This window comes from Cryptosporangium phraense (assembly GCF_006912135.1).
In the GTDB taxonomy this organism is placed as follows: domain Bacteria; phylum Actinomycetota; class Actinomycetes; order Mycobacteriales; family Cryptosporangiaceae; genus Cryptosporangium; species Cryptosporangium phraense.
In genome coordinates, this window is the sequence record NZ_VIRS01000035.1 from 1 (window position 1) to 57,671 (window position 57,671).

Annotated in this window: 53 protein-coding genes (1 of these 53 running past the window's edge); 19 read left to right on the forward strand and 34 right to left on the reverse strand. The window is 71.2% G+C overall.

The annotated features are described in order from the left end of the window. Positions 1–454: 454 nt before the first annotated feature. From FL583_RS33175 to mshA, 3 genes are all read right to left on the reverse strand, one after another. Positions 455–1,576, reverse strand: coding sequence for an MFS transporter (locus FL583_RS33175; protein WP_170323997.1), 1,122 nt, complete (start codon positions 1,574–1,576; stop codon positions 455–457). A gap of 142 nt (positions 1,577–1,718) precedes the next feature. After that, positions 1,719–2,210, reverse strand: coding sequence for a type III secretion system chaperone family protein (locus FL583_RS33180; RefSeq protein ID WP_142708842.1), 492 nt, complete (start codon positions 2,208–2,210; stop codon positions 1,719–1,721). 9 nt (positions 2,211–2,219) lie between these two features. Continuing rightward, complete coding sequence (gene mshA, locus FL583_RS33185; protein ID WP_240746892.1) at positions 2,220–3,509, reverse strand: D-inositol-3-phosphate glycosyltransferase; 1,290 nt, start codon at positions 3,507–3,509, stop codon at positions 2,220–2,222. 162 nt (positions 3,510–3,671) lie between these two features. On the opposite strand from mshA, the gene FL583_RS33190 reads away from it, so the two are divergent. From FL583_RS33190 to FL583_RS33200, 3 genes are all read left to right on the forward strand, one after another. Further along, the gene (locus FL583_RS33190) at positions 3,672–4,430 is read left to right on the forward strand and encodes an SDR family oxidoreductase (protein WP_142708843.1); all 759 of its coding nucleotides are present in this window, start codon (positions 3,672–3,674) and stop codon (positions 4,428–4,430) included. Further along, a complete protein-coding gene (locus FL583_RS33195) occupies positions 4,427–5,209 on the forward strand; it encodes a class I SAM-dependent methyltransferase (protein ID WP_142708844.1) in 783 nt (260 codons plus the stop codon). Before FL583_RS33190 ends, FL583_RS33195 begins: the two co-directional genes overlap by 4 nt. Before the next feature lie 76 nt (positions 5,210–5,285). Continuing rightward, complete coding sequence (locus FL583_RS33200; RefSeq protein ID WP_142708845.1) at positions 5,286–6,050, forward strand: maleylpyruvate isomerase N-terminal domain-containing protein; 765 nt, start codon at positions 5,286–5,288, stop codon at positions 6,048–6,050. On the opposite strand, the gene FL583_RS33205 is transcribed toward FL583_RS33200, so the two are convergent. Genes FL583_RS33205 through FL583_RS33215 form a run of 3 tightly spaced genes read right to left on the reverse strand, consistent with a single transcriptional unit; the run spans position 6,047 to position 7,558 of the window. After that, positions 6,047–6,382: a DMT family transporter gene (locus FL583_RS33205; protein WP_142708846.1), complete on the reverse strand. Its 336-nt coding sequence runs from the start codon at positions 6,380–6,382 to the stop codon at positions 6,047–6,049. The genes FL583_RS33200 and FL583_RS33205 overlap by 4 nt on opposite strands. Continuing rightward, entirely contained in the window at positions 6,379–7,098 is a 720-nt protein-coding gene (locus tag FL583_RS33210; RefSeq protein ID WP_142708847.1) for an alanyl-tRNA editing protein, read from the reverse strand. Before FL583_RS33210 ends, FL583_RS33205 begins: the two co-directional genes overlap by 4 nt. 4 nt (positions 7,099–7,102) lie before the next feature. After that, the gene (locus FL583_RS33215; RefSeq protein WP_142708848.1) at positions 7,103–7,558 is read right to left on the reverse strand and encodes an Lrp/AsnC family transcriptional regulator; all 456 of its coding nucleotides are present in this window, start codon (positions 7,556–7,558) and stop codon (positions 7,103–7,105) included. A 78-nt stretch (positions 7,559–7,636) separates the two neighbouring features. Between FL583_RS33215 and FL583_RS33220 the strand changes: the two genes are divergently transcribed. Continuing rightward, entirely contained in the window at positions 7,637–8,644 is a 1,008-nt protein-coding gene (locus tag FL583_RS33220) for a Glu/Leu/Phe/Val dehydrogenase dimerization domain-containing protein (RefSeq protein WP_142708849.1), read from the forward strand. Here the strand turns inward: FL583_RS33220 and FL583_RS33225 are convergent. The 4 genes from FL583_RS33225 to FL583_RS33240 form a co-directional block, all read right to left on the reverse strand. Next, the gene (locus tag FL583_RS33225) at positions 8,625–9,338 is read right to left on the reverse strand and encodes an alpha/beta fold hydrolase (RefSeq protein ID WP_205752691.1); all 714 of its coding nucleotides are present in this window, start codon (positions 9,336–9,338) and stop codon (positions 8,625–8,627) included. The genes FL583_RS33220 and FL583_RS33225 overlap by 20 nt on opposite strands. A gap of 29 nt (positions 9,339–9,367) precedes the next feature. Next, positions 9,368–9,670, reverse strand: a complete 303-nt coding sequence (locus tag FL583_RS33230) for a DUF2516 family protein (protein ID WP_142708851.1) — start codon at positions 9,668–9,670, stop codon at positions 9,368–9,370. Between the two features lie 47 nt (positions 9,671–9,717). Continuing rightward, positions 9,718–10,563 (reverse strand): DUF4352 domain-containing protein, encoded by an 846-nt coding sequence (locus tag FL583_RS33235; RefSeq protein ID WP_142708852.1) that lies wholly within the window; start codon positions 10,561–10,563, stop codon positions 9,718–9,720. 87 nt (positions 10,564–10,650) lie between these two features. After that, the gene (locus FL583_RS33240; protein ID WP_142708853.1) at positions 10,651–12,324 is read right to left on the reverse strand and encodes an EAL domain-containing protein; all 1,674 of its coding nucleotides are present in this window, start codon (positions 12,322–12,324) and stop codon (positions 10,651–10,653) included. A 200-nt stretch (positions 12,325–12,524) separates the two neighbouring features. On the opposite strand from FL583_RS33240, the gene FL583_RS33245 reads away from it, so the two are divergent. From FL583_RS33245 to FL583_RS33255, 3 genes are all read left to right on the forward strand, one after another. Next, positions 12,525–13,151 carry a DUF47 domain-containing protein gene (locus FL583_RS33245; protein ID WP_142708854.1) on the forward strand — a complete coding sequence of 209 codons (627 nt, stop codon included), beginning with the start codon at positions 12,525–12,527 and terminating at the stop codon, positions 13,149–13,151. Between the two features lie 3 nt (positions 13,152–13,154). Next, positions 13,155–14,150 carry an inorganic phosphate transporter gene (locus tag FL583_RS33250; protein ID WP_142708855.1) on the forward strand — a complete coding sequence of 332 codons (996 nt, stop codon included), beginning with the start codon at positions 13,155–13,157 and terminating at the stop codon, positions 14,148–14,150. 71 nt (positions 14,151–14,221) lie between these two features. Next, on the forward strand, positions 14,222–14,800 hold the full coding sequence (locus tag FL583_RS33255; RefSeq protein WP_142708856.1) for a Uma2 family endonuclease: 579 nt from the start codon (positions 14,222–14,224) through the stop codon (positions 14,798–14,800). Here FL583_RS33255 and phoU (FL583_RS33260) read toward each other — a convergent pair. From phoU (FL583_RS33260) to FL583_RS33360, 21 genes are all read right to left on the reverse strand, one after another. Continuing rightward, the gene (phoU, locus tag FL583_RS33260; protein WP_276611658.1) at positions 14,797–15,477 is read right to left on the reverse strand and encodes a phosphate signaling complex protein PhoU; all 681 of its coding nucleotides are present in this window, start codon (positions 15,475–15,477) and stop codon (positions 14,797–14,799) included. The genes FL583_RS33255 and phoU (FL583_RS33260) overlap by 4 nt on opposite strands. Positions 15,478–15,531: 54 nt before the next feature. Further along, complete coding sequence (gene phoU / locus FL583_RS33265) at positions 15,532–16,164, reverse strand: phosphate signaling complex protein PhoU (protein WP_170323998.1); 633 nt, start codon at positions 16,162–16,164, stop codon at positions 15,532–15,534. A gap of 26 nt (positions 16,165–16,190) precedes the next feature. Next, positions 16,191–16,967 (reverse strand): phosphate ABC transporter ATP-binding protein PstB, encoded by a 777-nt coding sequence (gene pstB / locus FL583_RS33270; protein ID WP_142708859.1) that lies wholly within the window; start codon positions 16,965–16,967, stop codon positions 16,191–16,193. Between the two features lie 36 nt (positions 16,968–17,003). Further along, positions 17,004–18,095 (reverse strand): phosphate ABC transporter permease PstA, encoded by a 1,092-nt coding sequence (gene pstA, locus FL583_RS33275; RefSeq protein WP_142708860.1) that lies wholly within the window; start codon positions 18,093–18,095, stop codon positions 17,004–17,006. Between the two features lie 2 nt (positions 18,096–18,097). Further along, a complete protein-coding gene (gene pstC / locus FL583_RS33280) occupies positions 18,098–19,117 on the reverse strand; it encodes a phosphate ABC transporter permease subunit PstC (RefSeq protein ID WP_142708861.1) in 1,020 nt (339 codons plus the stop codon). 94 nt (positions 19,118–19,211) lie between these two features. Continuing rightward, positions 19,212–20,312 carry a phosphate ABC transporter substrate-binding protein PstS gene (gene pstS / locus FL583_RS33285; protein WP_142708862.1) on the reverse strand — a complete coding sequence of 367 codons (1,101 nt, stop codon included), beginning with the start codon at positions 20,310–20,312 and terminating at the stop codon, positions 19,212–19,214. A 287-nt stretch (positions 20,313–20,599) separates the two neighbouring features. Further along, a complete protein-coding gene (locus FL583_RS33290) occupies positions 20,600–21,190 on the reverse strand; it encodes a prepilin peptidase (RefSeq protein ID WP_240746897.1) in 591 nt (196 codons plus the stop codon). A 5-nt stretch (positions 21,191–21,195) separates the two neighbouring features. Continuing rightward, complete coding sequence (locus FL583_RS33295) at positions 21,196–22,116, reverse strand: type II secretion system F family protein (protein ID WP_142708863.1); 921 nt, start codon at positions 22,114–22,116, stop codon at positions 21,196–21,198. Positions 22,117–22,118: 2 nt separating this feature from the next. Then, a complete protein-coding gene (locus FL583_RS33300; RefSeq protein WP_142708864.1) occupies positions 22,119–24,044 on the reverse strand; it encodes a type II secretion system F family protein in 1,926 nt (641 codons plus the stop codon). Further along, positions 24,041–25,531, reverse strand: a complete 1,491-nt coding sequence (locus FL583_RS33305; protein ID WP_142708865.1) for a TadA family conjugal transfer-associated ATPase — start codon at positions 25,529–25,531, stop codon at positions 24,041–24,043. Before FL583_RS33305 ends, FL583_RS33300 begins: the two co-directional genes overlap by 4 nt. 1 nt (position 25,532) lies before the next feature. Beyond that, positions 25,533–26,708 (reverse strand): CpaE/TadZ family protein, encoded by a 1,176-nt coding sequence (locus FL583_RS33310; RefSeq protein WP_142708866.1) that lies wholly within the window; start codon positions 26,706–26,708, stop codon positions 25,533–25,535. Positions 26,709–26,724: 16 nt separating this feature from the next. Then, positions 26,725–27,462 (reverse strand): Flp pilus assembly protein CpaB, encoded by a 738-nt coding sequence (cpaB, locus tag FL583_RS33315; protein WP_142708867.1) that lies wholly within the window; start codon positions 27,460–27,462, stop codon positions 26,725–26,727. Between the two features lie 46 nt (positions 27,463–27,508). Further along, positions 27,509–28,789 carry a TadE/TadG family type IV pilus assembly protein gene (locus FL583_RS33320; RefSeq protein WP_142708868.1) on the reverse strand — a complete coding sequence of 427 codons (1,281 nt, stop codon included), beginning with the start codon at positions 28,787–28,789 and terminating at the stop codon, positions 27,509–27,511. Further along, the gene (locus tag FL583_RS33325) at positions 28,777–29,220 is read right to left on the reverse strand and encodes a TadE family protein (RefSeq protein ID WP_142708869.1); all 444 of its coding nucleotides are present in this window, start codon (positions 29,218–29,220) and stop codon (positions 28,777–28,779) included. The genes FL583_RS33320 and FL583_RS33325 overlap by 13 nt, the downstream gene beginning before the upstream one ends. Before the next feature lie 10 nt (positions 29,221–29,230). After that, positions 29,231–29,506, reverse strand: coding sequence for a Flp family type IVb pilin (locus tag FL583_RS33330; protein ID WP_205752693.1), 276 nt, complete (start codon positions 29,504–29,506; stop codon positions 29,231–29,233). A gap of 15 nt (positions 29,507–29,521) precedes the next feature. Further along, the gene (locus FL583_RS33335) at positions 29,522–29,677 is read right to left on the reverse strand and encodes a Flp family type IVb pilin (RefSeq protein ID WP_142708897.1); all 156 of its coding nucleotides are present in this window, start codon (positions 29,675–29,677) and stop codon (positions 29,522–29,524) included. A 174-nt stretch (positions 29,678–29,851) separates the two neighbouring features. Continuing rightward, a complete protein-coding gene (locus tag FL583_RS33340) occupies positions 29,852–30,055 on the reverse strand; it encodes a Flp family type IVb pilin (RefSeq protein WP_142708870.1) in 204 nt (67 codons plus the stop codon). Positions 30,056–30,171: 116 nt separating this feature from the next. Then, positions 30,172–31,929 (reverse strand): gamma-glutamyltransferase, encoded by a 1,758-nt coding sequence (gene ggt, locus FL583_RS33345; protein ID WP_142708871.1) that lies wholly within the window; start codon positions 31,927–31,929, stop codon positions 30,172–30,174. A 52-nt stretch (positions 31,930–31,981) separates the two neighbouring features. Then, on the reverse strand, positions 31,982–42,742 hold the full coding sequence (locus FL583_RS33350) for an IPT/TIG domain-containing protein (protein WP_142708872.1): 10,761 nt from the start codon (positions 42,740–42,742) through the stop codon (positions 31,982–31,984). A gap of 75 nt (positions 42,743–42,817) precedes the next feature. Continuing rightward, entirely contained in the window at positions 42,818–43,705 is an 888-nt protein-coding gene (gene mshD / locus FL583_RS33355; RefSeq protein ID WP_205752695.1) for a mycothiol synthase, read from the reverse strand. Next, positions 43,698–44,414, reverse strand: a complete 717-nt coding sequence (locus FL583_RS33360; protein ID WP_142708874.1) for a winged helix-turn-helix transcriptional regulator — start codon at positions 44,412–44,414, stop codon at positions 43,698–43,700. The genes mshD and FL583_RS33360 overlap by 8 nt, the downstream gene beginning before the upstream one ends. Positions 44,415–44,603: 189 nt before the next feature. Between FL583_RS33360 and FL583_RS33365 the strand changes: the two genes are divergently transcribed. The 8 genes from FL583_RS33365 (at position 44,604) to FL583_RS33395 (ending at position 49,271) form a co-directional block, all read left to right on the forward strand. Beyond that, complete coding sequence (locus tag FL583_RS33365; RefSeq protein ID WP_170324000.1) at positions 44,604–45,284, forward strand: alpha/beta hydrolase; 681 nt, start codon at positions 44,604–44,606, stop codon at positions 45,282–45,284. 69 nt (positions 45,285–45,353) lie between these two features. Continuing rightward, positions 45,354–46,196: a hypothetical protein gene (locus FL583_RS33370; RefSeq protein WP_142708876.1), complete on the forward strand. Its 843-nt coding sequence runs from the start codon at positions 45,354–45,356 to the stop codon at positions 46,194–46,196. A gap of 48 nt (positions 46,197–46,244) precedes the next feature. Next, a complete protein-coding gene (locus tag FL583_RS33375) occupies positions 46,245–46,982 on the forward strand; it encodes an LmeA family phospholipid-binding protein (protein WP_142708877.1) in 738 nt (245 codons plus the stop codon). Between the two features lie 28 nt (positions 46,983–47,010). Continuing rightward, the gene (locus tag FL583_RS33380) at positions 47,011–47,439 is read left to right on the forward strand and encodes a TlpA family protein disulfide reductase (RefSeq protein WP_142708878.1); all 429 of its coding nucleotides are present in this window, start codon (positions 47,011–47,013) and stop codon (positions 47,437–47,439) included. 95 nt (positions 47,440–47,534) lie between these two features. Beyond that, positions 47,535–47,609 carry an Ms5788A family Cys-rich leader peptide gene (locus FL583_RS43200; RefSeq protein WP_376981956.1) on the forward strand — a complete coding sequence of 25 codons (75 nt, stop codon included), beginning with the start codon at positions 47,535–47,537 and terminating at the stop codon, positions 47,607–47,609. A gap of 64 nt (positions 47,610–47,673) precedes the next feature. Beyond that, positions 47,674–48,132, forward strand: a complete 459-nt coding sequence (locus FL583_RS33385; protein ID WP_142708879.1) for a DUF4395 domain-containing protein — start codon at positions 47,674–47,676, stop codon at positions 48,130–48,132. Continuing rightward, on the forward strand, positions 48,133–48,966 hold the full coding sequence (locus FL583_RS33390; RefSeq protein ID WP_142708880.1) for a sulfurtransferase: 834 nt from the start codon (positions 48,133–48,135) through the stop codon (positions 48,964–48,966). Positions 48,967–48,968: 2 nt separating this feature from the next. Beyond that, a complete protein-coding gene (locus FL583_RS33395; protein ID WP_142708881.1) occupies positions 48,969–49,271 on the forward strand; it encodes a DUF1416 domain-containing protein in 303 nt (100 codons plus the stop codon). 47 nt (positions 49,272–49,318) lie between these two features. On the opposite strand, the gene FL583_RS33400 is transcribed toward FL583_RS33395, so the two are convergent. Next, the gene (locus FL583_RS33400; protein WP_142708882.1) at positions 49,319–53,449 is read right to left on the reverse strand and encodes an nSTAND1 domain-containing NTPase; all 4,131 of its coding nucleotides are present in this window, start codon (positions 53,447–53,449) and stop codon (positions 49,319–49,321) included. Between the two features lie 86 nt (positions 53,450–53,535). Between FL583_RS33400 and FL583_RS33405 the strand changes: the two genes are divergently transcribed. Beyond that, positions 53,536–54,663 carry a hypothetical protein gene (locus FL583_RS33405; protein ID WP_142708883.1) on the forward strand — a complete coding sequence of 376 codons (1,128 nt, stop codon included), beginning with the start codon at positions 53,536–53,538 and terminating at the stop codon, positions 54,661–54,663. Between the two features lie 9 nt (positions 54,664–54,672). Here FL583_RS33405 and FL583_RS33410 read toward each other — a convergent pair whose 3' ends face one another. Beyond that, positions 54,673–55,035: a DsrE family protein gene (locus FL583_RS33410; protein ID WP_170324001.1), complete on the reverse strand. Its 363-nt coding sequence runs from the start codon at positions 55,033–55,035 to the stop codon at positions 54,673–54,675. Between the two features lie 183 nt (positions 55,036–55,218). On the opposite strand from FL583_RS33410, the gene FL583_RS33415 reads away from it, so the two are divergent. After that, the gene (locus FL583_RS33415; protein WP_205752696.1) at positions 55,219–55,758 is read left to right on the forward strand and encodes a heme-binding beta-barrel domain-containing protein; all 540 of its coding nucleotides are present in this window, start codon (positions 55,219–55,221) and stop codon (positions 55,756–55,758) included. 287 nt (positions 55,759–56,045) lie between these two features. Here the strand turns inward: FL583_RS33415 and FL583_RS33420 are convergent, their stop codons facing one another. Then, positions 56,046–56,891, reverse strand: coding sequence for an aminotransferase class IV (locus FL583_RS33420; RefSeq protein ID WP_170324002.1), 846 nt, complete (start codon positions 56,889–56,891; stop codon positions 56,046–56,048). 22 nt (positions 56,892–56,913) lie between these two features. Here FL583_RS33420 and FL583_RS33425 point away from each other — a divergent pair, with 22 nt between their 5' ends. Beyond that, positions 56,914–57,369, forward strand: coding sequence for a Fur family transcriptional regulator (locus tag FL583_RS33425; RefSeq protein ID WP_142708886.1), 456 nt, complete (start codon positions 56,914–56,916; stop codon positions 57,367–57,369). A 26-nt stretch (positions 57,370–57,395) separates the two neighbouring features. Further along, positions 57,396–57,671, forward strand: partial view of a CAF17-like 4Fe-4S cluster assembly/insertion protein YgfZ gene (gene ygfZ, locus FL583_RS33430; RefSeq protein ID WP_142708899.1) — the 5' portion only. 684 nt of this gene lie beyond the right edge of the window; 276 of the gene's 960 nt are visible here — the first part of the coding sequence; it begins with the start codon at positions 57,396–57,398; the stop codon falls past the right edge of the window.

The window sequence follows — 57,671 nt, forward strand, 5'->3', positions numbered from 1 at the left end:
ACGGGCTGCGCCGACGAGGCCGCGGCCGGCCGGCCGGGGCCCGACGACCAGCCCAGCTGCGCCAGCGGCAACGTCGACGGACCGGACTGCGGCGGATACGGCCCGGCCGGCGGGACCCGAGCCGCCCCACTCACCGGCGCCGAAGGGACCCGGGCGGCGCCGGTTGCGCGTTCGGGCCGGCCAGCTCGACCGTCGGAAGGGTTGGGCTGACCGTTCACGATGCTCCCCGCTTCACCGGCAGGGCACACCGACCACCGTTGCCCCGTCAGGCGCGATCGTAGGCAGCCGACGCCGCACCCAAATCCCGCTTCGAACCCGCAAAAGGGGTCAGAAGTCAGCCCGGCGCTCCGAAACTTTAGGCACTACCTAAGCGGGCGTTAAGAAAGTTCACAGAATCGCGATTCGGTTCCGACCCTTGGTGGATTGACTAGGAATCATCCCGGTATGCAACCGATCAATTCGTCGATGCCGCCTCTGCCGGTTCCTCCCCAACGTCGTCCCGCTCCGCCGGTGCCGCAGCCGCGACCGGCCGCCGAGGCAAAAACATGAACGCGACGATCGCGCCGAGCCACGCCACCAGCGCCGCCCCCACCGCGGTCACGTGCATGGCGTCCACGAAAGAGTCCTTGGCCGACTCGACCAGGGCCAGCGCGTCGCGCGGGGCGGAAGCCGCCAACCGACCCGCGGCCTCCAGCGCGCCGCCGATCGACTCCCCGGCGCCGTCGCGGGCGGCCGAAGGCAGCACGTCGACCGCGTCGCCGAGGTTCGTCCGGTAGGACGCCGAGAGCAGCGACCCCATGATCGCGACGCCGAGCGCCCCACCGACCATCCGCACGGTGTTGTTCACGGCCGAGCCCGCCCCGGCCCGAGCCCGCGGCACCGCGGACATGACCGCCTCGGTGGCCGGCGCCATCGCGTTACCCATCCCGAAGCCGAGCGCGAACACGACGATCTCGATGACCCAGATCGGCGTGTCCCGGCCGACGAACGAGTACGCCCCCAGCGCGAACCCGACCAGCGTCATCCCGAACGCGACGACGACCCGGGTACCGAATCGGGCCGCCATCTTCGCCGATCGGGGCGCGGCCAGCGCGATCCCCACCGCGACCGGCACGACGAGCAGACCGGCCTCCAGCGGCGAGTAGTCACGCACCGCCTGCCAGAAGTAGGCCAGGAAGAACGTGGCGCCCTGCATCGCGAAGAAGACCAGCCCGATACTGGCCGCCCCGGCCGAGAACGCCGCGTTCTTGAACAGCGTGACGTCCAGCGACGGATGGCTGCTGCGCGCCTCGACGATCACGAACAGCGCGACCAACGCGATGCCGCCGAGCACCGGCCCGAGCACGGCCGGCGAGCCCCAGTCGTTCGTTTCGCCGCCGTGGATGATGCCGTAGACCAGCAGCGACAGGCCGGCGATCGAGAGGAGCACGCCGAACGGGTCGATCCGGCCCGGCGACGGGTCCTTCGACTCCGGCACGATCAGCGCGATCGCGACCACCCCGACGATCACGAACGGGACGTTGACCAGGAAGACCGAGCCCCACCAGAAGTGCTCCAGCAGCAGCCCGCCGGTCACCGGCCCATCAGCGCCCGGGTGCCGATCAGCTGGCCCGGCGTCGAAGCGAACGCCGAGGCAGCCAGCGGCGCCGATGCACGGTCTCTTGGTCCACGGGCGATATTCTTGCACGCCGCAACTTTTTAGTTGCGTGAGGCAAAGATCACTCGGGAGCGCCGGCCCAGTCGGAGAAGGCCTCCAGGTTGGCGAGCGACTCGCCGCGCTTCACGCGCCAGGCCCACTCACGCCGGATCGCGGTCGGAAACCCGATCTCGAGCATCCGGTTGAAGCTCCCGTCCGAGTACTCCAGCACCGACCCCAGCAGCCGATCCAGCTCGTCTTCGTTGACCGACGTCAGCGACACCCGGCCGGTGAGGAACACGTCACCGGCCTTGTCGATGCTGAACGCCACCCCGTACATCCGCGCGTTCCTCGTCAAGAGGTACGCGTACAGCTCGGCCTGGTTCTCGTCCGGGTGACGCATGACGAACGCCTCGATGCGCAGCGCGTGGTCGCCGATCACCAGGTTCGCCAGCGTCTTCTGCTTGCGCGTCCCGGGCAGCGTGACGACGAAGTCGCCGCCGGGCGTCCGGTCGTACTCGACGTCCCGCTCCTTCAGGTACGCCTCGACCACCGCGACCAGGTCGTCCTTCATCAGACCTCCTCAGACCGGCGCCAGATGACCCGAGCGGGAACGCATTGCGGCACGGTACCCGTCCAGAAGTCCGTCCGCAGTGTGCTGCCAGGAGAACCGGGCCGCATGGCGCACGCCACCGCGACCGAGCGCCGCGCGGTAGCGCGGCTCGGCGATCAGTCGGCGCAGGACGGTCGCGTAGTCGGCCGGGTCGTGCGACGGGACCAGGATGCCGGACCGGCCGTCGGCCACCGCAGTCGGTAAACCGCCGACCGCCGCCGCGACCACCGGCGTTCCGCACGCCTGCGCCTCGACCGCCACCAGCCCGAACGACTCGTTGTGGCTCGGCACGACCGTGACGTCCGCGGCCCGGTAGAGCTGACCCAGCTCGTCCGGCGGCAGCGGCTTCAGGAACCGCACCAGGTCGCTGACCCCGAGGACCGAGGCCAGCCGCCGCAGAGCGGCCGGCTCCCCCATCCCGTTCCCGCTCGCCCCACCGCACACGACGACGGTCAACGAGCGGCGCAGCGCGGGGTCGGCGGCGACCAGGTCGGCGGCCGCGCGAACCAGGATGTCCGGGGCCTTGAGCGGCTGGATCCGCCCGACGAACAGCAGCACGGTGCCGTCCTCCGGCAGCCCGAACCGGCGCCGGGCGACCCGCCGGTCACCGGGCTGGAACCGCCCGAGATCGACGCCGGGCGACACCGTCGTCACGCGGGCCGGGTCGGCGCCGTAGAGGTCGACGAGCTGCCCGGCCTCGGCCGGGGTGTTGGCCACCAGCAGGTCGGAGTCGGCGACCACCTGCTCCTCGCCGAGCACGCGCCCGGCCGGCTCCGGCCTGTCACCAGCCGCCAGCGCGGCGTTCTTCACCTTGGCCAGCGTGTGCGCGGAGTGCACGAGCGGGACGCCCCAGCGCATCCGGGCCAGGCTGCCGACCTGGCCGGACAGCCAGTAGTGCGAGTGCACGAGGTCGTACCAGCCCGGTTCCTGGTGCGCCTCGGCCTCGAGCACGGCCCCGGAGAACGCGCACAGCTGGCCGGGCAGCTCGTCCCGGGGCAGGCCCTCGTACGGACCCGCGGGCACGTGCCGGACCAGCACCCCCGGCGCCATCTCGACGACCGGCGGCAGGTCGGACGACGTCGCCCGGGTGAAGATCTCGATCTCGACGCCCGCGGCCGCGAGCCGCCGGGACACCTCGGCGACGTAGACGTTCATCCCGCCCGCGTCGCCGGTTCCTGGTTGGTCTAGCGGAGAGGTATGGAGGGTGATCGTCGCTACCCGACGAGGCAACCGCCCGCGATTGCGGGTCGACAACGACACCCGTAACTCCCCTCCACGAGGTAGAACCGCCAGGAAAGAACGTCGTCGGTCATCCCCGAACCCGAGCCTACGTAACACTCCCGACTTCAACTATCTTCCAGCGAACGCTCGGGTCCGAGACATGCGGCGCTCCGGTCCGAGACATGCGGCACTATCGGGGGCATGAGCAACCCCCGTCCGGTCGCGGTCGTCACCGGCGCCAGCAGCGGTATCGGAGCAGCGAGCGCCCGGCGCCTCGCGGCCGAAGGTTTCCAGGTGGTCCTGGGGGCCCGTCGGCGCGACCGGCTCGACGAGCTGGCGAAGGAACTCGACGGTGTCGCGGTGACTCTCGACGTCACCGACGAGGCCTCGGTGACCGCGTTCGCGGAGGCCGTCGAGGCCCTCCCCGGACCGCTGAAAGTGCTGGTCAACAACGCCGGTGGGGCCCGCGGGCAGGAGCCGATCGAGGTCACCGACCCGGCCGACTGGCAGTGGATGTACGAGGTCAACGTCATCGGCACGCTGCGCGTCACGAAGGCGCTGCTGCCCGCGCTGAAGGCGGCCGACGACGCGATCGTCGTGCTGATGTCGTCCACCGCCGGGCACGGCGTCTACGAGGGTGGCGCCGGCTACACCGGGGCCAAGCACGCGATCAACGCGTTCTCCGAGACCCTGCGTCTGGAGCTCAACGGGCTGCCGATTCGGGTGACCGAAATCGCACCGGGGATGGTGAAGACCGACGAGTTCTCGGTGACCCGGTTCAAGGGCGACCAGGCCCGGGCCGACAAGGTCTACGAGGGCGTGGCCGAGCCGCTCACCGCCGACGACATCGCCGACATCGTCGGCTGGACCGTCACCCGGCCCAAGCACGTCGACATCGACCTGGTCGTCGTCCGGCCGGTCGCCCAGGCGTCGAACTACAAGGTCTCCCGGAAGGCATGAGGCTCGCCGCGGGGCGTGCCCGGGCGCTGGGCCTGCCCACCCGCGGCACCACCAACCCCAACCGGCTGCGCCGGATGGACCGCTGGCTGGTCGACGCGCTGCGGGCCACGCCCCCGGCGCTGGTGGTCGACCTCGGGTACGGCTCGTCGCCGGTCACGACCGTCGAGCTCTACGCCCGCTTGCGGACGATCGATCCGGACGTCCGGGTGGTGGGCCTGGAACTCGACGCCACCCGGGTGGAGGCGGCCGAGCGTGCCGCCGATCCGCCCGGGTTGACGTTCCGGCGGGGCGGGTTCGAGCTGGCCGGGCTCCGTCCCGGCGTCGTCCGGGCCGCCAACGTCCTGCGCCAGTACGACGAGAAGGCCGCCGCGGCCGCCTGGACGACGCTGCGGCAGAACCTCGCACCCGACGGCCTGCTGATCGACGGGACCTGCGACGAGCTCGGCCGGATCGGCGGCTGGGTCGCGGTCGGCCCGGAAGGGCCGCGCACGCTGACGTTCGCGGTCCGGCTGGCGTCGCTGGACCGGCCCTCCACGCTGGCCGAGCGCCTGCCCAAGGCCCTGATCCACCGGAACGTGCCGGGCGAGCGCGTGCACGCGCTGCTGACCGCGTTCGACGCGGCCTGGGACGCGGCCGCCCCGCTGGCGCCGTTCGGCCCGCGCCAGCGCTGGGTCGGGGCGGTGACCCGGCTGCGCGACGAGGGCTGGCCGGTGCTGGGGACGCCTCGGCGGTGGCGACTCGGGGAGATGACGCTCCCGTGGGAGGCGGTAGCCCCGTAACACTCCGCGCCCCCGAACAGCGGACGCCCTAGGCTTGGGCGCAACGAATCCGATCACCACGGACAGGACGCGACTCATGAGCGAGAGCCGCCCGGACGCGGAGTTCTGGCTGGACAGCCTGCGGCGCGAAGGCGCCGCCTTCCGCGCGGCGGTGACACCCGAGACGCTGGCGTCGCCGGTCCCCTCCTGTCCCGGGTGGACGGTGGCGGACCTGGTGGCCCACGTCGGAGCGGTGTACCGGCGGCACGCCGCACACGTGGTCCGCGGGGTGACCACGCAGCCGGAAGGACAGATCGACCCGGGCGCCGCGCCCGCGGGCCCGGCGGTGATCGAGTGGTGGGACGAGTCGTTCCGGCTCATCCTGGCCGCGTTGGACTCCACCGACCCGGCCGCGCCGGCCTGGAACTGGTCCATCCAGGAGCAGGTCGCGCGGTTCTGGTTCCGGCGGATGGCCCACGAGACCGCGGTGCACCGCTGGGACGCCCAGCTCGGCGCCGGCGCCGCCCTGACCGAGCCGATCGACGCCCCGCTGGCCGTCGACGGTATCGACGAGCGGCTCGACACGTACCTGGCCGGCAAGCACGACTGGCCCGACGACACGCCCCGGGGCGTCATCACGCTGCGCGCCACCGACGCCGACGGCCACTGGGCCGTGCGGATGCGTGGCGTCGGCATCTCGTTGCTCGACACCGGGACCGTGTTCGACGACGAGCCGCACGCCCAGGCCGCGGTGACCGGCACCGCGAGCGACCTGGAGCTGGCGCTCTGGGGCCGGGTGCCGCTCGCAGTCCTCACCGTCGAGGGCAACCCGGCCCTCCCCGAGGCCCTGTTCAACGCCTAGGACGAGTGGGCGGCGCCGCTCAGGTTGACCAGCACGACGCCGGCGATGATCAGCAGGATGCCGGCGATCGCCGGTAGCCCGAGTTTGTCGCCGAACGCCAACCACCCGATGATCGCGATCAGGCCGGTACCCACCCCGGCCCAGACCGCGTAGGCGGTGCCGATGCCCAGGCCCTGTTTCAGGGCCTGGGAGAGCCCGAAGAACGACCAGCCGTACCCGAGCACGACGACGATGCTCGCCCACAGCACCGTGAACCCGTGCGACGCCTTGAGCGCGCTGGTCGCGATCACCTCGGCGATGATCGCGGAGCCCAGCCAGATCCAGACGCTCACGCGAGCCGCAGCCGCACGCGGCGGAAGCCCTTGCCCTTGTTCTCGATCTTCGCCACCGTGATGTGCCCGATCTGCTTGGTCGACGCCACGTGCGTCCCGCCGTCGGCCTGCGCGTCCAGGCCGACGATGTCCACCACCCGCACCTCGGTGAGCTCCGGCGGCACCAGGTTCGTCGCGGTGCGGATGATGTCGGGGATCGCGAACGCCTCGTCGCTGGGCAGCACCCTGACCTCGACCGGGCGGTCGGCGGCCACCTCCAGGTTCACCGCGTCCTCGATCGTCTGCTTGAACCCGGGCGGGACCTCGGGCAGGTTGAAGTCCATCCGGGCCTCGCCCGGCTCCATGTTGCCGCCGGTGACCAGCGCGCCGAAGTCCCGGAACACGACGCCGCAGAGCACGTGCAGGCCGGAGTGCGTGCGCATGAGCAGCGTCCGGCGGTCGTCGTCGAGCGCGCCCCGGACCGCGGTGCCGACCGGCGGCACCGGGTCGCCCTCGGCCGGGATCAGGTACAGGTCGTCGCCCTTCCGGGTACCGGCGATACGGGTCTGGGTGCCGCCCCAGAGCAGCGTCCCGTGGTCCGGCGGCTGGCCTCCGCCGCCCGGGTAGAACGCCGAGCGGTCGAGGACGATCCCCTGCTCGGGATCGACGTGCAGCACGGTGGCGTCCCACTCGCGGAGCGTCGGATCGAGGAGGTCGAGTCGGTGGGTGTGCGCCATGCCGTCACGGTAGTCGTGACACGACGGGGTTCGACGTGTGCTGGTAGATCACCGAGGTGTTGAAGCCGACGACCTCCCGCCGCACGGTGATCCGATCCATCAGGAACGTGTGCATCGCGTCCACGTCCGGCACCGCGACGTGCAGCAGGATGTCTTGCGGGCCGGTCACCACGTACACCGAGAGCACCTCTGGCAGCCCGGCCGTGTAGCTCTTGAAGTTCTGGATGACCTCCCGGTTCAGGGGCCTGAGCTGCACCGAGATCAGCGCCTGCACCGTGCGGTTCAGCGCGGCCAGGTCGACGGCCGCGTGGAAACCGGTGAGCACGCCGGCCGCGCGCAGCGCCCGGACCCGCTCCAAGCACGTGGAGGGCGCGAGGCCGACCGCGGCGGCCAGTTCACGGTTGGTCTGCCGAGCATCCCGCTGCAGATGCGCCAGGATCGCCGAATCAATGTCGTCCATGCCCGGCATTCTCGCGCCGCCGCCGAATTTCATTCGGGTGCGGCTCATACCAGCCAGAGGAACATCTACTTTCGCGGCATGTTCACGCATGAGGAACTGCACGTCACTGCGGGTCGTCGGTCCGGGGTCCCGATCGCTCTCGCCATTCACTCGACCGCACTGGGGCAGGCGCTCGGCGGCTGCCGGATCTGGCACTACGCGGACTGGCGGGACGGCGTCGAGGACGCGCTGCGCCTGTCGTCCGCGATGACCGCCAAGAACGCGCTGGCCGGCCTGGCCAACGGAGGTGGCAAGACGGTGGCCGTGCTGCCGCCGGCCGCGCGTCCGGACCGGCGTGAGCTGCTGCTCGACGTCGGCGACGCGGTGGCCGCGCTGGGCGGCCGGTACGGCACCGGCCCGGACGTCGGGAGTTCGTCCGACGACATGACCGTGATCGGCGAGCGCACGTCGCACGTGTTCTGCCGTCCGGTCGCGGACGGGGGCAGCGGCAGCTCGTCCCCCGGCACGGCCGCCGGGGTGATCGCGGCGCTGCGCGCCACGGTCCCGGACCTCGCGTCCGGCCGGTTCGCCGTCGTCGGCCTCGGCTCGGTCGGCGCCGACGTCGCCCGCCGGCTCGCTGCGGCCGGGGCCCGGTTGACCGTGTCCGACGTCCGTCCCGACGCCAAAGCCCTGGCCGACGAGTTGGGAGCGGATTGGGCGTCGCCCGACGAAGCTCTGACCGCCGAGGGCGACGTGCTGGTGCCGGCCGCGCTCGGGGGCGTGCTCACCGCGGACCTGGTGCCGTCGCTGCGGTGCCGGGCGATCGTCGGGCCGGCGAACAACCAGCTCGCGTCGCCGGACGTGGCGGGGTTGCTGCACGAGCGGGGCATTCGCTGGGCTCCCGATTACGTGGTCAGTGCCGGCGGGATCATCCACGCGGTGGCCACCGAGCTCTACCGCGAGGCTCCCGAGGTGGTGGAGGCTCGGATCGAGGGCATCGGCGACACGCTCACCCGGGTCTACGACCTGGCCGATGCCCAGCACCTGACCCCGGCGGCCGCCGCCGAGCAGCTGGTCGCCGAGCGCCTCACCGGAGGAACTCGCTGATCCGGCGGCGGAGATCGGACCGTTGGTTCCAGAGGACTCCGGGGGCTCCATAAATGTGCAACTCGGCGTTCGGCAACGCGTCCGCCAGATGCTCGGCGACCGACTCGGGGTGGAGCGGATCGCCCTGGCAGCCCAGCACCAGGGCCGGCGCTTCGACCGCGCGCAGCGCGTCCGGAGAAGGCAGGACGGTCAGCGTGGGCAGGCGGCGGAGCGCCTCGACCAGGCCCGGCCGGCGGAGCGCCTCGACCCGCTGCCGGACGTAGGCCCGCGCCGCGGGGGTCCCGACGGAGGCCTCCGGGACCTCGAGCGTGACGACGGCGGCCAGCCGGTCGAGGTCGCCGTCGTCGAGCGCGGCGGCCAGCGCGGCGAACCGGTCGCGGGCGTCGGCCGGCCGGGGGCGGTCGAGGGCCGCGGGCAGGAAGAACACCAGCCGCTCGAAGCGGCCCGGCCGGTCGGCGACCAGCCGGGTCAGCGCACCCGCGCCGAGGCTGGTGCCGAGCGCCCGGGTGGCCCGGTGCTCATCCGCGACGGTCTCGAGGTCGTCGGCGAGGTCGCGGTAGGTCCAGCCGGGCGGGAGCGGCTCGGACGCACCGTGGCCGCGGAACGAGAAGAAGACGCGGGTGCCGCGGACGCCCGAGCCGAGCGGCCGGGCATCGGCGATGCTGCCGCCGAGACCGTGCGCGAACACGGTCACCGGCTCGCCCTGGCCGGTGACCAGGCGTTCTACCAGCTCCTACCGCCGTTGCTGATCTCGCGGATGCGCGGACGCACGTCGAGCAGGTACACCAGCGCGGCGATCAGCGCGATCATCGCGAACAGCATGCCGAACGCGTAGAACAGCAGCGACGCGAGCATGGTGCCGCCGATCAGCGCCAGCCAGACGCCCTTCTGCAGCGTCTCGACGGCCGGGAACGCCTCGGCCTTCTGCATCAGGGCATGCACGAACGCCCAGGCCTCCAGCGCGAGGCTGACGACCAGAACCACCACGTTGATGGCCCCGATGACTTGACCTACCCATCCACCCACGGTTCCAGCCTACGGGAGTGCGCTAGGTAAGGGGTGATGACCCGGTCTCACTTGAGTGAAAACTGCAGTTCGTCGTCCCAGTCGCCGGCCGGGTTCATCTTCAGCGTGGCCGGGACCTGGCCGGTGGCGACGTCGAACGCGATGATGCCGGTCGCGGTCTTGCCCTGGTAGATGTTCTCGAACAGGGCCAGGTTGTCGTCCGGGTTGGCCTTGAACGAGAACAGGTCCATCAAGTACTCGCCGCCGTTCTCGTCGATCATCTTGATGCTCGACTGGCGGGGCTTGATCGCGGCCTTGCCGACGTTCTCGAACTTCAGGTCGATCAGGCACCACTGGCCCTGGCGCGGCTCGTACGTCGTGTAGCCGCTGCCGATCGACTTGACGCCGCACTGCGGCTTCGCGGTGACCGTGATGATGAGGTCGGCCTGCCGGACCGGCTTGCCGATCGTGCCGCGGTCGCCGGCCGGGACGGTGGAGTCGGCCGAGGGCGCGCTGCTCGCCGGCGCCTCGCCGGTGGTGGCCGACGTCGGACCGTCGCTGGAGGCGACCGTCGGGTCGTCGGACGAGCCGCGGTTGGAGACGTAGACGGCCGCGATGACGCCGCCGGCGATCATGACCAGCACCGCGACCGCGATGATCGCGCCGACGATGAGTCCGACCGGGCGGTTCGGCGGCGGGGTGGGCGGAGCGCCGTAGGAACTCGGGCCGTACTCCGCGGAGGCCCCGTAGCCGGGGGGCGCGGATTCCGGCGGCGAGCCGTAGGCCGGGGGTGTGGAGTCCGGGGGCGGGCCGTAGGCCGGGCCGCCGTAGCCGGGGCCGCCGTAGCTGGGAGCGCCGGCGCCGGAGCCGGGGGGCCCGTAGGCGGGAGGTCCGTACCCGGGCGGCTGTGCCATTCGAGAAACTCCATCATCGGGCGTTCACACGTGACCGCAGCATCCAACCACGGTCCCGCCACCCGACGCGGTGGCCTTGAGACTCCGTTAAGCCTGGCTGAAGTCGCTGCTCGCGCTGAGCACCGGCCTGCTCGCGTACTGCACTCGAACGCCCGGTTCGCCGTGGGTCGCGGCCACCCAGGCGGTGCCGCCGAGCGCGTGCGCATGACGCATCAGCTCGGCCAGCCGCTCGGACAGCCCGGCCGCGTCGGCCCCGGCGGTGGGCGGGCAGTCCAGCGTCCCGATCGTGAGGTCGACCGGGCGTCCGTACCGGTCTTCCGGACGGGACTCCAGCAGCGAACGGATCGCCCGCTCGGCCGCCATCCGGTCGGTGAGGAGCACGAACGCCCCCGACCCGAAGTGGCCGAGCCAACTGCCCCCGATGTAGCTCGCGACCCGGCGCAGCACCGCGGCCGACTCGACGACCAGCGCGTTGCCGGCCAGGAAGCCGTCGGCCTCGAGGACGGCCTGCCGGTCGACCTCGATCCAGCTGATCGCCGCACCACCCGGCTCGCGGACCCGGCGTCGGACGTTGTCCTCGACGACCTTGCCGCTGGGCAGTTCGGTCAGCGGGTCGAGCGAGATCGCGACGTCGACCTGGTTGCGCTGCACGGCGGTGAGCAGGTCGGCGACCCGGACGATGCCGACGCACCGGCCGGTGCGGTCGGCCACCACGATGTCGTCGTAGACGCGGCTGCGCGACCGGGACGTGACCATCCGGATCGCGTCGGAGACCGGGGTGTCGGGACCCATCAACTTCGGCCGGACCGCGTGCTGCAGTACGCCCCGGCGGGCGTGCAGCGCGTGCCCGAACGGCCCGCTGGCCGCCAGCATGAACGTGCCCCGCGGAATGACGCCCGCGACCTTGCCGGCCTCGTCGATCAGGATGACCGTGAGCAGGTCCTCGTCCATGCCGAAGAGGTCGCGGATCTCGTCGCCGGACGAGTCGGCGGGCGCGACCATCGCGCGCCGGAGCAGCTCCCGGAGGGTCTGGGCCTCGCCCGGCTCCTCCTCGTCGGCCGCCTTGAGCGGCTGGTCCTGGGCCAGCAGCGGCGGCACCGAGACGACGTCGCTCCAGGCGCTGTCGGGCTCGCCGAAGAACGCGCCCTGGCCGTAGCCGACGCCGAGCGAGCGCAAGGTGGACACCGTGGCGGCGCTGTCGACGCCGGCCGCCATCAGCGTCGCGCCGAGCTTGCGGGCGAACAGCACGACGGCCTCGACCAGCGCCGTCGCCTCGGGGTACTCCCCCACCGCGCTGACGACCGTGCGGTGCAGCTTGATGACTTGCGGGTGGATCGAGGCCAGCACGGAGAGTGACCCGTGGTAGGCGCCGACCTCGTCGATGCCGATCGCGAACCCGTGCCGGCGGAGCGCGGCGCAGCGGCGGCGCAGGCTGACCACGTCGACCATGCAGTCGCGCTCGGCCAGCTGGATCGTCACCGTGTCGGGCGCGCGACGCGTTTCCGCGCACCGCTGGGCGAGCAGGTCCGGTAACCCCGCATCGCGCAGCAGCGCGCCGGCGTGGAGGGGCAGGTGGAGTGGGGTCGGTAGTCCCGCGGCCAGGTCGAGCAGCCGGAGGGCGCGTAGGGCGTCAGGGTCGACACCTGGCGCGGCCGGTGGGAGGGAGCCCCATCCCAGCGACACCTCGTGAGCCGGTACGCGTCCGCTGAAGAGGTCGACGATCGGCTGGTAGCCGATGTCCGCCAGAGCGTCGGAATGCATGGTTGCTTCCCGCACGCGGTCAAGTATTCAGTCACATCCGCGACTCGGCCATACCCTCTGAGCAGCGGTTAGTGCTGTTCACCGGAAGTTCACGACCCCCGAATGGGGGTATGTGATCCGGGTCACCGGATTTGGTCGCTCGCACGAGTACACATCAGCATCAACATGTTGCCGACACCTCCCATTCACCAGGGGTTCACGTGCGCTTTCGCCTCCGCCCCACCGAGACCGCGTTCTACGGCTTCTTCAGCCAGGCCGCCGACAATCTGGTCAAGGGCGCGGACATCCTCGGTGAGCTGAGCCTGTCCGACCCGGACTTCCAGTCGATCTCGGACCGGCTCCAGGACATCGAGCACGCCAACGACGACGTGACGCACGCGCTGCTCCGAAAGCTGAACTCGACGTTCGTGACGCCGTTCGACCGGGAGGACATCTACCGCCTCGGGTCGCTGCTCGACGACGTCATGGACCACATGGAGGGGGCGGGCAACCTCCTGTACCTGTACGGGCTGTCACAGCTGCCCGCGCTGCCCCGCGAGATGCACGAGCTGATCTCGACGCTCGGCCGGGCCGCCGCGCTGACCGCGGCGGCGATGCCCCGGCTGCAGGCGCTGCAGGACCTCGAGGCGTACTGGATCGAGGCCAACGAGATCGAGAACGAGGGCGACCACGCGTACCGGATGCTGCTCGTCCGGCTGTTCAGCGGCGAGTACGACACGTTGACCGTGATGAAGCTCAAGGAGGTCGCGGACGAGCTCGAGGCCGCCGCCGACGCGTTCGAGCACGTCGCGAACACGGTCGAGACCATCGCGGTCAAGGAGTCCTGACCGGTGGATCTGCTCCCGGTCCTGGCGATCATCGCGATCGCGCTGGCGTTCGACTACACCAACGGCTTCCACGACGCGGCGAACGCGATCGCGACGTCCGTCTCCACCCGGGCCCTGACGCCCCGGGCCGCGCTGATCATGGCCGCGGTCGCGAACCTGGCCGGTGCGTTGCTGGGCACCGAGGTCGCGAAGACCGTCGGCGAGGGGATCGTGGCGGCGCCGTCCGGTGGGGAGGGGCTGCTGCTGGTGTTCTGCGCGCTGTTCGGCGCGATCGTGTGGAACCTGATCACCTGGTACTTCGGGCTGCCGTCGTCGTCGTCGCACGCGTTGATCGGCGGGTTGGTCGGGGCGGCGCTGTCGTCGGACGCGGTCGTGAAGTGGGCGGGCGTGGTCGACAAGGTCGTCATTCCGATGGTGGTGTCGCCGATCGTCGGGTTCGGGCTCGGGTACCTGCTGATGCTGGGCCTGCTGTGGGCGTTCCGGCGGGCGCATCCGGCCCGGGTCAGCCGGGGCTTCCGGTACGCGCAGACGGTGTCGGCCGCGGCGATGGCGCTCGGGCACGGTCTGCAGGATGCCCAGAAGACGATGGGCGTGATCGTGCTGGCGCTGGTCGTCGGGGGGTATCACACCGGGTTCGACGTGCCGCTGTGGGTGATTCTGGCGGTGGCGCTGGCGCTGGCGGCCGGGACGTACTCGGGCGGGTGGCGGATCATGCGGACGCTCGGCCGGCGGATCATCCACCTCGATCCGCCGCGGGGTTTCGCGGCCGAGACCGCGGCGGCCGCGGTGCTGTACACGACCGCGTACGTGTTCAAGGTCCCGATCTCGACGACGCACACGATCACGGCGTCGGTGATGGGGGTGGGGGCGACGAAGCGGTTGTCGGCGGTGCGGTGGGGGGTGGCGACGAACATCGTCACGGCCTGGGTGCTCACCATCCCCGCCGCTGCCCTGGTAGCCGCCGCCCTGGAGTCGGTCCTCCACGCCTTGATGTTCTAGTACACACGAGTAGACGAGTGGTGTTAACCTAGCGGCGCCGGTTGCTATCGTGGTCGCGAGGAGGAGTCGACATGATCGCGCTGCCGTATCACTGGCCCCAGCCGTCGTCCGGCGTCTGGACCCTTCGTGATGTCGAACGCCTCCCCGAAGGCTCCCGGGTCGAGGTCATCGATGGAGCGCTGACCGTGACTCCAAGCCCCCTCCCCATCCATAACCGGATCATTCGTCACCTGGCCACCATGCTGGGACCGCAGCTGCCGGTCGAGTGGCAGGTCGAGCAGGAGATCGACGTCCTGCTCGAGCTGGAGCCGCTGGACTACGTCGCGCCCGACATCGTGGTGTTCCGGGCGGAGGTTCCGCTGACTACCCGGCCCATGCCGGCCGAGCAGATCGCGCTGGTTGCGGAGGTGGTCTCACCGAGTTCTCGGCGCCAGGACCGCGGCGCCAAGCCAATCGCCTACGCGGACGCCGGTATCCCTCACTACTGGCGAGTCGAGCCCGAGCCACTGACCGTGCACGTTTTCAGCGAGCCCGGAGATGGCGGCTACCAGGCCGAGCAGGTCTTCACCGGGCGGTTGAACATCGACGCGCCGTTTCCGGTCGAGATCGATCTCGACGAGTTGGGCCGGGCGAAGTTCAAGCGGTACTAGATCGGTTCCTTGGGGAGTTCTCCGGTGACCAGGTAGACGACTCCGTCGGCGATGGAGACGGCGTGGTCGGCGAAGCGCTCGTAATAGCGGCCCAGCAGGGCCACGTCGATGGCGGCTTCGACCCCGTACGGCCACTCGTCGAGCAGGGTACGGAACAGCGTCCGGCGCAGGCCGTCCATCGCGTCGTCGTCGATCGCGAGCCGCCCGGCGTCGGCGGCGTCAGTGGACTGCAGCACCGCCTCGGCGCCCCGCGCCATCCGCACCGCCATGTCCCCCATCTGCCGGAACAGAGGGAACAGCTGATCGGGCACCGCGTACCCCGGGTGCCGCCGCACCGCGACCTTCGCGACGTGATGGGCCAGCGACCCCATCCGATCGATGTCCCCACCGACCTTGATCGCCATCACCATCGTCCGCAGGTCACTGGCGACCGGCTGCTGCAGCGCCAGCACCTCGTACGTCCGGTCCTCGACGGCCCGCCGAGCGCCGTCGAGTTGCGACGCCAGCGCGGACACCCCGTCGGCGACGTCGAGGTCGGCACCGAGCAGCGCCACGGTCGCCCGCTCCATCGCGGTCGCCGCGGTGTCGGTCATATCGGCCAGCGCACCCCGGATTGCGTCCAGCTGGCCGCGAAAGCCCTCGCGCACGTGCTTACCCCTGTCGTTTTGCCGGAACATACCCCGAGCCCGGCCCGCTGAACGCGGACCGGGCTCGGTATACCAAAGCAACGACTACTCGGTCGGCACGCCCGTCACCAGGAACACCACGGCCTCGCCGATGGCCACCGCGTGGTCGGCGAACCGCTCGTAGTAACGACCGAGCAGGGCCGCGTCGGCCGCGGCCTCGGCGCCGTGCTCCCAGTCGCCGGCGATCTGGCGGAACAGCTCCAGACGGAGCCGGTCGACCGTGTCGTCGTCGGTGGCCAGGCGCTCGGCGTCGGCCGTGTCCCGGGACCGCAGCACGGCCCCGGCGTCGATCGCCATCTGCTGGGCGACCTCACCCATCTGCCGGAAGATCGGCGCCAGCGCCTCGGGGACGCTGGAGCCGCGCTGCGCGGTCTCGGCGATGTGCGCCGCCAGCGAGCCCATCCGCTCGACGTCGGCGCCCAGCTTGACCACGGTCACCACGACACGCAGGTCCGACGCCACCGGCGCCTGCAGCGCCAGCAGGTCGTAGGCGTTGTTCTCCAGTTCGGACACGCGCTTGTGCAGGGAGTCGTTCAACTCCTGCGCGCGCTGAGCGGCGGTGACGTCCGCTTCGAGCAGAGCGACGGTGGCCTGCTCGATCGCCCCGGCCGCGGTGTCCGCTAAATCGGCCAGAGTGGACTCGGCCGACGCCAGGGCCTGGCGGAATTCGGTACGCACGAAAGTCTCCTCGTCAGACTGCGGGATCAGCCGAAGCGGCCGGTGATGTAGTCCTCGGTGCGCTTGTCGGAGGGGTTGGTGAAGATCTTCTGGGTGTCGTCCATCTCCACGAGCTTGCCGGGCTTGCCGACCGCGGAGAGGTTGAAGAACCCGGTCCGCTCGCTGACGCGGGCGGCCTGCTGCATGTTGTGCGTGACGATCACGATCGTGTAGTCGGTCTTCAGCTGCTGGATCAGGTCCTCGATCGCCAGCGTCGAGATCGGGTCCAGCGCCGAGCACGGCTCGTCCATCAGCAGGACGTCGGGCTCGACCGCGATCGCCCGGGCGATGCACAGACGCTGCTGCTGACCACCGGAGAGGCCGGAGCCGGGCTTCTTGAGCCGGTCCTTGACCTCGTTCCACAGGTTCGCGCCCTGGAGCGACTTCTCGACCTTGTCGTCCAGCTCGCTCTTCTTCTGCCGGCCCTGCAGCTTGAGGCCGGCGATGACGTTGTCGTAGATCGACATCGTCGGGAACGGGTTCGGACGCTGGAACACCATGCCGATCGTCCGGCGGACGTTCACCGGGTCGACGGAGTTGCCGTAGATGTCCTCGCCCTCGAGCAGCACCTTGCCCTCGACCCGGGCACCGGGGATGACCTCGTGCATGCGGTTGAGCGTGCGGAGCACGGTGGACTTACCGCAGCCCGACGGGCCGATGAACGCGGTGACCGACCGCGGCTCGATCGACATCGACACGCCCTCGACCGCGAGGAAGCTGCCGTAGTAAATGTTCAGGTCCTTGACTTCGAGTCCCTTGGACATGATTCAGAGCCTTTCGACGAGGGGTGTGTGCGGGACTCAGCCGCGGGCCCGGGTGAACCGCCCGACGAACCGGGCGAGCAGGTTGAAGATCATGATGATCGCGATCAGCGTGACCGCCGCGCCCCAGGCGCGGGCGGTGCCCGGCGCGTTCGGGTTACCGGCCGCCGCACCCAGCTGCGAGTAGATGAACGTCGGCAGCGTGGCCATGGGGTTCGCCGCGTCGCCGCTGGAGAACGGGTCGAAGTTGATCTTGGCCTGCGTGCCGACGAGCAGCAGGAGCGGCGCGGTCTCACCCATCGCCCGGGCGATGGCCAGCATCACGCCGGTGACGATGCCGCTGAACGCGGTCGGCAGGACGATCCGCACGATCGTCTTCCACTTCGGAACGCCGAGCGCGTAGGAGGCCTCGCGCAGCTCCATCGGCACCAGGCGCAGGATCTCCTCGGTCGACCGGACGATGACCGGCAGCATCAGGATCACCAGCGAGAGCGCGCCGGCGAACCCGGACTTCTGGAAGCCCAGCGTCAAGAGCCAGAACGTGAAGATGAACAGGCCGGCGACGATCGACGGGATACCGGTCATGACGTCGACGAAGAAGCTGACGATCCGCGCGAACCGCTTCCCGTCGCCGTACTCGACCAGGTACACCGCGGTCAGCACGCCGATCGGGATCGCGAAGACCGCGGCGATACCGGTGACGATCAGCGTGCCGATGATCGCGTGGTACGCCCCACCGCCGAAGCTGTCCGGGCTGATCGTGAACATCGAGTGGGTGAGGAAGTCACCGTCGATGACGCCGAGGCCCTTGGCCAGCGTGTAGTAGATGATCGAGATCAGCGGCGCCATCGCCAGCACGAACGTCGAGTAGACGAACGTCGAGAACAACCGGTCGACGGCCTGACGGCGGCCCTCGACGGCGAAGCTCGCGCCGGTGAGCAGTACGACGAACAGCAGCGCGGCCAGCACGGCGAACCGGGCCTTGTTGAAGCTGTCACCGGTCAGCGAGAAGATCACCGCGCTGATCACGATCGCGCCGACGGCGATGGCCCACGGCGACCAGTTGGGCAGCTTCTGCCCGCGGAGGTCGCTCTCGTTCACTTCCGACGGGGAAGCCTGGAGAGTAGCCATGATCAGGCCTCCTTCTTGCGACGCACGATCAGCTGGGAGAGCGAGTTCACGACGAGCGTGATGACGAACAGGCAGAGACCGGACGCGATGAGCGCGCTCGTGCCGATGTCACCGGCCTCGTCGTACTTGTTCGCGATGTTCGACGCGAACGTCACGCCGCCGTTCTCCAGGATGTGGAAGTTGATGTTGTAGGCGCTGGCCAGAATGATCGTCACGGCCAGCGTCTCGCCGAGCGCGCGGCCCAGGCCCAGGATCGCGGCCGACGTCATGCCGGCGCGGCCGAACGGCAGCACCGAGAGCCGGATCATTTCCCAGCGGGTCGCCCCGAGCGCCAGCGCACCCTCCACGTGCGCCGGCGGCACCTGCCGGAAGACCTCGCGGGTGATCGCCGCGATGATCGGCAGGATCATCACCGCGAGCACGATGCCGACCGTGAAGTCCGACCGGTTGCCGGGGATGCCGGTCGGCCGGTAGTCGAACAGCGGGATCCAGCCCAGGTACCGGTCGAGGAAGTCCGACAGCCCGGTCATGTTCGGCACGAGGAAGAACAGACCCCAGAGGCCGTAGACGACCGACGGCACCGCGGCCAGCAGGTCGACCAGGTAGCCGAGCGTCTGCGACAGCCGGCGCGGGGCGTAGAACGTGATGAAGAGTGCGATGCCGATCGCGACCGGGACCGCGATGATCATCGCGATCAGACCGGTCATCAGCGTGTGGAACGTCAGCGCCGCGATACCGAACGACGACGCGCCGCCCGGCTCGCTGGGGTCGGGGTTCCAGTCCTTCGTCGTGAAGAAGTTCGAGTCGTTGCTGGTGAAGGCGTCGACCGACTTGTAGACCAGGAACACCGCGATCGCGGCCATGATGGCCAGCAGGATCGCGCCGGCGCCGGTCGAGACGAACTTGAACACCGCGTCGCCACCACGGGTCGACTTCTGTCCACCCAGGCCGGTCGGCTTTTCGGGGGTCGGCCGGTCGGTGGGTCGGGTGACGGTGGCTGGTTGCGTGGAGGGGTCAGCCATGACGACTTCCTTGAGACGAAGGAACAAGAAACCCGGTTACATGCCCGAGCCGGGCGAGGACACAGAGGTCCTCACCCGGCCCAGGACTGCGCAATCAGGCGATGGCGGCCGCGGCGGCCTGCGCCTTGGTGAGGACCTCGCTCGGGAGCTTCGAGTAACCGGCGTCCGCGGCAGCGGTCTGGCCGGCGTCGCTCAGGATGTAGCTGAGGAAGCCCTTGGTCAGCTTGACCTGGTCGGCCGAGAGACCCTTCTCGCAGGTGATCTCGTAGGTGACCAGAACGGCCGGGTAGGCGCCGGCGTCCTTGAGCCCGTAGTTCAGCTTGAGCTTCAGGTTGTTGCCCTGGAAGTCCTGGGTGGCGGCGGCGATGGCCTTGCCGACGGTGTCGTCGGAGATCTCGACCGCGCCGTTACCGGTGTCGATACCGGCCGACTTCAGGTTGTTCTTCTTGGCGTCCGGCGCGTCGACGTAGGCGATCGAGCCGTCCTTGCCGGTCAGCGCCGAGACGACACCGGCCGAGTCGGGGGCACCGGTACCGGTCTTGCCCTTCCAGCCCTTGCCCGTGCCGAGCTTCCAGGTCTCCGGCGTCTGCGCGTCGAGGAACTTGGTGAAGTTGTCGGTGGTGCCCGAGTCCTTCGACCGGAAGACGACCGAGATCGCGGTCGCCGGGAGCTTCGCGCCCGAGTTGGTCTTGGCGATCGCCGGGTCGTTCCAGGTGGTGATCTGGCCCTGGAAGATCTTGGAGATCGTCGCCGGGTCGAGCGCCAGCTTGTCGACGCCGTTCACGTTGAAGACGATCGCGACGGCGGTCGCGATGCCCGGGATGTTGATGGCCTTGCCGGTCTTGCAGCGCGCGTCAGCGGCGGGCTGCTCGTCGTCCTTCAGCGAGGAGTCCGAGCCGGCGAAAGCGACCTTGCCCGCGGTGAAGTCCTTGACGCCCGCGCCGGAACCGGTCGGGCTGTAGTTGATCTGAGCGCCACATTCCTTCGCGTAGGCCGTGGTCCACGCGTTCATGGCGGTACCCTGCGCGGACGAGCCGGACGCCGCGATCTGGCCCTCGGCGCAGTTCGGGTTGGCGCTCGAGCTCGAGCCGGACGAGCTCGCGGTGTCGTCGGTGTTGTCCGAACCACAGGCCGAAATGGCGAGCAGGCTGGCAAGCGCAATCCCGGCGATGGCGCCAGTGCGGTGCAGCTTCACGTTGCTAGTCCCTCCAGGGGGTTACTGCCCAGTCCTCTGGGGCCGGCTACTGAGCCGGTCGACTCGGAACGCTAGGTAGCGAAGGTGACGCGCTCCCCGGGCCCAAATGAACGTGGGGTGAACTCCACTGGTGATGGAATTAACCGTCTCTGCACAGCTCAGTGGCCATTAGGTGAACGAGATCACGCCCAGCGATCACGATCCTGTATCGGCCGGATCGAAGTCACGATGAGTAATAATGGACAAATCGCCACCGTCGTGCGCGGGTCGCCGCGATTCGCTGCAGTTTAGCCCCCGAAAAGCACTATTGCGCAAAGGGCCCCCAGTAGCATTGCGGGACCGTGGGGAAGTTGGTCGGTGCGACCTACTTTACGAAGTGCGAGCAGCGCCACACCGACGATTCCGTTGATGAAGAAGCCCGCCGCGATGCCGAGCATCGTCACGATCCCGCCCCACCAGCCCAGCGTCAGCCCAAGCGAGCCCGCGAGTTTGACGTCGCCCATGCCCAGACCGGCCGGCGAGGCGAACGCGAGGACGAAGTAGCAGGCGCAGGCCGCGAGCCCGCAGACGACGGCCCAGCCGAGCCGTCGCCAGTCCCCGGCCGCGGCCAGCAGGACCAGCACGCCGACGACGGCGGCCGCGGTCAACCGGTTCGGCAGCCGCTGCACGGCCAGGTCGACGAAGACCAGCGCGACGCCGATCAGCACCAGCCACCCGACGGCGAGCAGCGGCCAGCCGCGCAGCACCAGCGCGACGAGGGCGAGCGACGCCGCGGCCAGGGCCTCCACCGAGCCGAGCCGCGGCCCCGGCACCCCGTACCGGCGGATCTCCCGGCGCAGCAACGGCGAGGCCAACAGCCCGGCCAGCCCGGCCAGCACGACGATCAAAACGCGCTGAACGTCTTGGCGATGTTCACCGCGGCCGGGCCCATGATGATCATGAACAGCGCCGGGAAGATGCAGAAGACGATCGGCATCAGGATCTTCACCGGCACCTTCTGGGCCGCTTCCTCGGCCCGCTGACGGCGCTGCAGCCGCATCTCGTGCGCCTGCTCGCGCAGCACGCCGGCGATCGGGATACCGCGGTCGCTGGCCTGCACGACGGCCCGGACGAACGTGTGGATCTCGGTGACCGTCGTCCGCGCGGCCAGCGCGCGCAGCGCTTCCGACCGTGACCGGCCCAGCTGCAACTCCTGCAGCACCCGGACGATCTCCCGGATGAACGGTCCGCGGCCGTTCTGGGCCACCTGGGCCAGCGCGGCGTCGAACCCGAGCCCGGCCTCGACGCTGATCACCAGCGTGTCGAGGACGTCGGTCAGCGTCCGCTGCAGGTTCTGCTGGTGCTTCTGGCCGGCGTTGTAGACGAGCAGGTTCGGCAGGAGGAACCCGCCGACCCCGCCGAGGATCAGGCCGAGCACGGCCCCGCTGCCCCCGCCGAACGCCGATCCGAAGTACAGCCCGACGAAGAGGCCGCCGATCATCGCGCCCCCCTTCGCGGCGACGATCCGCTCGATCGGCCATTCCGGCGGGTTACCGGCGAACGAGAGCTGCTTGGTCAGCCGGGCCTCGGAGTTCGGCAGCATCAGCGCCTTGCCGACGACCCCGCACCGACGCCGGGCGACGATCCGGGCCCGCTCGACGAGCGAGCGCTGCCCGACCGGCACCGCGCCCCGGCGGACCATCTCGAACGCCTCGAGCGAGCGCAGCAGCTTCTCGCCCGGACGCAGCGTCACGGTCAGCGACCAGGCCATCGTCATGACCGCGGCGAGGATGGCCGCCAGCGACAGGATCAGTACGAACGCCACGGCTACACCTCCACCTTGACCAGTTTCCGGAGCCAGACCGCCCCGAGGATCATGAACACGATGGCGCCGACCAGCAGCCCGATCCCGATCGACGTCGTGTAGAGCGGCTTCACGTAGGCGCGGCGCACCGCGAACATGAACCCGCCGACGCCGATCGGCAGCGCGAGCAGCACGTACGCCGACATCCGTCCCTCGGCCGAGAGCGCCCGGACGTGCCGCTCGAGCCGTCCGCGCTCGCGCATCGTCTCGACGGTCGTCTCGACCACCTCGGCCAGCGAACCGCCGACGTCGCTCTGGATCCGCAGCGCCATCACCAACCAGAGCACGTCCCGGCTGTTGTTGCGCTCGGCGACCCGCTCCAGGGCCTCCTCGAGGTTGCCGCCGAGCCGGATCTCGGCCAGCGCGCGCCGGAACTCGGTCGCCACCGGCCCGTCGCCCTCGCTGGCCACCGAGTCGATCGCCTGGTGCAGCGAGAAGCCCGATCGGAGCGAGCCGACGACGATCCGCAGCGAGTCGGGCAGCTGCTCGGCGAACGCCTTGGCTCGGCGTCCGGCCCGGAAGCGCAGCCAGCCGCCGGTGCCGAACGCCCCGACGACGACGCCGAGGATCAGCCCGGGGAGCCCACCGAACGCCAGCATGCCCACCACCACCAGGCCGATCGTGAGCGCGATCCGCAGCGCGACCCACTGGTCGGGCGTCATCGAGCTGCCCGCGCGCTCGAGCGACAGCTCGATCTTCGCCCGCCTCGCCGGGTTACGGAGCAGGTAGCCGGCCGCGGTGGCGGCGTGCCCGGACAGCGTGACGACCGAGAACCGCGAGCGGCGCTTCCCGCCCCGCGGGTGCTCCAGGATCCGCTGCAGCCGGGCCAGCGCCCGCCTGCCCTCGCTGTCGGCCAGCGCCGGGGTCAGCACCCGGACCGCGAACCACACCAGCAGCGCGCTGATCGCGGCCAGCCCGATCAGCAGCGACCAGGCCGTCCCGCCGGGCACCGCGACCGTGTCCGGCGCCGACGCGATCGCGTTCGGGTCGACGTCCAGCGCCACCCGCTCGGTCGTGGTCAGGCCGCCCGCCGCGGCCTGCAGGTCGGTGGTGCGTCCGGACAGTTCGTAGGGGACGCGGGCCCGCACCAGGACCGCACCGGCCAGCGCGTCGGCCTGGTCGTCCAGCGCGGCCCGGAGGCCGTCGGCCGACGCGGCCGTGCTGATCCGGCCGCCACCGGCGGAGACCAGCCGGACGACCGACTCGGTCGCCGGGCCGACGGTCACCGCGTCGACGGTGCGCCCGCCCGCGGCCATCCGGGCGCCGACGGTCTGCGCGGACGCGACCACCGCGGTGTCCCGCGACGAGACGACGAGTACGCGCCGGCTGCGGTACTGGTCCGCGCCGGCGCCGCTGACCAGCATCGCGTCGGCCTGGGAGACGGCGCCGGGCAGGTCGGTGGACTCGGCCACGCCGACCTGCTTGAGCGCGGCCAGGAAGTCGTTGCGGTCGGTCGTCGGCGACAGGACGTTGGTCGGGTGGGCGGCGAGCGTGACGAGCCCCAGCGCCACGCCGTCCGGCGCGGCCACCGCGTACCGGGCCACCGCGGCCCGCGCGGTCTCGAGACCCGAGCCACCGAGCTGGAGGACCAGGACCACCGCCCGGTTCGGGTCGGAGGCCGACTCCGGGATCTCGCTCACCGTCGACGGCAGCTGGGTGCCGCCCGCGGTGACCGTGACCCCGCTGTTCTCCAGGTCGGCCGGACCGTCGAACCCGTCCGGGTGCAGGAAGAACTCGACCTGGCTGGGCAGCGTCGAGACGCCGGACAGCTGGATCGCCCCGCCTGCGCCGCCGTTCGGCTCGAGCGGGTCGGGCGACGGCGCCGCGGCCGCGGGAGCGGCCGTCACCAGGATCAGGGCGACGGCCGCGGCGAGCGGACCCGCTCTCACCGCGGGCGCCCGGCCGGCGACGCTCCGAAGACGTCCGGCGGGAGCGACACGCCGTGCGCGGCCAGCTCGTCCATGAACCCCGGCCGCAGACCGGTCGGCTGCAGCGTCCCCAGGAACCGGCCCTTGCCGTCGGTCCCGGCCTTGTAGTCGAACAGGAACAGGTCCTGCATCGTCACGATGTCGCCCTCCATGCCGGCGACCTCGGTGATGTGGGTGACCTTCCGGCTGCCGTCGCGCAAGCGGCTGACCTGGATGATCAGGTGCACGGCGGAGACGACCTGGTCGCGGATCGCGCGCATCGGCAGGTCCATGCCGGCCATCAGCACCATCGTCTCGAGCCGGGCGATCGCGTCCCGGGGCGTGTTCGCGTGCAGCGTGGTCAGCGAGCCGTCGTGGCCGGTGTTCATCGCCTGGAGCATGTCGAGCGCGGCGCCGTCCCGGACCTCGCCGACGATGATCCGGTCGGGGCGCATCCGGAGCGCGTTCTTGACCAGGTCGCGGGCCGAGATCGTGCCCCGGCCCTCCACGTTGGCCGGCCGGGACTCCAGCCGCACGACGTGGTCCTGGTTGAGCTGTAGCTCGGCCGCGTCCTCGACCGTGACGATCCGCTCGTCGTGCGGCACGAAGCTCGACAGCACGTTCAGCATCGTCGTCTTGCCGGAGCCGGTACCGCCGCTGACCACGATGTTCAGCCGCCCTCGGACGCAGGCCGAGAGCAGGTCGGCGGTCTGCCGGGTCAGCGTGCCGAAGTCGATCAGCGACTCGATCGTGAGCCGGTCGACCGCGAACTTCCGGATCGTCAGGCTGGACCCGTCCAGCGCGATCGGCGGCACGATCGCGTTCACCCGGCTGCCGTCGGGGAGCCGGGCGTCCACCATCGGGCTCGACTCGTCGACCCGGCGGCCGACCCGGGAGACGATCCGGTCGATGACCCGGCGCAGGTGCGGCTCGTCGTTGAACTCCGCGTCGGTCATCTCCAGGCGTCCACGCCGTTCGACGTAGACCCGGTGCGGGCCGTTGACCATCACCTCGCTGACGCTCGGGTCGCGCAGCAGCGGCTCGATCGGCCCGTGGCCGAGCACCTCGTCGGTGACCTCGCGGATGATCCGGGCCCGGTCGATGCCGGTGAGCGGCGTCTCCTCGCGGGCCAGCAGGTCACTGACCGTGTCCCGGACCCGCAGGTCGAGGTCTTCCGCGCCCTGCTCGTACAGCTTCGGGCCGAGCATCTCGGCCAGCGTCCGCTGGACCCGGTGGCGCACCTCGGTGATCGGGTCGGCCAGCTGCCGCCCGGCCTCCCGGTAGCGCGAGGCGGCGTCCTGGCGCCCGTCGGCCGAGGTCGACCGGCGGCTCTTGGCCGCCAGCCGGCGGCTCTCGATCGGCAGCATGGCCGGCTCGGCCGGCCCCGCCGGTGGCGCCTCGACCTCGGCGTCCTCCTGCTCGACGTCGGCCTGCTTCTGCTTGGCCAGCAGGCGGTCGGCCAGACCCATCTCAGCTCCTCCGGCCGAAGAGTGACAACCGGCGCCTGCCCTCGACCGGCGTGGTGGTCTCGTCCACGTCCGCGCAGCGGTTCGCGAGCTGCCGGATCGCCTGGCTGACCGGGTTCCCCGGGTCGTCCAGCGCGATCGGCACGCCCTTGTTGATCGAGACCGGCACGTCCCGCGACGACGGCATGTGCACCGCCATCGGGGTTCCGACCGCTTCCTCGACGTCCGCGATCGTCAGACCCACCTGCGAGTTCGCCCGGTTGAGGAGGGCCAGCCGCCGTTCCCGCGGGTACTCCAGGACGTCGAACATGTCCAACGTCAGGCGGACGCTCTTGAGCGTCGGCAGGTCCGGGGTGACGACCGGGACGTACAGATCGGAGACGTCGAGCGCGGACAGGACCTGGTCGGAGAAGAACGGCGGGGTGTCGATCACGACGAAGTCGAACAGCGTCTTGGCGACGTTGATGAGCTCGGTGACGAGGTCCCGGGTGACGTGCTCCCCCTCGGCCGGGCCGGCCGGAGCCAGCGCCACGTCGACGCCCGGGCAGTACCGGGTGAGCAGCGACCGCAGGCCGGGCTCGTCCAGCCGGCCGGCCATGCCGATCGCGTCGGCGATGCTCCGGACCGGGGTCAGCTGCAGCATGATCGCGACGTCGCCGAACTGCAGGTCCAGGTCGATCAGGCAGACCCGGCGGCTGCCGCCGGCGGCCAGCGCGACGGCCAGGTTCGTGGCGACCGTGCTCTTCCCGCAGCCGCCCTTGCCGGAGAAGATCGTGACGACCTTCCCCTCCGAGCTCGACTCCTTGTTGCTCTGCACCGCGCTGCGCAGGGCCCGCGACACCTCGAGCGCCCGGGTGCATGCGGCCTTGATGGCGGCCGGATCGTCCAGGTCCGCGACCTCACGGATGCCGGCCCGCATCGCGTCGGCCAGCATCTGCGGGGTCACCTGGCGACGGAGCAGCACCACCCCGAGGGCGGGGCTGCGGACCCGCTGGTAGGCGGCGAATTCGACCGCCGCGCCGAACTCGACGCCGGCGCCCAGCACGACCAGCAGCGTTCCCGGGTGCCGCTCCAGGTGGGCGGTGAGCTTCTTCCAGGAGTTGACCAACGTGAAACCGGCGGCCGCGATGTTCGCCGGTGTGTCGATGATGTTCTCCGCGGACGGTTCGAGGTAGATCACGCCGGGCTCCTGTCGCCTACCGGAAGAGGGTGTCGGTGTCGACGCCGCTGCCCGGCTCGACCGTCACCGCGTCGTTGAGGAGGCCGAGCGAGAGCGTTCCCGTCTGCGAGGCCTGGACCAGCCGTTCGGCGTCGGTCTGCGTCGTCGCCAGCGTGACCGCGATCATGTCGGAGCTGGCCTTCACCGCCCCGGCCTCGCCGATCGCCAGCACCTGCACGCGGGGCAGCAGGACCCGGGTCGCGGTGACCTTGTCGGCGTCGGTGGTGACGGTTCCGGAGTTGGCTTCGTCGGCCGTCGGCTTGTAGGTGTAGAACACCGCGACCTCGGACCCCGGCCGGACGTAGCCGGCCACTCGGGACGCGCCGGTCATGTCGACGCTCACCGCGAGCTTCCCGGCCGGGATCGTCAGGCCGCCGGTGCTGGTCTGTTTGCGTCCGAGTGCCCCGCGCAGGAGCAGCTGGCTCGGCTGGACGTCGGCGGTGAGGGCCAGGTTGTCGAGGCCGGCCGGGATCGTGCCGAGCGCGTCGGAGGGAACGGTCTCCGCGGGCATCTGGACGGTCTTGAGCTTGCCGCTGTTGCGCAGTTCGGCGCCGGTCGTGCCGGCCGGGAGAAGCGTGCTGGCGACCAGCACCTCGACCGGCTTCTTGCCCGCGACCGCGCGATCGTCGGCTCCGCCGACGTAGGCGAGGATGCCCACGCAACCCAGCAGGGCCAGCACGAACGCGAGCGCCAGCGCCAGTAGTCGACGTCTCATCCGGTAGTTGCCATTCTCGCGGAGCGACCGTTTCGCTCCCTATCGGCTACCCGACCCGCGTTATGAGCGAGACGCCGTAGTCGGTGGTGCCGAGGCTGCCCGCGGACGTCGCCGGGGCCGGGATGATCGCCTGGGTGAAGTACCCGTTGAGGCAGTAGTCGACGAGGATCGTGCACTGTGGCCCGGACGAGGCACCCACCAGCGAGCCGACGGCCTTGAGCGTGCCGTTGAGCAGCCCGATCTGGAAGCCCTTGACGACGAACGCCGCGTAGCCGGCGATCCGCAGTGTGTAGGTACTGAGGTTGACGACCGGGTTCCACTGGTAGTCGTAGATCGGGATGAGGATCGGGCTGCCGGTGTCGACCGCGTTCTGCAGCGGGGTCAGGCAGTTCACCGGGGCGAGCAGGCCGAGATCGGACGCGGTGAGAACATCGCCGACGGTCACCGTCTGCAGGCAGTTGGCGTCGGAGTAGGCGCCGACCAGGAAACCGAAGCCGTTGCCGCCGAGCCACGTGGTCGGCGACGCCGGCGAGGTCGGCGGGTTGGCGTTGCAGGCGGCGTTCGTCGTGGTCTTGCCGAGCGTGTCGTGGATGAACACCAGGTCGCCGACGGCCGGCGGGTTCGCTCCGATCAGGCTGCCGACCGACGTCCCCACGTTCCCGAGCAGGCCGGTCAGCAGGCCTCCGACGCCGCTGACCAGGTAGTACAGCAGGCCGTTGTTCGTCATCTTCCAGAACTCGCAGCGGCCGATGCCGATCGCCAGCACGGTGGCGGTGTTCGGGATGCCCCAGGCGACCCGCGAGCAGGCGCTGAGCTTCGTCCCGGTGTTCGAGGCGTCCAGCAGGCCGGCGAACGTCGGCGCGAGCTTCGTCGACCCGTCGGTCTGCCGGGTCGACGTGCGAACCTCGACGTACTTCGCGGTCGCCGGGGCGGTGCCGATGCAGTCCGAGAGCGCCGAGGTCTGGGCCGGGCACGCGGTCAGCCCGGTGCCGCCGCGTCCGCAGATCAGGCTGACGTCGGACACGCCGTCCTTGGAGTTCGCGTTGGCCAGCGAGCTCGCCAGCGTCTGCTGGCTCGCGCAGGTGGCGGCCGTCGATGCGGTCGCGCAGACCCGGGCGATCGCCCAGGAGGCCGCGTCGGCCCCGGTCTGCAACTGTTCCCGCTCGTTGTAGAGCTTGCCGACGTCGACGGTGAGCGTCCCCATGCCGAACAGCACGCCGCCGGCCATCAGGGCGGCGGCGATGATCGCGACCGCACCCCGGTCGCCGGTCGGACGACGTCCGGCGAGACGGTCCCACCAGGGGCGTTTCGCCGTCAGCCGAGGCACGGCATCACACCGGTCGCGGTGATCGTCTTGGTCGTCCCGGAGCCACCCAGCAGCGTCAGGATCGGGGTGAGGTAGGTGAACGTCTGGCTGACCGTCACGGTCGCGGTCGACGCGGCGGTCGACCCGGACGTCGGGCAGGGCACCGAGGCGGTGACCGTCGTCCCGGTGGTGCCGGTGACCTTCTGGGCCCGCAGGGTGGCGTCCTGGTTGAACGCGAGCGCGCGGGCGCCCTCGCGGGCCGCGTCGCTCAGCGTGGCCTGGGCGCTGATCAGCCGGCCGAAGTCGATGACGCCGAAGATCATGACCAGCATGATCGGCAGGATGATGGCCAGTTCGATGGCGGCGGCGCCGCGGTCGCTCCCCGACGACGACCGCCTGCCGCCCCGGCGGGTGGCCGGGGCGGCAGGCGGTCGGTCGAGTCGTCCTCTCATGGGCGGCCCGTCAGGGCAACAGGTCCGTGATCTTCTGGAACGCGGTGTTGATCTTGCCCCCCAGGCTGAGCACCGTCGCGACGATCACCGCGGCGATCAGGGCGGCCAGCAGGCCGTACTCGACCGCGGTGGCACCTCGGTCGGCCCGGGCGCGCAGCACTGCGACGCGGGACGTGACCGCGGTGTAGGCGAACAGGAGCATCGGTACTCCGCTCAGGAACAGCCGGTCCGTCCGTGGACCGGCCAGCGGGGGTGGTGCCTTCGGCGTGCTCCCGAGCGGGAGCACGCCGAAGACCGTGGATCAGGGCAGGGTCGAGCTGACCTTGTTGAACGCCGTGTTGATCTTGCCGCCGAGCGCGAGCACGGTCGCGACGATGACGGCGGCGATGAGGGCGGCCAGCAGGCCGTACTCGACAGCGGTGGCGCCCCGCTCGGAGCGGGCCTTCAGAGCGTCCATGCGAACGGCGGCGCGGGAGACAACGGCGGTGTAGGCGTGCAGGAACATCGATCCTCGCTTCATGTCGGTCGGTCCATCCGTGGGCCGGCCAGCAAAACTGCTACCGGACAATCCAGCCATCGGCAGCCGCGCCGATGGGGATGAGGAAAATCGGGTAAGTATCCAGGCGGCGGATCAGGTCAGGTTCGCGTTGATCTTGCTGAACGCCGTGTTGATCTTGCCGCCGAGCGCCAGGACGGTCGTCACGATGACCGCGGCGATGAGAGCAGCGAGCAGGCCGTACTCGACCGCGGTGGCGCCACGCTCGGAGCGGGCCTTCAGCGCGTCCATGCGGACGGCGGCGCGGGAAACGACGGCGGTGTAGGCGTGCAGGAACATCTCGGACCCCCTGTTTGTCCGGGGCCCGTTTGCCCCGTGCACCCCACACATCGACGGGGGTGACCGGGGGTCGAGTGCGGGCGGGTTGTCCTTCGAGTGCGGTCCGGTTGCCGAAATCAGCGCACGGTGGCGGCGGAGCCGCCGCCTCGCCTGGTCGGTTCGGCGGCGGCCAGGAGGCGGCCGTTCTTCAGGAATTCGATCCCGGTCGCGGCCCCGATCTCCTTCACCGGGGCGAACGTCCAGCCCCGTGCCGTCAGCGCACCGGTGTCGAACGCCGGTTCGGCGTCGACGGCCTTCCCGTTCCTGGCCGACGCCCGGGGAGCGGCGATCGCCTGCGGCAGCGTCAGGCCGCGGTCGAGCCGCCCGAGGAGGATCTGGAGCACGGTCGTGATGATCGTGGCCCCGCCCGGCGACCCGACCGCGAGCAGCGGCCGGCCGTGGCTGAGCACGATCGTCGGCGCCATCGAGCTGCGCGGACGCTTGCCCGGACCGGGCAGGTTCGGGTCCGGGACACCCGGCGTCACCGGGGTGAAGTTGAAGTCGGTGAGCTCGTTGTTGAGCAGGAAGCCCCGGCCCGGGACCGTGATCCCGGAACCGCCGGTCTGCTCGATCGTCAGCGTGTAGGCGACGACGTTGCCCCACTTGTCGGCGACCGTGAGGTGGGTGGTGGACGGGCCTTCGTAGGGCGTCTTGGTATCACTGGCGGCCGGTCGGGCGCAGTCGCCGCCCGGGGTGTGCGGGTCGCCGGGCGGCTGCGGGGTGGTGAGCGCCTTGTCCGGGTCGATCAGGCAGGCGCGGGTGGCCGCGAACCGGTCCGACAGCAGACTGCTGACCGGCACGCCGGGGACGTCTCCGACCCAGCGGTTGCGGTCGGCGAACGAGAGCGTGGACGCGGCCAGGTAGCGGTGCAGGTAGTCGGTCGCGTCGAGGCCCTTCAGCCCGGTCTTCTCGACGATGTTGAGCGCCTCGCCGACCGTGGTGCCGCCGGAGGACGGCGGGGCCATGCCGTAGACGTCGAGGCCCTCGTAGCCGGTCTTGGTCGGGGTCCGGAACGGGGCCGTGTAGGCGGCCAGGTCGTCGGCGGTGAGCTGGCCCTGGCGCACCGGGGCGCTGGCCGGCGGGTTCTGGGCCGTCTTGACGATGTCGCGGCCGATCGGGCCCCGGTAGATGGCCTGGACGCCGTCTTGGCCGAGGAGGTCGTACGTCTTCGCGAGATCCGGGTTGCGCAGCGTGGTGCCGACCGCGGGCGGCTGACCACCGGGGAGGAAAAGGGCCTTGGTGGCCGGGAAGTTGGCGAAGCGTTTCGCGTTGTCGGCGGTCTGGTCGTGGAACGTCTGGTCGACGACGAAGCCGTTGCGGGCCAACCGGGTGGCCGGGGCCAACGTCTGCTCGAGGGTTCGGGTGCCCCATGCGTCCAAGGCGTTCTGCCAGGTCAGTGGGGTGCCTGGCACGCCGATGCTGAGGCCGCTGGTGACCGCGTCGGCGAACGGGATCGGTTTGCCGTTCTCGGTGAAGACCGTGGGAGTGAAGGTCTTCGGGGCGGTCTCCCGGCCATCGATCGTGTGGACGCGGTGGTGCTTGGCGTCGTAGTAGACGAAGAAACCGCCGCCGCCGACGCCGGCCGAGTAGGGCTCGGTGACGCCGAGGGCGGCGGCCGTGGCGACGGCGGCGTCTACGGCGTTGCCGCCTCGGCGGAGGACGTCGATGCCGATCGCGGTGGCGTCGGGGTCGACGGTGGCGACAGCTCCGCCATAGCCAGTTGCGGTCGAGGTCGGTTTTGCCGGAGCCACGGCGCTGGCTGTCGTCGGGGCGGCAGCGAGGGTCAGTGCGGTGACGCCGGATACCACTCCGAGGAGCTGACGCAGCTTCGCCATGGGGGCCTCCCTATGGCTGGACCCTGTGCCCGCTCCCCGGGGTGATTAATCCTCAGTGACCCCGTCGATGCATCGCGTGATCCAGGTCGGGGGCCCAGTTCAGGCCGATGACCTGCGGTTCGTACGGCAGCGCGTGCTTGCCCAGACGTCGCAGCGGCGAGCGGGACGGGCCCCGTCGAACGGCCTGGCGGGCGACGATGCCAGCCACCAGGAGCAGCGCCCCGATCAGGCCGGCGGCGAGGTTGCCCGGGGAGGTCGAGGCGAGCGTCGTCCGCGGGAGCGTGGTGCTCGCGGAGACCTGACGGGTGTTGCTCGCTACCGCGGCCGACGTGCCCCCGTAGGTGTACTGGCTGGTCGCGACCCCGCTGTTCGTGATGACGTGGACGACGCTGGTGCCCGCGGTGCACTTCGGGGCGGTGAACGTCAGCGAGGTGCCGGTGCTGTTGACCTGGACCGCACTGGCGTCGACGCGGGCGCCGCAGATGACGACCGTGGTGTCGGCGCCGCCGAGGTTCGTGCCGGCGATCGTGACCGCGGTGCCGCCGGCGGCCGGACCCCGGGTGGGTGTGAGGCTCGTGATCGCCGGGTCGGCGTTGGCGATCGCCTTCGGCGCCAGGGCGGTCGCGGAGGCGAGCATCGGCGGGCGGAGGCCGGTGGCCGGGGCTCGGTCGAAGGCGATCATCGGGGCGGCCAGGGCGGTGACGCCGGTCGGGAGTTTCGAGACCGGGGCGCCGGCCGGGGCGATGAGCAGCGGGTCCGCGGCGGCGAACTCTTCGGTCTGGTCGGGTTGCTGGATCGGGGCGCTGGCTTTTTCGGCGGACTGGATGGCGGCGGCCCGGTTGGCGAGGACGTTGGCTTGGGCTTGCTGAGCCGGGGTTTGCTGGGCCGGGTCTTCCTGGGCCGGGTCTTCCTGGGATGCGCCTTCCTGGGCCGGGGTGCCGGATTGGGCTACCCCGGAGGACGGGGCTCCGGATTGGGCCAGGATCGAGGAGGCCGGGGCGACGGGTTCGGTCCAGTCCGGGACGAGCGGGTCGCTGGAGGCGGCCTCGTCTTCGTCCTGGGGGTTGCCGGGTTGGTTCATGGCCACCGGGTGGGTGGCCGGGTTTTGCGGGGTGGTGATCGGGCCGGTGGAGATCGGGGTGCCGGTGCCCTTGGTCTGGGCTTCGGTTTCCGGGGCCGCGTTGGTCGCCGGCATTCCAAGGATGGAGCCGCCCGGCTCGGGCGGAACCGGCGCGGCGGCGCCCGGGGCGGTGACAGGTGCGCCAGAGGCCGGGGTGGCCGCCCCTGGGGCAGCGGCTGAGCCCGCGGCCAGCGGGGTGGTGGTCGGGTGGGTGGCGGGCGGGGCGGCGCAGGCGGCTTCGGCTAGGCGGATGGTGCCCAGGTCGATGGCGGACTCGCTGGCCGTCAGGGTTGCTTCCACGACGGCGCGGGCGCCGTCGGAGTCGGTGTGTTCTTGCTGGTGGATGGCGACGCTGACCTGCACGCCGTCGGCGGCGGTCACGGTCGCCGGGCCGGCGCCGACGTCGATCGGCGAGCCGCCGACCCGGAGGCCGGTCACCGAGACGTCGGTGCGCGGCTCGGAACCGCCGGCCGGCGGGCAGCTGACCTCGGCCCGGACCTGGTCGGCGGCGAGGATCGCGGTGCCCAGCGCGGCGACCTCGAGGCTCCCGAGCGCGGCGGTGGCGCGCGACTCGCTCGCGCCCCGGACGGCCTTCACCGTCGTAGCGGTGCCGTGCGCCGAGATCGTGCCCGAGTTGGCACTCACCGGGACCCCGCTGCGGCTCGCTTCACCCTCGTGCGCCGGGGCGTCGGCGGTGACGCCGCTCCGCGACAGCGCCATGAACCGCACGGTTCCGGCCCCGGAGCTGTCCGCCTCCACGGAGTCGCTCCCGCCGCCTCCGGCGGCGCGTTTCGCGCTCGCCTTCGGCGCCGATCGGGACACCAGCGCGGGGCGTGCTGCCTCCGAGGCCTCCTGCCCGGCCGGGTCGGCCGCGGATCCGGTCTTCGCGCCCGAGGCGCGCGCGCCCCGGTCCGCGCTATCCGGGTGCGCGCTATCAGCGACCGCGCCGCCCGTGCGCGCGCCGCGCGCCCGCGCGCCGTCGGCGGTCGCGCCGCCTGCCTCCGCGCCATCGACGGCCGCGCCGTCCACGCCCGCGCCGTCCACGCCCGCGCCGTCCACGCTCGCGCCGTCCACGCCCGCGCCGTCCACGCCCGCGCCGTCCACGCCCGCACTGTTCGCGCTCGCGACGTTCGCATTCGCGTTGTCCGCGCTCGGGCCGTTCGCATTCGCGCCATCGGCACCCGCGGTGTCCGCGCCACCAGCACTCGCGCCATCCGAAGACGCGCCGCTCGCGCTGTCCGCGTCCACCCCCGTGCCCGCGTCCACCCCCGTGCCCGCGTCCTCCACGGCGTCGGAAGCGGCCCGGCTCAACTCGGCAGAACGAAAGTCGACCGCCAAGACCCCGGCCGACGCATCGCCGGCCGCGCGCACCGACGGGTGCGCCAGAGCGCTCGACACCAACGGCGCCGACACCGTGTTCGCGCTCGCCGGACGCTCCGCCACCGCCAACACCAGCGCCATCGCACACGGCACCGCGACCAGCACCGCCTTCAGCCCGGTGTACAACCCGCCACTCATCCGAGCCCGAGGCGGCGTGTGCCGCCCCCGCGGATAACGCGTGCGACGCATCCTCGCCCCCCTCGGGTAACTCGTGCTCATCCGGACCACCGGCAGCGTGAGCCCCCGCGCACCCCAGACACACCCGGCGCCCAGCACCAACAGCACGACGCCTCCCAGCGCCAGCCCGTCGATGCCGAACCCCGTCACATCGGTTCCGGTCGTCGGCAGCCAGTTCGAGCCACCGGTGTGACGAACCGGCCGCTTCGTCCCGCCGGAATTCCCGCCGTTGTCGCCGGAATCCCCGCCGTTGTCACCGGAGCCCGGCTCCGCGGCCGCCGCGGCGAACGTCACCTCGGCATCGGTGCTGCCGTCCGGCGTGGTCAGCGTCGCGATCTGCTTGCCCGCCGGGCAGGCCGGCGCCACGAACGACGCGCTCGTGCCGTCGGCCGACACCGTGACGTCGGAGGCCGCGATCGTGTGTCCACAGATCACCACGGTGGTCTTGCCCGGGACGAAGTTCTGGCCGATGACCGTGACCTTCCCGCCCGGGTCGACCTTGGCCGGCTTCACGCTCGTGTCGACCGGCGGCTTGGGCGTCGGCGGCGTCCCGCCGTTGTCGCCCCCGCCGTTGTCCCCACCGCCGTTGTCTCCACCGCCCGTGTCTCCGCCGCCGGTGTCCCCGCCGCCGGTGTTCGCGGTGTAGTAGGTGTAGGTCAGCGGCTGCGCAGGCACGTTCCCGGTGGTGACGACCACGAAGACGTCACCGGCCGCGTGCGCGGGCGCGTCCGCGGTCAGCGTCTGGGCGTTCGTGACCTTCACGTTGGTGGCCGCGATCCCGTCGAACGTGACCGTCGTCGTGCTGTCGAAACCGGTACCGGTGATCGTGACGGTCGTCCCGCCGGTCGTCGGACCGGTCGTCGGCGTCATGCCGGTCGCCGACGGGCCGGCCGCGTACGTGACGTCCTTGGTGGACGCCGCGTCCTGGCCCGGCAGGATCACCTGGACGTCGGCGACGGTGCCGGCCGGGTTCGGCGGCGCCTTCGCGACGACCTGCGAGTTCGGCGACGTGGCGGCCGCCCGGAGCAGGCCCGCCGTCCGCACCGAGGACGACCCGCTGGTCATCGCCTTGGCCGACACCAGCGTTCCGGCCTGGCCGTTGAACGTGACCCCGATCGCGTCCTGCAGGTTGACGCCGTTGATCGTCACCAGCGTGCCGCCGGTGATGTTCGCGTACGGCGGCACGACCGAGGTGATCGCCGGCGGCGTGTACGTGATCGTCCCGGCCTTCTTCGTGCTCCGGTCCGAGAAGACCAGCAGCACGTCCCGAGGGCCCTGCTCGTGCGGCGGCGCGTTGACGGTCACCCGGGTGTCACTCGCCGAGACGTTGCTGCCCGCGAGGTTGTCGAAGACGACGCCGGTGACGCCGGCCATCCCGGTGCCGGTGATCGTCACCAGCGAGCCGCCGTACGTCGGGATCGACGCCGGGCTCAGCGACGTCGGCGTGGCCGCGTCGGACGCCGGCGGGACGGTCGCCGCGACGAACGTGTACCCGCCGGCCGACTTGGCGTCCGCGCCCGGCAGCGTCACGACGACGTCCACCGGGCCGGCCGGGTGGCTCGGCGTCGTCACGGTGATCGACTTGCCGTCGTTGGCCACGTTCATGTTCAGGCCGGCGATGCCGTCGAACCGCACCGCGGTCGCCAGCCCGAGCCCGGTACCGGTGACGGTCACGACCGTGCCGCCGTTGACCGTCCCGGAGTTCGGCGTGATCGCGGTGATCGTCGGCCCGACGTACGTCACCGTGCCGACCTTCTTGTTGCCGGCCGGGAACTCCAGTGTGACGTCGACGTCGCCGGCGTCCTCAGTGGCCGGGATCTTCGCGGTCAGCGACGTCCCCGCGGTGTTGACCTGGACGTCGGTCGCCGCGACCTTCCCCACGAGCACGCGGGAGACGTACTTCAGGCCGGTGCCGAAGATCTGCAGCGTCGTGCCACCGGAGGTGGCCGACGTCTCGGCCGAGAGCGTCGCCGTGGTCGAGCTGCCGTCGGCGAGGTAGGTGAACTTGGCCGGGGCCGGCGACTGGCCGGGCTCCTCGACCGTGATCGCCGCGTCGCCGACCGTGCCCGGCGGCGTCACGAACGCGATCCGCGTGCCGTCGTCGCTGGCCGTGAACTGAACCGGCTGACCGTTGATCTTGACGCTGGTCGCCGCGGCCAGGCCGGTACCGGTCAGCGTCACCGCCGTACCGCCCGACTCGACGCCGGTCTGCGGCGACACCGAGGTGATCGTCGGTGCGTCGTACTTCAGCGCCGGCGCGTCGATGCGGCCGCGCGGGAACACCACGACGACGTCGGCGGTGCCGTCACTCGACGGCGGCGCGGTGACGACGAGCGTCTTCCCGTCCGGGGAGGCGGACGTGATCGTCCCCGGGACCCCGTCGAACGTCACCTGGGTGGCGTCGTCGAGGCCGGTGCCGGTCAGCGTGACCGGTCCGCCGGACGCCGGGACCGACGCCGGGCTCAGCCCGGTCACCACGGCGCCGGTTCCGTCGGCGATGTAGGTGAACGTCTCCTTCGGAGGCGAGTCCCCGGCGTAGCGCAGGACGACGTCCGCGTCACCCGGCGTCCCCGGCGGGGTCGTGAACGTCATCCGGGTGCCGGCCGCGTTCACGGTCGGCTCGACGACGTTCCCACCGACGATGACGCTCTGGACGCCGCCGAGCGCGAACCCGTCGATCGTGATCTCGGTGCCGCCGGCGGCCGGACCGCTGTTCGGCGACATGCTCGTGATCGTCGGACCGCTGTAGTAGAAGCCGCGCGGCACCGTGCTCGACACCGAGCCGGTGGCGATCGAGGTCGTGAGCACGACGTCGGCCGGACCGGAGCCGGAGGCGGTGACGTCCGGGCTCAGCACCGTGAGCGAGGTGTCGGTGCCGCCGCTCAGGATCGTCGCGGGCTGCCCGCGGAACGTCACCGAGGTGACGTCGCCCAGGTTGGAGCCGGTGATGACGACGGTGGTGCCCCCGGCGACCGGCCCGAAGGCCGGCAGGATCGTGTCGACGACCGGCGCGTCGGCCGCGCGGTAGGCGTAGCTGGTCGCGAGCGTGGCGTCCCGTCCGGGCAGCTGGACGGTGACGTCGACGACCGCGGCGCTGTTCGTGGCCGGCGTCCGGGCGGTCAGCGTGTTACCCGAGCCGCTCACCGAGACGTCGGTGGCCGGCTGGCCGCCGACCAGCACCTTCTGGACGCCGGTGAAGCCGATGCCGGTGACCGTGATCAGCGTGTTGCCGGCCAGCGGGCCCTGCTGCGGGAAGACGCCGTAGATCGCCGGCGGGTAGTAGGTGATCGTGCCGGCCGCGGCCGTGCCGCCCGGGAACCAGATCGTCACCGGCACCGAGCCGGAGTCCTCCATCGGCGGCGCGGTGACCGTGATCTGGGTTCCGTTCGCCGAGACGACCAGGTCGGCGCCCTCGCCCGGTCCGACCTCGGGTCCGTCCACCGGCTTCGACCCGACCCCGAACGTCACCGCGGTCGCGCCGTCGAAGTTCGTGCCCTGCAGGGTCACGGTGTCGCCGGCGGTCGGGATGCGTCCCGGGCTGAGGCTGGTGACCGTGGTGTTGCTGCCGTCCGGCACGTACCGGTACGCGTCCTTGCGGACGGCGTCCAGGCCCGGCAGCGTCACGGTGACGTCGACCGATCCGGACGCGTGGGCCGGCGCGGTCACCCGCACCGCGGAGCCCGCCGGGTCGGCGTCGGTGATCGTCGCGGGCTGGCCGTCGAACGTCACCGCGTCGGCGTCGGCCAGGCCGCTACCGAGCACGGCCACGGTGTTCGCGCCCGACACCGAGCCGGACGCCGGGCTGAGCGCACGGATCACCGGCGCGACGTACTGCAGCTGAGCGGCCGACAGCGCGGACCCGTTCGGCGTCACGACCGCGACGTCGACCAGTCCGTCCACCTCGGACGCCGGAACGTTGGCGCGGACCTGGGTCGCGGTCGGCGTACCGACGATCGTCGCGGGCTTGCCGCCGATCGTGACCGAGGTAGCACCGTCCAGATTGGTGCCGGTGAGCGTGATGACCTCGTCGCCGGCCGTCGGGCTGGACGTCGGCGACATCCCGGTCACGGTCGGCGGCGGCAGCGGCGAGTACGTGTACCCGCCGACCCGGGTGGCGTCCAGGCCGGGCAGGACGACGACGACGTCCACCGTGCCGGCCGCGTGCGCCGGCACGGTCGCGGTCACGGTGCCGTTCTGGTCCACCGCGAAGTCCGTGGTGGGCTGGCCGTCGACGGTGACCGCGGTCGCGGCGCCGAGGCCCTTACCGGAGATCCGGATCTGGGTGCCGCCGTCGACGTACCCGCGGTCGGGCGCGACCTGGGTGATCGACGGGCCGACGTACACCGCGGTGCCGCCGGGGTAGGTGCCCTTCGGGAACTGGGTGACGACCGGGGCCGGGCCGGCCGACTCGCGGGCCGGCGCGGTGGCGGTCAGCGTGGTGCCGTCCGCGCTCACCGAGACGTTCGTCCCGGGGGTGCCGCCGAACGTGATCCCGGTCGCGCCGGTCAGGTTGGTGCCGGTGACCGTCACCTGCCCGCCGGACGTGGCCACCGACGGCGCGACGTTGGTGACGGTCGTGTTGGAGCCGTCGGCCACGTACGTGTACGTCAGCGGGTCGGGGTCGGAACCGGCGACGTCGACCTCGACCTTCGCCGGGCCCGCCTTGCCCGCCGGGGTCGTGAACACCAGCGTGGTGTCGTTGACCTTCTGGAACGTCACCGGGGTACCGCCGACCCGCACCTGGGTCGCGGTGCCCAGCAGCGTGCCCTTGAGCGTCACGCTGGTGCCGCCCGCGACCACCCCGTTGTCCGGGGTGATCGACGTGAGCTTCGGCCCCTCGTACGTGTAGCCGTTGGGCAGGATGCCGGTGCCGGCCGCCGAGGTGACCGCGATGTCGGCCGGTCCGGTCTGCTCGGACGGCGGGGTCGTCACGGTCAGGTTCGTGTCCGAGTTGACGGTGAAGTTCTGCGCCGGCGTGCCGTCGAACGTCACCGCGGTCGTGCCGGTGAAGTTCGCGCCGGTCAGCGTGATCGTCTCGCCGCCCCCGGACGAACCGGTGTCCGGCACCACCGCGCTGACCCGCGGAGCGAGCGGCTCCACGTACCCGTAGCCGCCGGTCGAGGTCGCGTCGGCGCCGGGCAGCTCCACGACGACGTCGACCAGGCCACCGCTGTGGGCCGGCGAGGTGACGGTCAGGCCGGTGGACGTGACCTGGAGGTTCGTCGCCTCGATGCCGTCGAACGTGACCCGGGTCGCGGCGCTCAGCCCGGTGCCGGTGATCGTCACCGTGTCACCGCCCGCGGTCGGGCCCTGGGCCGGCCGGATCGAGGCGATCTTCGGCGCGGTGTACGTGATCGGGTCGGCGGTGACCTTGCCGGCCGGGAACGTGAGGACCACCGGGGCGTCGCCGGGCTTGTCGGTCGGCGGCGCGGTGAACGTGATCGACGTGTCGGTGGCCGAGTACGTGGTGATCGGGACGCCGTTGACCGAGACGGCGGTGACGTCGCCGAGCCCGGAGCCGGTGATCGTCACCGGTCCGCCGCTGGTCGGCAGCGTGTCCGGGGAGACGTCGGTGATCGTCGCGCCCGAGCCGTCGTTCTGGTACGTGTAGCCGTTCGTCGAGGTGGCGTCCGCGCCCGGCAGCACGACGACGACGTCGACCGGGCCGGGGGCGTGGGCCGGGACCGTCGCCTGGATGCCGGTGCCGGCCGTGTTCACGGTAAAGTCGGTGACCGACTTGCCACCGAACGTGACGTCGGTGGCGCCGGTGAAGTTCGTGCCGGTGATCGAGACCGTGGTGGTGCCCGCGGCCGGGCCGCTCACCGGGTTGATGCCGGTGATCGTCGGCGGCTGGTAGGTGATCTTGCCGGCCTGGGCGGTGCCGAGCGGGTACTCGATCACGACCGGGACGTCGCCGCCGGTCTCGCGGGCCGGGGCGGTGACCGTGATCGTGGTGCCGGCCGGGTTGATCGTCATTCCGGTGCCGGCGATGCCGTTGAACAGCACGTCCGAGGCGCCGGTCAGGTTGGTGCCGGTGATCGTCACCTTCTTGCCGGACGTCGGGATCGGGCTCGGGTCGATGCCGCTGACCGTCGCGGCCGAGCCGTCGTAGAGGTACGTGTAGGTGAGCGGCGCCGGGTCGGCGCCGGTGACCTGCACGGTCACCGGGGCGTCGCCGGGCGTGCCGGCCGGGACGTTGAAGACGATGTCGGTGTTGGTGCGGCTGATGATCGTGCCCGCGTTGTCACCGACCTTCACGCTGGTGACCGTGGCCAGACCGGTTCCGGTGAGCGTGACGTTCGGGCTGCCCGACTGGGGTCCGGAGCTCGGGTCGACGGCGGTCAGCGTCGGGCCGACGTACGTGAAGCCCTGCGGGAGCGCTCCGGACGTGTTGTCCGAGGTCTTCAGCGCGATGTCCACCGGCCCGGTCTTCTCCGAGACCGGCGTCCGGACCGTGACCGACGTGGCGGTCGGGCCGCTGACGATCGTCGCCGGCGTCCCGCCGACCGTGGCCGCGTTGACGTTGCCGAAGTTCGTGCCGGTGATCAGCAGGTCGGTGCCGCCGACCGTCGATCCGCTGGTCGGCGACACGGTCGACGGCGACGGAGCGCTCGGCGCCTGGTACGAGTAGCCGTTGCTCAGCGTCGCGTCCAGGCCGGGCAGTGAGACCACCACGTCGACGACGCCCGGCGCGTGGGCCGGCGCGTTCGCGGTGATCGACGTCCCGTCGGCGCTGACCTTGACGTTCGTCGCCGGAGCACCGCCGAACGTGACGCCGTCGGCGCCGGTCAGGCCCTTGCCCGAGATCGTCACCGCGGTGCCGGCGGTCTCCGGGCCCTGCGACGGCACGACCGCGTCGACGCTTGGCGCGAGGTAGGTGTAGTTGCCCCCGTTCACGGTGCCGGCCGGGAACACCACGGTGACCGGCACCGCCCCGGCCTTCTCCGAGCTGGGGATCGTCCCGGTGATCTGGGTGCCGTCCGGGCTCACGACGACGTTGGTCGCGGCCGTGTCGCCGATCTTCAGGCCGGTGGCGGCGCCGAGCCGGGATCCCGTCACCGTGACCTTCGTCCCGCCGGACGTGTAACCGGACGACGGCGACGGCGGGTTGACGGTCGCGTCCGAGCCGTCGGCGAGCGCGGTGAACGTGAGCGGCGGCGAACTGCCGCCGCCGGCCGAGGTGACGACGACGTCCTGCGGTCCGACGGTCATCTGCGGGGTGGTGAACGTGACCTGGGTGCCGTCGCTGGAGACGTTCGTGACGGTGGCCGGCGTGCCGCCGACCGTCACCGACGTGTTGCCCTGGACGAAGCCGGATCCCTTGACCGTGACCGAGGTGCCACCGGACTGCTTGCCCGACGGCGGGTCGAGGCTGGTGGCGACCGTGGCCGGCACCGCCGGCTTCTGGCAGGTGGCGGTCGCGATCGCGATCGTGCCGAGGCTGACGTCGATGCCGAGGTCGGCGGTCAGCCTGAGCGCGATCGACAGCGCGGTCGCGTTCGCGGAACTGGCGGTGGTGTTCTCGACCCGGGAGACGGTCGCGCCGAGCTTGGCGTTGAGCAGACCGGGCACCGAGACCGTGAGGCCGGGGATGATCTGGGGCGCGCCGGCCGAGACGTTGACGGTCTTGCCGAGGACGCTCACCCCGGCCAGCGACGTCTTGACGGTCTGGGCCCCGCTGGTCGGGCAGGTCGCCTCGGCCGAGATCACGCCGTTGGCGCCGGTGTCGAGGATCGACGCGCCCAGACCCTTGATGCTGATGCCGCTGATCTGTGACCTGGCCGACGAGCTCACCGTCGAGCGGGTGGCGGTGATCGAGTCGACCTTGGCCCCGATCTGCACCGCCGAGGCCGCGTCGGTGCCCAGGTTGACCGTGGTGTCGGTGGCGGTTCCCCCGTTGGCCGGTGCGTCGGCCTTACCGAGGACCGTGTTCAGCGTCAGCAGCTGGAGACCGGCGACCTTGGCGCCCAGCCCGACGACGATGCCGCGCGCGGCCGCATCGCCGGACGCCGCTTCCGCGCGACCGCTCGGCACCTGCCCCAGGACACCGCCGAGCAGAAGGACGGCCATCACCACGCCGAACCAACGCAGTATCGAGCCCCGCCCCCACCGACGGGCCGAAATCGCCAGTTGCATAAAGGCAACGTACGAAATAAATCAATAGCCCGGTAAGTGAGCAAACGGGTGCAATTCAGGTGCAGAAATGGTGCGTTATCCGCGCGCGTACATCACGTCGGTCGCACACACTTCGAATCCGAGGTTGTAATACAAATTGACGGCCCGCGGATTTGATTCGTCGACGTAGAGGGTGCCCTCGGTGGCGCCGGCGCGGGCCAGGTACTCCAGGCCGGCGATCGTGAGCGCCTTGCCGAGCTTCAGGCCCTGCGCGTCCGGGTCGACGCCGACGACGTAGACCTCACCCTCCGGCCCTGGCGTCCCGTCCGCGGTGAGCTCCCGCTTCGTCCAGTGGAACCCGAGCAGGTCCCGCGGGTCGTCCGCCCGGACCGCGAGCAGGAAACCGGCCGCGTCGAACCACGGCTCGCGCTGGCGCAGCTCGAGGTCGTTCTGCGTCCATTTCCCCTGCTCAGGGTGGGTGGCGAAGGCTCGCGCGTTCACGCGCAGCCAGGCTGCGTCGTCCGTCCCCACGACGAACGACCTCAGGCGGACGCCGTCCGGCAGCGCATACGGCGGAAGCGGACGGGTGAGCGGCCGGCACATCTTGAACAGCACCCGGGAACGTTCGAGCCGCAGCGTGCGGGCCAGCGCCTGAGCGGCCGGGTGATCGCCGTGGGCCCAGATCGCGAGCGGGGTGTCGACCGTGTCGAGAACCGCGTCGACGAGTTGCCGTCCGAGGCCTTTTCCGCGGTAGGCAGGATGTATTACCACTTCGGCCGACGCATTCTCGGCCTTGGTGATTTGTGCGTAGCCGACGATTCCGGCGTCGCCCCGGACGAAGAGATGTACGACGTCCGGATAATCGTCGGGATTGCGCAGCGCCAATTGCGTCTGCTCGGAAAGCGGACCGACGCCGTCCGTCGCGGTGGCCGCGTCGGCCAGCGCGAGAACGGCGTCGGTGTCTTCCGGAGTGTGGTCAGACAACAGTGAGGACCGGCTCGTGGTCGGGCAGCGTGCGGGGCGGCGGCGTCACGAACTTGTAGCCGACCTGGCGGACCGTGCCGATCAGCGCCTCGTGCTCGCTGCCGAGCTTGGCGCGCAGACGTCGTACGTGTACGTCGACCGTGCGCGTACCACCGAAGTAGTCGTAGCCCCAGACCTCGCGCAGCAGCTGGTCGCGGGTGAACACGCGGCCGGGGTGCTGGGCCAGGAAGCGGAGGAGCTCGAACTCCTTGTACGTGAGGTCGAGCGGGCGGCCCTTGATACGGGCCGAGTACGTCTGCGGGTCGATGACCAGCTCGCCGGCCCGCACGACACCCGGCTCGTCGTCGGCGGCCTCGTTGCCGTTCTTGCCGGTGGCGAGGCGGAGCCGAGCCTCGACCTCAGCCGGACCGGCGGAGGTCAGCAGGATGTCGTCGACGCCCCACTCGGCGTTGAGCGCGACCAGCCCACCCTCGGTGAGCACGGCGAACAGCGGAACGGTCAGGCCGGTCGTCCGGAGCAGGCGACAGGTGGAGCGGGCCCCGGCCAGGTCGCCACGGGCGTCCACCATGACGGCGTCGGGGGTCGGGCCCCCGAGCAGCGCCTTGAGGTCCCGAGGTGCGGTCCGGACGGTGTGTCCCAGAAGATCCAAGGCAGGGAGGACGGTTGCGGCTTCGGCTTCGACGCCTGCCGTCATGAGGAGGATTTCCATGGGCCACCTCCGGGTGATCGGTCCGGTTGGGCGGCGCTGCCCAGGTCAGCCCCGGGATCGAAGGCCCGGAGCGTTACGAGGAGGATAACAACAGTGGACCTCGGGAAGCCGGTGCTCCTCCTCACAGAGGATCAACTTCATCTGTTCGGATCGTGGTGGTCGGCCGCATCGGCAGGCGATTCGAGCACCTTGATCGTTTTCGTCCCGGGTTTCACCGGGCACGCGCGTGTTGCCGCCGTGCGTCGATTGGTGGTCCGGCTCCGACGCCGTGCCGACATCCTGGTCGTCGAACTGCGCGGCCACGGACGCAGCGAGGGTCGCTCGACGATGGGCACGAGCGAGGTCCTGGACGTGGCCGCGGCGGTCGAGTGGGGACGGCAGCGCGGCTACCGGCGGGTCGTCACGGTCGGGTTCTCGTTCGGCGCGGCGGTGGCGCTCTGCCACGCGGCCCTGCGCCGGAGCCCGGACGAGCGGGTGGACGCGGTCGCCGCGGTGAGCACGCCGTCGCGCTCGTTCGTCCGGGACACCCCGTCGATGCGAGCCGTGCACGTGCTGGTCGAGAGCGTCCCCGGGCGGATCGTCGCCCGCACGATCTTCAAGGTGCGGCTGGGCCCGGTGACGTCCGACGTCCCGCCGCAGCCGCTGGAACTGATGCCGCTGATCGCCCCCACGCCCGTTTTGCTGGTGCACGGCCTGGCCGATCACTACTTCCCGATCGAGCACCCGCTGGCGCTGGCCGCGGCGGCCGGGGACAACGCGACGGTCTGGCTCGAACCCGGCTTCGCCCACGCCGAGAACCGCCTGCCAGTGGCGCTCGCCGACCGCCTGGGGTGGTGGCTCTCGGAGGCGGGCGTCCCGACCGCCCGGTGATTACGAGGAGTGGAGACAGGGTCTGGCACGATCTGGGTCGTGCAGCCGCGCCCCAACTCGGAACCTGACGTGGATCAACCGGACGATCTTCCGGCCCTCCCCGTCCGCTCGGGGCGCGCCAAGGGCCCCGCCGCGGTCGCCGGGCTGACCGCGCTGGTCGCCGGCGCGGTGCTGGCCGGGGCCTCGTTCGCCGGCCCGGTGCCGTACGCGATCGCGATCCTGGCCGGGCAGCTCGCGCTGGTCGGCGCCTGGTGCGCGGTCACCCGTCCGCCCGGGTTGGCGGGCACGGCCGTCGTCGGGGCGCTGACCGCGATCGCCGCCGACGTCGTCGCGCTGGCCACCGGTGAGCGCGGAGCCGGTCCGCTGGTGGCGGTGCTCGCCTGCGCATTCGGCGCCACCACGTTCACCCAGCTCGCCCGGGGCGCCGCGCGACGCAACGTCACCGAGGCGTTCGGCGGCACGCTGACCGTGGCGGTGGCCGCGATCGCGCTCGCCGCCACCGTGATCCTGCGACGCGTCGAGGGCGCGGACCTGGTGGCGCTGATCGTGCTGGCCGCCGCGCTCGGCATGGTCGTGGCCCGGGTGACCGACCTGGTGCTGCCGCACCCGGCGGTGCGCCCGGAGGTCCCGCGCGGGCTGGTCGGGCTCGGGCTGGGCAGCGCGCTCGCGGCCGGCGGCTCGGCGCTGGCCGCCGCGTACTGGCTCGACCTGTCGGTCGGTGCGGCCACGCTGGTCGGTTGGCTGGTGGGCACCGCGGCCGTGCTGGCCGACCTCGGCGTCGACCTCGCCCGGGCCGGCCGGCTGGCGGCCGGCAGCCGGGTGACCGGCGGCACCGCCGGGGCCGCTCTCGGCCCGCTGGTGGCCCTCTGCGTGGCCGCGCCGATCGGCTACCTCGTGGGGCTCACGTTGTGACCGAGGTATTACGTCCTACCTACCTACTGAGCACTCCGGAGGAAACAGGTGGCCGAGAGGCGACGACGGGCCGTCGGGTGCCTGACGATCCTGCTGGTCCTGGCCATCATCGTCTGCGGGGTGGGCGTGTTCGCCGACCGCGCGCTGGCCAACGTGGTCGAGAAGCGGCTGAACACCGCGGTCGCCGACAACCTGCGCAACAACGGCACGCCGGCCGCGAAGACCGACGTCCAGGTCGTCGGGTTCCCGTTCATCACCCAGCTGCTCTCCGGTGATTTCGACGGCGGCGACGTCCACCTGACCACGGTCAAGACCCCCGAGGCGACGATCGACAAGGTCGACCTGAAGCTCCGGGACGTCACGATCCCCCAGGACGTCCTGCGTGGCGCCCAGCCGCACGACATCACGGCCAAGACCGTCACCGGCACCGGACAGCTGTCGGTCGGCGAGATCGCCCGCCGCTTCGACCTGAAGGGGCTCAAGCTGCAGAGCGCCGGCTCGGCCGTCCGGGCCTCGCTGCCGATCGAGGTCCCGGTCGTCGGCACGGTCGACGTCAGCGCCGACGTGACGCCGAAGCTCGACGGCAACCAGCTGACGTTCGACGTCGCGAACGTCAGCGCGGCCGGCGTCGACGTGCCGAACTCGGTCGTCCGGCAACTGACGAACCAGTTCGCGAAGCCGGTCGAGCTCGCGCTGCCGTTCGCGGTGAAACTCGACCGGGTCAGCGCGAGCAACGGCACGCTCACGGTCTACGGCAGCGCGGCCGATGTCCCGGTCGTGAAATAGGCCGGGCCCCGGCCGGTGTTGGGCGGTCATGGACCTCGGGGTGCGGGTGCTGGTCTTACTGGCGGTGCTGGTGGTCGCGACCGCCGGTGGCCTCGTCTGGCGCGCCCGCAACGGCCGGGTCCGCAGCACCGCTGACGAGGGGACGCACATGTGGGAGGAACTGGGCATCCGGCCCGAGGCCGCGGCGGTGACCCTGGTGCAGTTCTCGTCCGCGTTCTGCGCGCCCTGCCGCGCCACCCGCCGGATCCTGACCGACGTCGCCGGGCGCCTGCCCCAGGTGCAGCACGTCGAGGTCGACGCCGAATCCCACCTGGACGCCGTGCGCGCGCTGGACGTCCAGAGCACCCCGACGACGCTCCTGGTGGACCGAACCGGGCGGATCGCCGGGCGGGCGGTCGGGCAGCCCCGGCGGGACGACGTTCTCAAAGCGATCGGCCCTTTCCTCTCAGACCAGTAGGAATTGCACGCCGGTGCACTAGTTGTCCCGCACACCAGGAGTAGCATCCCAAATTCCGAGACAGCCCAGCTCGGGGGTTTGCTACGCTGGCCAGCATGAGCTCCCTGCTCACCAAGCGCCGCGCGGTGGACCTGTGCCGCGTCGGTAGCTGCCTGTGTCCCCCGGCCTGACGCCGGGCGATGCTTCCTGCGTGACCGTCGCCCTGACCCCCCGCACGTGGACGTCAGGAGAGTCATGTCCCCACCTTTACGGCCGGCTTCGGTCGACCCGCGCGGCCCGCGTTTCGCCGCCTGGGTGACGACCGTCGTCCTCGCAGTCGTCCTACTCACCGGCAGCGGCTGGCTCCTGGCCGCCCAGACCCTGGTGTTCGCGCTCGGCGCGTTCGTCGGGCTGGGTGCCGCTCCCTACGCAGTGCTCTACCGGACGCTCGTCGCCCCTCGGCTGGCTCCTCCGGCCGAGCGCGAGGACGCCACCCCGGTGCAGTTCGCTCAGGGTGTCGGCTTCGCGTTCGCGCTGGTCGGCACCATCGGTTACCTCACCGGCGCCCCGCTGGTCGGTGTCGTGGCCACCGCAGCCGCCCTGATCGCCGCGTTTCTCAACGCCGCGTTCGGGCTCTGCCTCGGTTGTCTCGCGTACCTTCGCGGTCGACTGCTAATCCACCACCTCACCCGCCACACACGAAGGAGTGTCTGAATGAGCCGCGAGTCCGCGCTCGTCTCGACCGACTGGGCCGAGAAGAACCTCAACGCCGAGAACACGGTCTTCGTCGAGGTCGACGAAGACACCACGGCGTACGACAACGGGCACATCCCCGGTGCGATCAAGCTCGACTGGAAGACCGATCTCCAGGACCCGGTGCGTCGCGACTTCGTCAACAAGGAGCAGTTCGAGGCCCTGCTCTCCAGCAAGGGCATCGGCAACGACGACACGGTCGTGCTCTACGGCGGCAACAACAACTGGTTCGCGGCCTACGCCTACTGGTACTTCAAGCTCTACGGCCACGAGGCCGTGAAGCTGATCGACGGCGGCCGCAAGAAGTGGGAGCTCGACGGGCGCGAGCTCGTCAAGGACGTGCCCTCGCGGGCCGCCACCTCCTACACCGCCCAGGAGCAGGACACCTCGATTCGGGCGTTCCGCGACGAGGTCGTGTCCGCGATCGGCGTCCAGAACCTGGTCGACGTCCGGTCGCCCGACGAGTTCTCCGGCAAGCTGCTCGCGCCGGCGCACCTCCCGCAGGAGCAGTCGCAGCGCGGTGGCCACATCCCGACCGCGCTCAACGTCCCGTGGAGCAAGGCCGCCAACGAAGACGGAACGTTCAAGTCCGACGACGACCTTCGTAAGCTCTACGGCGAGGTCGGCCTGGACGACAGCAAGGACACGATCGCGTACTGCCGCATCGGCGAGCGCTCGAGCCACACCTGGTTCGTGCTGCGCGAGCTGCTGGGCCACCAGAACGTCAAGAACTACGACGGTTCGTGGACCGAGTACGGTTCGCTGATCGGCGTCCCGATCGAGAAGGATGTCTGAGTATGTGCGGAGCACCTGAGCAGGGCAACGACCTGAGCACCGAGGGCATCGACACCACCAAGGAGACCGTGATCCAGGGTGTCGTGACCGCCGGTGACGGTTCGCCGGTGCCCAGCGCGTTCGTCCGGTTGCTCGACTCGACCGGCGAGTTCACCGCCGAGGTGGTGTCGTCGGCGACCGGGCAGTTCCGCTTCTTCGCGGCGCCGGGCGAGTGGACGGTGCGAGCACTGCACGCCAGCGGCAACGGCCAGACCGCCGTCTCCGCCGACAAGGGCGTCAACCAGGCGAGCCTCGTGCTGGTCTGAGTCAGCAACGAAAGCGCGCCCGGCGGTACGCCGGGCGCGCTTTCGCGTCACCGGGGACAAGTCGGACGGTATTCCAGATCCCGGATCGTCTCTTTCCACTCCTGCTCGGAGAACCCCCCGGCCGCGGCCGCGCACGCCGCCGGTACCACCTGCTCGCCGTACTGGTGCAACTGCCGCCGCACGTTCCAGACCCACGATGTGGTGTCGCGCCCGGTGACCACGACCGTCGAGCCGTCCAAGCCGAAGGCGACGTCGGTGACGCCGTCCGTCGGACCGCTCAGCGCCACGATCTCCGGCACATCCGCCGGGTTGGTGACGTCATAGAGCTTCGTCGTCGGGCCATTGCCCACAGCGGCCAGAGTCCGGCTGTCCGGGCTGAACGCGATCTCCGAGATCGGCCCGGCGGGATTCGTGATCGTCCCGATCCGCTGTGACCACGACGTCCCGCTCCAGAGAATCACCTGGCCGTCGTGCGTCATCGCCAGCAGGCGTCCGTCGGGGCTGAACGCGAGCCGACTCACGTTGCCGTCGCCGGTCTTCGTGGTACGGATCAGCGTTGGGCGCGCCGGGTCAGAGAGGCGCCAAAGGCGGAACGACTTGTCCTCGCCGAGTGTCGCGAGCGTGCGGCCGTCTGGGCTGAAGGCGACCGCGCTGGTTCCGAGCCGCTCGTGGGTGGCGCTTCCGGGCAGGACCGCGATGCGGGTGGCGTGGCTGGTGTCGGTCACCCGCCAGACCAGGACGTGCCCGTCGGCCGCGGCGGCGGCGAGCAGGTCGCCCCGGGCACTCAGCTCGACGTCGTCCCCGCCGGTGAGCCTCGCCGTGTCGACCAGCGGTAGGAACGCACCCGGCACCGGCGCCGCCGGAGTGCTGGCGTCCCAGAGCACGACTCCGCCCGAGCCGATCGCGGCCAACCGTCGTCCGGATCGATCGACGGCGAAATCCGCGACCAGGAAGTAGTTCTCGTTCGGGTCCTCCTGGATCGCGCGAAGTCGGGTCGAGCGCAGACCTTCGGCCGTCCAGTAGAAGATCCGGCGGCCGGATCCCCCGGCTGCGTACACGCCGTCCCGCAGCGCCGCGACCGTGAACAACCCGGTCGACCCGGCGGCTTGGCTTTCGGTCGGCCGGAACATCGCGCCGACCGGCGTCGGATCGCGCGGATCCCAGAACAACGTATCGGAACCGCTCGTGGCCAACGTGGTGCCGGCCGGGTTGACGGCGACCTGGAAGACCGCGGAGGTACTGCCGCGAAGGACCCCGACCGGGCGGCCGGCCGGGAGCTCCCAGAGCCGCACGGTCTGGTCGAGGCTGCCGGTGGCCATCAGGTCGGAGTGCGGAACGAAGACGATCGACGCGACCGTGTTGCTGTGCCCTCGCAGCGTCGTGAGCAGCCGGGGGCGGCCCGGCCGCTGAACGTCCCAGATGTCGACGGTCGAGTCGGCCTTCCCGACCGCCAGCCGCCGGTCGTCGGCGCTGAACTCGACGGCGAAGACCCGGTCGGAGGCGTTGAATTCGCTCGAGGGACCCGGAAACCCGCCGAGTCCCCGAGGATGACGGGGATCGGCCAGGTCCCACAGCCGCACGCCGGTCCCGTCCCCACCGACGGCCAGCAGGCGTCCGGAGTGGCTGAACTGCACCGCCCCCGTCGCCGTGTAGATCGACTCGACCTTCGCGTCGGAGGGGAGCGTCGCCACCCGGACGGGCGCGGTCGGCTGCGCGATGTCCCACAGCGTGACGGCTTTGCCGGCGTAAGCAGCGAGATAACGGTCGTCCGGCGAAACTGCCACCCCCTCGATCACGTTGTCCGGGGGGATCGGCACGATGCTCGTCGTTCGCGGGTGCCGCGGATCGCGGACGTCGATCAGCGCGACCCGGCGTTCGTCGACACCGTGATCGAACCCCAGCGCGATGAACGTCCCGTCGTGGGAAACGGCGGGCCGCGTCTGCGCCGCGATCGCGAGCGTCGCCAGCAGCGTCGGGCGCCCCGGTCTGCTGACGTCCCAGAGCCGCAGCCCGACCTTCGGGTCGTAGCTGGTTTCAGCCAGCATCCGGCCGTCCGGACGGTAGGCGACGCCGAGCGAGCCGTTGGGCCCCGCCGCCGGAATCGAGCCGATCAGTGCAGTGCGGCGCATCAGGACCGAGAGCGAGACGGCCGACTCGATATCCGGGCTGATCTGGCGCGCCGCGACGCCCAGCTTGAGCGCGGTGACCGGGTCGTACGCCAATGCGGAGTCGGCCCGGGTGAACAGTTCGCGGGAGACAGCGGCCAGGCGTTGCGACTCGACGATTTGCTGTTGCCGCTGGGCCGCCAGCTGCTGGGTGACCGCGTACCCGGCCACGACGACGGCGACGACCAGCAGAAGCGAGAGGACGCCGGCGATCCGGCCACGCCGGAACCGCTCGCGCCGCACGCTCGCCGACAGGAATTCGCGGGTGTCCACGGCGAGCTCCAGCTGGGTCTCCATCCGCCGCCGACCCGTCCGGACGCCCAGGTCGCGCAAGGCGGCCGCCAGCCGGTTGCCGTCCCACAGGTCGGCGGCCTGGCGATCGTTCCGCCGCCAGATCTGGGCCGCCCGGTCAGCGTTCTGCTGCGCCCGCAGCGCCTGCGCCCGCTCCCGGATCGCCGCGTCCAGCGGTGGCCAGGCGGTGAACAGCGCCTCGTGGGTCACGCCGTACCAGGTGGCCGGGGTGTCCGATCGATCGACGCTGGTGCTCACCAGCCGGGCGTCCACGAAGTGGTCGAGGACCTGGGCCGACTCGGGCGCGAGCACGCTGCGGTCAGCCCGACGGCGGGTGGGCCGGTCCTCCGGATCCAGGTGGACGAGCCGGTCGACGAGAATTGCGACGATCTCGTCGCGGCTGCGCCCGGTGATCCCGGTGGCCCGGGCGATCGCGGTCTCCGCTTGATCGCTGAGCGCCCCGCGGACGCCGCCCATCCGCTCGTACGAGGTGGTCGACAACTCGTCGCCCCGGCTGGTGTCCCGGGCCAGCCGAGCGAGCGTGAAGGCCAGCAGCGGCAGGGCCTCGCCGCTGCCGGTGTCGGCCACCAGGCGATCGGTGAGATCGCGGCTGACCCGGAGGCCGGCTCGCTCGGCCGGCTCCTCGATCACCGTGCGCAGCGCCTCGCTGGTGAGTGGCCTCAAAACGTACGTGCCGAGGTCGACCGAGGCGAACTCGGGACCGGACATCACCGTGGCCAGGTACTCCGCGCGCGCGGTGCCGAGCACCTGCACGCGCCCTCCGGCGACCGCCGCCCGGATCGCGGCACCCAGCATGACCCGATCGTCGTGAGGAGTGCGGAGGAGAAGCTCCTCGAGCTGATCGAGCACCAGCAGCAGGCGCCGGCAGCCGTGCTCGTCCAGCAGGTCGTCGGTCAGGTCGAGTAGGCCGTCCGGCCCGGTGAGACGGGCCAGCAGCTCGCTGGGCTGCACGTCGGTGAGCGTGGCCAGCGATCGGGCCAGCGCGCGCAGGGCACTCACCCCGCCCTCCGGACCAACGACCGGCGCCACCAGCCAACCCTGTTCGCGGGCCAGCGCCGGAGCCACCCCGGCCCGTACCAGCGACGACTTACCGCACCCGGACGGCCCGACGACGATCAGGCCCGGCGTCAGCGGAACTGCGCGGAGCCGCTCGGACACCTCCTTGATCTCGACCGATCGCCCGCAGAAGACCGAGACTCGGCTGCTGTCGAAGGCCGCTAGCCCGGGATATGGCGAAAGGTCGTCCTCCCAGCCCCAACCGCCGACCGCGTCGAGCCGGGCCAGGGTCGCCGCGAGCCGGATCGCGGCGGGACCGTCGGCTTCGCGGGGAAAGTCCACGTACTGCACGGTCGACGGAAGCAGCGGGTGAAGCGCGCCGGCCTCGAGTCGTACCGGAACGACGAGACATCCGCGTGACGCGGCCACCGCGATCTCGGCGGCACACCAGTTGGATTCGGTGTACGCGGCCGAAAGCAGCGCGACGACGGCGTCGGCCCGTCGTAACTCCCGGTGGAGCCACGAGACCCAGTCCGCCCCGCCGGGCGTGCCCCCGACCGGCTCGTCGGCCAGAAAGACCGTGTAGCCCAACCCGGCCAACCACTCGTGGATGCGGCCGGCCGCATCCCGATCGTCCGACGCGTGACTGACAAAGACCCGCAACCCCACCCGAGCGCCCCGATCCCCCAACCGAGCTGTGTCCACTCGGGATTATCGAGCGGCCACGCATGAGCCGGCGATCGGATGTTCATACCTTCCTTCGGTCGAGACCGACCTCCTACCCTGGTCACATGACCGGCAGGCGCGACGACGCGCCCCGGGACGACGCCCACCACAGCAGTGCGCCCGCCTATTGGGACGAACTGGACGAGTCTGGTGAGGCTTCCGTCCCGGGCACCGACGTGCTGAGTACGAGCGTCTGGGAGCAGGCACGGCCTCGCCGGCGGCGTCCGCCTGAGGAACGTCCGGACGACGAACCGGAAGCCGACGACGATGGCCAGCAACCGGAGACGGAGCAACCGACCTCGGTCGGCCGGCTGGAGGCCTGGGCCCGCGCCCGGTCGGCCCGCCTGCGCTTGATCGCCGCGGTCGCCGTCGGCCTCCTCCTCGGGGGCGCGGCCATCCACAGCTGGGACGCCGAGCAGGCGGCCGCCGAGCGTCGGGACCGGATCGTGCTCGGCGCGCGGGTCGCGCAGGACGCGGCCAGCAGCGCGAACTGGACCGGCGCGCGGCAGCCCTGGACGCTGCGGGTGGTGATCTCGAACCTCGGGCCGACCGAGGTCCGGATCCGGGCCGCGCGCCTGGACGACTCGCGGTACCGGTCCGGGCTGCGGACGGTCAGCCAGGGCGTGAAGGTCAGGACCGGCCAGGAGACGTGGATCTCGATGGACGTCTCGCACTCGTGCGCCGGCCCGTTGAACGCACCGCGCAAGATCCTGCTGTCGGTGTCGATCGCGGGCCGGCCCGAACGGGACGTCGCGGTGACCCTGGCCGACGACAACACGCTGTTCGTGGACACCGCGCGGAACAAGTGCCAGGGGCCGGAGAGCGACTTCTGGACCAACGCCGAGCTGGCCGGCTCCCCGGCCGAGCTCCGGGACGAGATCGTGATCCCGTTACGGATCCGGCAGGAGAGCGACAGCGGTCTGGCGATCCGGGAGATCCGGACCGCGACGCCCGGCCTGTCGGTCGTGGCCGCGCCGCTGCCGGCCGGGTTCGTCGAGGACGTCACTCCGCGGATCACGCTGCGCTGGTCGGTCGCCGACTGCGGGCTGGCTCGGCGCCTCAACTACGCCGAGATCGCGGTCACCGCGACCGTTCAGCTGCGGTCGAGCGGTGAGTCGATCAAACCGACGGTCGTGCTGGACGCGAACGCCGTGCTGGCGATCGTCCGGTTCATCACCCGCAAGTGCGGCTGACGAACCGTCCTAATAGACCAGGGCCTGGGCGTTGTCGGCGAGGACCTCCTCGACGAAGACGGCCGCGCCGGCGATGCGGACGCCCGGCAGGACGTCGGCCTCCTCGATCGACCGGCGGGCCGCGCACTGGGTACAGAGGGTCACCCGACCGGTCGCGAGCAGCCCCGCGAGGAGGTCGGCCAGCGGAGCGGCGTGCGGTAGGTCGAACTCGGCGGCCCGGCCGGGCAGCGCGAACCACGACGATTCGCCGGTGAGCCAGAGCGAGACGTCCGCGCCGGACGCGAGCGCGGTCGCGGCCACCGTGAACGCTTGTGCACAGCGTTCGGGAGCCTCGGCTCCAGCTGTCACCTTGACCACCAGTGAGCGGCTCATGAGCAGACCTTAGGGCGCGGGAGGAATCCGTGCTGTACCCGACACCGCTGGTACCGGCCGGGCGCCCTAGACTCGGGGCGTGCTCGAGACTTTCTTCCTGGTGCTGCTGATCGCGGCCTTCGCCATCATCGCGTGGTTCGGGGTCTACGTCGTGTACCGCCTCTACCAGGGTCAGCGCTGACCGTGACGGATCCGGCCGGCTACCCGTACGAGGAGACGCACGATCTCCGCAGCGGACCCAACCTGCACGAGTCGCTGCTCGGGCTGCTCCCGTACGTCGGGGTGTGGCGTGGCACCGGCAAGGGCGGTTACCCGGGCATCGAGGACTTCGACTACGCCCAGGAGGTGCGATTCAGCCACGACGGCCGGCCGTTCCTGGCCTACGAGGCGCGGTCCTGGATCATCGACGCCGAGGGGCGGCCGATTCGGCCGGGCGCGCGCGAGACCGGGTGGTGGCGCGTGCAGTCCGACGAAGACACGGTCGAGGTGCTGCTCGCGCACCCGACGGGGTTCGTCGAGGTGTACGTGGGGTCGATCGACGGGCTGAAGGTGGAGCTGAGCACCGATGCCGTGGTGCGGACGGCGACCGCCAAGGAAGTCTCGGCGAATCACCGGTTGTACGGGATCGTCGAGGGCGATCTGCTCTATGCGGTGGACATGGCCGCGATGGGCCACGATCTGACCCCGCACATGTCCGCGCGACTCAAGCGCATCGCGGGCTGAGTGCTTTCGTTCTGGGCGGGCCGCCCACAGGGCAAATAAAAGCCCCCCGGGCTACTTCTCGCGTATTACCGCGAGGCTGGTCGGACAATGCCAGCAGCCCGAGGGGTCGGTGGTTACCTTGGTTTGCCTCACCGCCGTCTCACGTGCACTAGGCGACGGTTCGGACCGGAGTCCGTTGAGATGCGGCTAGGAAGTAGCCACCTCACGAGTCCGATAAGTATTCAACTTTGGACCACCTCCCCTCTCGTGTAGCCCAAATTTACGTCGGCTCCCGGAAGTCGGCAACGTTATTTAGACGGGAATCCGAGGAGCTCCTGGACGCCCGGGGTGAGGCCCTTCTCGCCGATGGGCTTGCCGTCGAGCTGGACGATCCGGGCCGCCCCCCGCACGCTCGAACAGAGCCAGGCCTCGTCCGCCGCGTACAGGTCGTCGAGCTGGATGCGCCGGCGATCGGCGCTGAGCCCCAGCTCGCCGGCCCGGTCGAGCAGGTAGTTCACGGTCGTCCCGGCCAGGATCCCGGTATCGACCGGCACCGTGCACAGCGCGCCGCCGGCCGCCCAGACGACGGTCGCGGTCGGCGCCTCCAGCACGGACCCCTCGGACGAGACCAGCAGCGCGTCGTCGGCACCGGCCGCGGCCGCGTGCCGGAGCGCGGCCATGTTCACCGCGTACGAGAGCGTCTTCGCGCCCCCGAGCAGCCAGGGGGCGCCGGCCCGCACGTCGGCCGACACGCCCAGCGTCACCGACACGACCGCGATGCCGTCGCGCCGGCCGGCCCGCTGAGCCGGGGAGACGTCGAACATCGTCGCGAAGACGGTCGGCTCGTCCGCGCCCTCGGGACCGCGGGTGCAGACGACCTTGACCGCGACCTCCTCGTCGTCGTGGGCGTCGGTCAGGACCTGATCGACGAGCTCGGCGAGCGCGGCCGCCGGAGGGAGGTCGATGCCCAGGATCCGGGCCGAGCCCTCCATCCGGGCCAGGTGCTCGTCGAGCTGCCAGGGTGTGCCGTAACGGACGTGGATGGTCTCGAACATGCCGTCGCCGCGGGTGAGGCCGGCGTCGTCAGCACGGGCAATGGGGGTGTCGACCGGGAGTACTCCGCGGCCGAGCACAGCGAGCGCACGGTTAGCCATGGCCCTGAATACCATGGGGGCCATGGCGCTTCCGTCCCTGACCGACGCGCTGCGGTCCCGAGGCCTCCGGATGACCGTGCAGCGCCAGCTCGTCATGGAGGCCGTGGAGAAGCTCGGCCACGCCACCTCCGAGCAGGTCCACGCCGAGGTGACGAAGACCGCCGCCGGCCTGAACCTGACGACGGTCTACCGGACGCTGGAGCTGCTCGAAGAGATCGGGCTGGTGCGGCACACGCACCTGATCGACACCGCGACCACCTATCACCTCGCCGCCGACCAGCACATCCACCTCGTCTGCCGGAACTGCCGGACGGTGACCGAGGCCCCGACCGGGATGCTGACCGACCTGGCGACCCGCCTGTCCGACGAGCGCGGCTTCACGATGGACGTGGGGCACGTCGCACTGTTCGGCATGTGCGGGAATTGCTGCGACGCCGGCACTGCTGCACCTGCTGGAGTCCCCAACCCGGAGGTGTAGTCGTGAGTCTTCGTGCCGGTGCCGTGATGGCCGACGGGCCCGACGCCGGGGTGGCGGCCCACTACGGCGACCCGTTCCGGGAGCAGCGGCTGCTCAGCGAGGACGTCGGGGTCGTCGACCGGAGCCACCGCGGGGTCGTCGCGGTGCCGGGGGTCGACCGGCTGAGCTGGCTGCACAGCCTCACGTCGCAGCACGTGTCGGCGCTACCGGCGTGGAGCGGCACCGAGGCGCTGATCCTGTCGCCGCACGGCCACGTCGAACACCATTTGCAGGTGGCCGACGACGGCGAGACCACCTGGCTG

Excerpts from the sequence above, each read along its gene's own strand:
- FL583_RS33180 (WP_142708842.1), bottom strand. The coding sequence starts at position 2,210 with ATGAAGGACGACCTGGTCGCGGTGGTCGAGGCGTACCTGAAGGAGCGG.
- FL583_RS33190 (WP_142708843.1), top strand. The coding sequence starts at position 3,672 with ATGAGCAACCCCCGTCCGGTCGCGGTCGTCACCGGCGCCAGCAGCGGT.
- FL583_RS33195 (WP_142708844.1), top strand. The coding sequence starts at position 4,427 with ATGAGGCTCGCCGCGGGGCGTGCCCGGGCGCTGGGCCTGCCCACCCGC.
- FL583_RS33200 (WP_142708845.1), top strand. The coding sequence starts at position 5,286 with ATGAGCGAGAGCCGCCCGGACGCGGAGTTCTGGCTGGACAGCCTGCGG.
- FL583_RS33210 (WP_142708847.1), bottom strand. The coding sequence starts at position 7,098 with ATGGCGCACACCCACCGACTCGACCTCCTCGATCCGACGCTCCGCGAG.
- FL583_RS33215 (WP_142708848.1), bottom strand. The coding sequence starts at position 7,558 with ATGGACGACATTGATTCGGCGATCCTGGCGCATCTGCAGCGGGATGCT.
- FL583_RS33220 (WP_142708849.1), top strand. The coding sequence starts at position 7,637 with ATGTTCACGCATGAGGAACTGCACGTCACTGCGGGTCGTCGGTCCGGG.
- FL583_RS33235 (WP_142708852.1), bottom strand. The coding sequence starts at position 10,563 with ATGGCACAGCCGCCCGGGTACGGACCTCCCGCCTACGGGCCCCCCGGC.
- FL583_RS33240 (WP_142708853.1), bottom strand. The coding sequence starts at position 12,324 with ATGCATTCCGACGCTCTGGCGGACATCGGCTACCAGCCGATCGTCGAC.
- FL583_RS33255 (WP_142708856.1), top strand. The coding sequence starts at position 14,222 with ATGATCGCGCTGCCGTATCACTGGCCCCAGCCGTCGTCCGGCGTCTGG.
- phoU (WP_276611658.1), bottom strand. The coding sequence starts at position 15,477 with ATGTTCCGGCAAAACGACAGGGGTAAGCACGTGCGCGAGGGCTTTCGC.
- pstB (WP_142708859.1), bottom strand. The coding sequence starts at position 16,967 with ATGTCCAAGGGACTCGAAGTCAAGGACCTGAACATTTACTACGGCAGC.
- pstA (WP_142708860.1), bottom strand. The coding sequence starts at position 18,095 with ATGGCTACTCTCCAGGCTTCCCCGTCGGAAGTGAACGAGAGCGACCTC.
- pstC (WP_142708861.1), bottom strand. The coding sequence starts at position 19,117 with ATGGCTGACCCCTCCACGCAACCAGCCACCGTCACCCGACCCACCGAC.
- FL583_RS33305 (WP_142708865.1), bottom strand. The coding sequence starts at position 25,531 with ATGGGTCTGGCCGACCGCCTGCTGGCCAAGCAGAAGCAGGCCGACGTC.
- cpaB (WP_142708867.1), bottom strand. The coding sequence starts at position 27,462 with ATGAGACGTCGACTACTGGCGCTGGCGCTCGCGTTCGTGCTGGCCCTG.
- FL583_RS33325 (WP_142708869.1), bottom strand. The coding sequence starts at position 29,220 with ATGAGAGGACGACTCGACCGACCGCCTGCCGCCCCGGCCACCCGCCGG.
- FL583_RS33335 (WP_142708897.1), bottom strand. The coding sequence starts at position 29,677 with ATGGACGCTCTGAAGGCCCGCTCCGAGCGGGGCGCCACCGCTGTCGAG.
- FL583_RS33340 (WP_142708870.1), bottom strand. The coding sequence starts at position 30,055 with ATGTTCCTGCACGCCTACACCGCCGTCGTTTCCCGCGCCGCCGTCCGC.
- ggt (WP_142708871.1), bottom strand. The coding sequence starts at position 31,929 with ATGGCGAAGCTGCGTCAGCTCCTCGGAGTGGTATCCGGCGTCACCGCA.
- FL583_RS33350 (WP_142708872.1), bottom strand. The coding sequence starts at position 42,742 with ATGCAACTGGCGATTTCGGCCCGTCGGTGGGGGCGGGGCTCGATACTG.
- FL583_RS33360 (WP_142708874.1), bottom strand. The coding sequence starts at position 44,414 with ATGGAAATCCTCCTCATGACGGCAGGCGTCGAAGCCGAAGCCGCAACC.
- FL583_RS33380 (WP_142708878.1), top strand. The coding sequence starts at position 47,011 with ATGGACCTCGGGGTGCGGGTGCTGGTCTTACTGGCGGTGCTGGTGGTC.
- FL583_RS33385 (WP_142708879.1), top strand. The coding sequence starts at position 47,674 with ATGTCCCCACCTTTACGGCCGGCTTCGGTCGACCCGCGCGGCCCGCGT.
- FL583_RS33390 (WP_142708880.1), top strand. The coding sequence starts at position 48,133 with ATGAGCCGCGAGTCCGCGCTCGTCTCGACCGACTGGGCCGAGAAGAAC.
- FL583_RS33395 (WP_142708881.1), top strand. The coding sequence starts at position 48,969 with ATGTGCGGAGCACCTGAGCAGGGCAACGACCTGAGCACCGAGGGCATC.
- FL583_RS33405 (WP_142708883.1), top strand. The coding sequence starts at position 53,536 with ATGACCGGCAGGCGCGACGACGCGCCCCGGGACGACGCCCACCACAGC.
- FL583_RS33410 (WP_170324001.1), bottom strand. The coding sequence starts at position 55,035 with ATGAGCCGCTCACTGGTGGTCAAGGTGACAGCTGGAGCCGAGGCTCCC.
- FL583_RS33420 (WP_170324002.1), bottom strand. The coding sequence starts at position 56,891 with ATGGCTAACCGTGCGCTCGCTGTGCTCGGCCGCGGAGTACTCCCGGTC.
- FL583_RS33425 (WP_142708886.1), top strand. The coding sequence starts at position 56,914 with ATGGCGCTTCCGTCCCTGACCGACGCGCTGCGGTCCCGAGGCCTCCGG.